The organism is Vibrio ruber DSM 16370, assembly GCF_900163965.1.
In the GTDB taxonomy this organism is placed as follows: Bacteria; Pseudomonadota; Gammaproteobacteria; order Enterobacterales; family Vibrionaceae; genus Vibrio; species Vibrio ruber.
The window spans coordinates 1-57671 of sequence record NZ_FULE01000024.1; the positions used below are offsets into that span (position 1 = coordinate 1).

Here is a 57671-nt window from a genome sequence, read left to right on the forward strand (position 1 = left end):
AGATACGGTAGGTAAAAATACGAGCAAGATACAAAATTACATCAAGCAGCAACTAGAGCAGGATAAAATGGGAGAGCAATTGTCGATCCCGTATTCAGGTAGCCCGTTTACGGGCCGCAGGAACTAGTCATATGCAAATGTCAGATCACTACGCGCCTGCTAGGGCGCTGCTAGTAGGAGAGCCTTATAGGCGCATATGAAAAACCACCGGCTATGCCGGTGGATACTTTTTTTATTGCGCCTGCCTTGATGTTTTGGTTTGAATAAGGCATTTCAATTTATTCTATTAAATTCATTTCATAGCTAACTGGTTGCAGCTCCGAGCAGTGTGAAATAGGTATGAAGACACAAATTTATGAAATAACATGCATCAAGTGTATTAATTTTGATAAAAGGGTGCATTAGTGTTCTTCCTCTCTTGCGGAATAGAAATAGGGGGTTTAGGCAATGAATGATGCAACAAAAAGCCGTTCGATGAATGGTGCTGAAAGTCTGTTGCGTACATTAGTTGAAAGTGGCGTTGAAATTTGTTTCGCCAACCCGGGGACGTCAGAAATGCATTTTGTTGCGGCTTTGGATCGCGTACCGGGGATGCGTCCGGTTTTAGCGCTTCAGGAAAACGTTGCAACCGGTGCGGCTGACGGATATGGGCGCATGACAGGTAAGCCAGCATGTACATTGCTTCATTTAGGGCCGGGGTTGGCCAACGGTCTGGCCAACTTACATAATGCCAGACGAGCAGGTTCACCGATTGTGAATATCGTCGGTGATCATGCCACAACCCATTTACAGTACGATGCGCCATTAACCTCTGATATTCACGGCTTTGCAAGCCCGGTTTCTGAGTGGGTTTATACGTCTTCCAGTTCCCGGGAAATCGGGGAGGATGCTGCCCGGGCTGTGGCTGTTGCTTGCGAATCTCCGGGGAAAATTGCGACATTGATTCTTCCGGCAGATACGGCGTGGAATGAAGCTGAGCGGGTTGCTTCACCACTCGCTCTCTCTGCGCCAGCCGTAGTCTCCGCCGAGAAAATTAATCACGTTGCCGGCCTGATTAACAGCGGGCTGAAAACCGCGATCCTGATGCGTGGTGCAGCGCTGTTAGAGCCTGGACTTACGGCTGCCGGGAAGATTGCTGAAAAAACAGGTGCCCGGTTATTGTGTGATACCTTTGCTCCCCGGATTCAACGCGGAGCCGGTCGGGTACCGGTTGAACGCTTACCATATCTTTCAGAACAGGCTGCTGATTTTCTGGCCGGGACAGAATTAATTGTTTTGGTGGGAGCCAAGCCTCCGGTCAGCTTTTTTGCTTATCCGGATAAACCAAGCTGGCTGACGCCAGAAGGGTGTCGTCTGACTCGCTTAACTGAGATTGATGAAGACAGTACGCGTGCACTGGAAGATTTGGCCAAAGCTTGCGAAGCTGACGATATGGAGCCGCACCGTACCAGACGTCAGGCTCCTCTGTATACGCTGGACGGACCGGTTACGGCGGAATTTGTGATGCAGGTCATCGCCAAATATCTACCGGACAATGCCATTATCAGTGACGAGTCAGCATCATCAGGTTTTCCCTATTATGACGTGACCGAAACCGCTGCGGCACATGACTATCTGAATTTGACCGGTGGGGCACTGGGCAGCATGATGGCTGTCTCTATTGGTGCAGCGATTGCCTGCCCGGGGCGTAAGGTCGTCAATTTACAAGGTGATGGGAGTGCCATGTATCTACTGCCTGCACTCTGGACGCAAGCGAGAGAAAAGTTAGATATTGTAACGGTCATATTCAGCAATCGTTCATATAGTATTCTGAATCATGAACTCCAACGTGTGGGAGCGGAAAATCAAGGTCGGTCTGCGGCTTCTCTGATGAGTTTGGAAAATCCATCCATTCACTGGCTCGGATTAGCATCAGGGATGGGAGTCCCAGCGGTTCAGGCTGAAACCCGTCAGTCATTTGATATGATTTTCCAAAAAGTAATGAATGAATCCGGACCGAAATTAATTGAGGTTATTTTGTGATTTTTTAATTTTATTGTTAATTAACTGTTGAATGTTTTATTTGATTGATTATTTGTTGTGAAATATTAATCTCTGTTGTTGTATTTTGCTAGAAATTAGCATTTGGCTAATGGTTATTTTTTAAATAATCATTGGCTTATTTTTTTATTTTTATGTTTTATAGTATAACTATATTGTGTTTGTTTTTTATATTGTCAGCCTCCACCTATTTTCTTTATAGTAGACCTGTTTATTATATTAACAAATTAGACCACACCTTATTTATTCCCTTGTTTCTTTTGTGAGAATAACTCATATATTTTCTATGTTATTGTTTTATTTGATTTTATTTTTGTTTTCTTTTGGTTTTTTGTTTGAATTTGATTTTGTTAAAATTATTATTGTTAATTAAGGTGTTTATAATTTTGATCTTTTTCCAAGAATAAGAAAAAATAAATAACACGACTGGAAATTTTCTTATTGTATTTTCCACTAAATTTGCGTTTTATTGGTTGTTTTTGATTGGTTTTCTAATTATTTACTCATAAATTTGTTAAATATATCGCTCGAATTTGCATGATTGAATTGAATACTGTTTTATTATACAAATTTAAATGATGACATCTTAATAACATTGTCACTTTGTGAGCTTTGTTATTTTATCTGCGTGTTTGAATTTTATTTATCAGAATGTGTGAGTGAATATCAATATGAACGATAACCATAAATCCTCTATTCGATTAGAGCGAGAAAGTCATTTGGCGCTTCCATTATCTTCAGCTCAACGGGGAATCTGGTTTGCTCAGGAGCTGAAGCCAGATGCTCATGGCAAATTCTTTAAAATTACCGAATATCTGGAAATCACCGGTGTGGTTCAGCCGGATATTTTTGAGATGGCTATCCGCCGGACTGCCAGAGAAATTGAATCCTTTCAACAGGTTTTTAAACTAACCCCGCAAGGGCCGAAGCAGCAGTTTGGTGTCGATCCGGGCTGGGAGTTACCCATTCTGGATTTTCAGGATCAATCCGATCCACAACGAGCCGCCAAAGCATGGCTCGATGCTGACTTGGCTCGTCCCTTTGATCTTGAACAGGGGCCTCCGTTTTCTTTTGCGTTACTGCAACTTGGCCCGGAGCGTTTTTGGTATTATGCCTGTGTTCACCATCTGGTTTTAGATGGTTTTGGTGGGGTACTGTTATCCAGCCGTGTGGCTGAAATCTATTCTGCGCTGGTCGCCGGAGAAGAGCCGCCAGCCTGTCAGTTCATTTCGTTGGCTGAAGCAATTGAGATCGAGCAGGAATATAAAACATCAAAACAGTATCTGCGAGACAAAGAATACTGGCAGGAGGTTCTCAAAGATCGTCCGGCTCCCGTCAGTTTATCTGACAAGCAAGCCCCCTGTACCGATATTATCCGCAAGCAGATGTACTTACCGGCCTCCGCTAACCGGATGTTAAGAGAGCTTGCGGTTGAATGTAAAAGTCAGGTGCCGCAATTGCTGATCGCGTTAATTGCAATTTATCTGCACCGCATCACGGGGGAAGAAGATTTGGTCGTCGGCTGCCCGATGGTGGCCCGAACGAATAAGAGACTGCGTTTATTCCCCGGCATGGTTTCTAATGTGCTGCCCCTGAGACTCAATATCAGCCCCGAGGATACACTCGTGGAGATCGTATCTCAGGTCAAACGTCGCATTCTCGGTGCCGTTCGTCACCAATGTTACCGCGGTGAAGATCTGGCGTCCGATCTTGGGATTCTGACCGAGAGTGAGCAACTGTTCTCAACCGATATCAATATCCTGCCGTTTGAATATGAAATGAAGTTTGGTGAAGCGCCGGTTAATGTCAATAACCTGACTTTGGGACCAATTGATGACCTCTCGATTAATATTTGTGACCGGGGGCCGCAACAGGGATTGGAACTGTGTATTGATGCCAACGCTGCTTTGTATAGTGAAATGACTTTGGCATCTCATTTCTACCGCCTGATGCATTTCTTCTCTTGTGCAGCTTCAGAACCGGCCCAGACTGTGGTTAATGATTACCAGCTGCAAATGCCGGAAGAGGCTTCGATGACAGATGCATGGAACCAGACGCAGATTGCATTTCCGCCGGTGCAAGCGGTTCATAAACTGTTTGAACAGCAGGTTAGTGACGAGCCGGAACATATTGCGCTAATGTGTTCCGGAGAAAGCGTCAATTACGGGGGCTTGAACATTCGTGCCAACCGACTCGCTCACTATTTGCGTTCTGTCGGGATTGGCCCGGAAAGCCGGGTTGCGATCTGCTGCGGCCGGGGGCCTGACTTGCTGATCGCCATGCTGGCAACGCTGAAAGCCGGCGGGGGATATGTGCCGCTTGATCCGGCCTATCCGGCTGAACGTTTACAGTACATGCTTGCCGACAGCGCGCCAGCCGTCGTACTGACCGATGGTGTGATTGACATCAATGCGTTGGTGGCAGAGACTTTACCGACATCACAACTGATTCATACCCAGCAAGACCGGGGTTTATGGTTTGAGCAACCGTCGTCAAATCCCGAGGTCAGTGATCTCAGCCCTGAAAACCTCGCTTATATCATCTATACCTCCGGTTCAACCGGTCAGCCGAAAGGGGTCATGGTTGAACATCGTCAATTGCTGAATCTGGTTAACTGGCATAACCGGGCATTCCATGTTCAGCAAGGCACTTGTGCGTCAAGTGTGGCCGGTCTCGGGTTTGATGCTGTGGTCTGGGAAGTGTGGCCGCCACTGAGTGCCGGCGCGACATTGACCATGCCATCACTCGAAGTCTCTCGCGATCCCGAGCAATTGCTCAATTGGTGGGTTGAACAACCGATTGAAGTCGGGTTCTTACCGACACCGATAGCTGAACTTGCCTTTGCCCGTCAGGTTGCACCGAAGACATTACGGTATCTGTTAGTCGGCGGTGACCGGTTGACGCGTCAACCGGATGCATCGGCCTCTTTTACGCTGGTCAATAATTACGGTCCGACGGAAACGGCTGTTGTCGCAACATCGGGTGCGATTCGTGCCGCGGATGATGTTCTGCATATCGGTAGCCCGATTGCGAATACACGCATCTATATTCTTGATGAATTGTTACGCCCCGTACCACTTGGGGTGACCGGTGAAATTTATATCGGCGGAAATAGTGTCAGCCGGGGATATCTGAATCTTCCGGAGATGACTGCAGAACGGTTTTTAGCCGATCCTTTCACAGATCAGCCAGAGAGCAAAATGTATCGCACCGGGGATCTTGCCCGCTGGCGTTTGGACGGGACGATTGAATATCAGGGCCGGAACGACAGTCAGGTCAAAATTCGCGGCTTTCGGATCGAACTCGGTGAAATTGCAACGGCTTTGCAGGCTTGTCCGGGAATTCAGAGTGCCGTTGTTACGGTATTGCACGCCGGTGAATCATCCGAACGTCTGGTGGCTTACTACACCAGTTCCCCCGATGTATCGATTGAGATTGAAGCGTTAAAACATCGGCTGAGTGAATCACTGCCGAGCTATATGGTGCCGGCTGCGTTTGTCGGATTGGATGCTATTCCGCTGACGGCAAACGGTAAAGTCGATTACCGAGCATTACCTGAGCCGGATACGGATGCATTTGTGCACCGTCATTACGAAGCGCCACGTGGCAATGTCGAGCAACTGCTGGCCTCGATCTGGCAGTCGTTGCTCAACGTTGAGCAAGTGGGACGCCACGATAATTTCTTTGAACTGGGCGGACACTCACTGCTGGCGGTACAGTTGATCGAACGACTGAGACATCATTATTATCATCTCGCAATCAAATCGCTGTTTACTACCCCGACACTGGCGGGTCTGGCACAAACATTGACCCAGTCATCGAAGACGGAGCGTCAGGTACCATCCAACCTGATTCCGGCAGGGTGTACGCAAATTACCCCGGAGATGCTTTCAATGGTGGAACTGAGTCAGTCTCAGATTGATACCATTGCTGCTTCTGTTCCCGGTGGTGCAGCGAACATTCAGGATATTTATCCGCTGGCGCCGTTACAGGAAGGCATTCTATTCCACCATCTATTGGAAGAAAAAGGCGACCCTTACATTACTCGGGCGATTAAAGCTTTCGCCAGTCAAGATGAACTGCAACAGTTTGTTGACGCGCTTCAGGCCGTCGTGAAGCGGCATGACATTCTCAGAACCAGTCTTTTCTGGGATCAGCTCGACGTGCCTGTGCAGGTCGTATGGCGCGATGCGGTATTACCGCTGACCTCTCTGACTCTTGAGGGGACGAATATGGTTAAAGCCATACAACAACGCTTTGACCCGAGCAATACCCGTCTGGACGTTCACCGGGCACCGATGATTGAAGCCTATCAGGTTGAAGATGCTGCTGAAGGGCGATGGTTACTCTGCTTACTGATGCACCATTTCTGTCTTGATCACACCACATTAGAATTGATGATGGAAGAAGTACAGGCGCATCTGCTCAACCGGGTGGAACAGCTGCCAGCGCCACTCCCATTCAGAAACTTTGTGTTTGAGAGCCGCCTCGACAGCGATCCGGAAAAAGAGAGTGCTTACTTCTGTGAGCGTCTCGGTGACATTGATGAGCCTTGTGCACCGTTCGGATTACTGAATGTGCAAGGTGATGGTCACGAAATCCACGAGCTGCATTTACCGGTTGATGATGATCTGTCTCAGTTGCTCCGTGAGCAGGCGCGCCGTCAGGGTGTCAGTGCTGCCAGCCTGTTCCACTTGGCTTGGGGATTAGTGGTCCGTGCCACGACCGGCCGTGATGATGTGGTTTTCGGTACGGTGCTGTTTGGCCGGATGGCAGGTGGTGAAGGCGCTGACCGGGTTCTGGGGATGTTCCTCAATACATTACCGCTGCGTTTGTCGCTTGCCAGTGAAACAGTTACGGAAGCGGTTCAGTATACACATCAACATCTGGCGGAAATGCTGGAGTATGAACATGGTTCATTGTCACTGGCTCAACAGTGTAGTGGTGTTGCGCCACAAACCCCACTGTTTAGCAGCTTGCTCAACTATCGTTACGACGGAGGCAACAGCCAGACCGGGATTGATACCGGGCCGATGGATCTATTGTTCACCGAAGAGCGGACTAACTATCCGATCACGCTGTCGGTTAATGACAATCCGCAACACGGGTTTTCTTTAGATATTCAAGTTGATGCGAGTATCGGCTGCGAACGGGTTGGTGCGATGGTCACGCGTGCTCTGCGTGAGTTGATCACCGCGCTGGAAGATGAACCCAAACGCTTGATTCATTCGTTGAATATTTTGCCGAAAGATGAATACCGCAAAGTGGTGAATCAACTCAACGCAACGCGAACTTCCGCTGTTACAGATATCTGTATTCATACGCTGTTTGAGCAACAGGCAGCCGAGTATCCGGATGTGCTGGCGGTGGTGAGTGAGGCTCAGAAACTGACTTATCGTGAGCTGAACCAGCAAGCCAACCGTCTGGCATATTATCTGCGGGCTCAGGGGGTTGCGCCTGAACAACGGGTCGGTCTCTGTTTTGACCGTAACACTGATCTCATTGTCGCGATGCTGGCAACACTCAAGGCCGGTGGTTGTTATATCCCGATGGATCCGACTTATCCGGCTGATCGGTTGCAATATATGGTTTCCGACAGTCAGCCGACGCTGATTCTGTCTGACGGCATCCTTGATACTGAAACGATTGTCGGTAAAGCAGAAATCCGTGTGATTAACGTCTGTACAGAAATGTTTATGTGGCGCGATTATCCGGCAACCAATCCGCAGTCTGAGCACATTCAACCGGAACATCTGGCTTATATCATTTATACCTCTGGCTCGACCGGACAGCCGAAAGGGGTGATGGTTGAACACCGCAATCTGGCGAATCTGGTGCATTGGCACAACCGGGCGTTTGAGATTAAGGCCGGGACTTGCGTATCCAGTGTGGCTGGTGTCGGTTTCGATGCAACGGTGTGGGAAGTCTGGCCGCCGCTTTGTACCGGGGCTCATGTCATGCTACCGACCCTCGATATTTCCCGCGATCCGGAGCAGTTACTGGCGTGGTGGATATCACAACCGATTGAAGTGGGGTTCTTGTCTACACCGATTGCTGAACTGGTACTGTCAAGACGGCTTGAACATCCGACGCTGCGGACTTTGTTAGTCGGTGGTGACCGGTTGAACCATCACCCGCATCCGGAGACATCCTTTACGCTGGTCAATAACTACGGGCCAACCGAAACCACGGTCGTTGCAACGTCAGGCGTGATTGAGCCGACAGACGATTTATTGCATATCGGTTCACCGGTCGATAATACCAGTATCTATATTCTGGATGAGTATCAGCAACCGGTGCCGATCGGGGTCAAAGGGGAAATTTATATCAGCGGTAAGAGTGTGGCCCGAGGCTATCTCAACCGCCCTGATATGACGGAAGAACGCTTTATTAATGACCCGTATTCTTATGATTTCGGTGCCCGGATGTATCGCACTGGCGATTTAGGCCGTTGGACTGCCGATGGAACGATTGAATATCTGGGACGTAATGACAGTCAGGTTAAAATTCGCGGCTTCCGGATCGAGCTGGGAGAAATCAGCGCCTGTATGAGTACCCATCATGGCGTGGCTGAAGCGGTCGTGATTGCGGCGAAAACACAGAATAATGATCAGCGCTTACTGGCTTACTACGTCGGGAATGCGCAGACAGCGCCATTGCGGGCATACTTGTCAGCTCGCCTGCCGGATTACATGGTGCCTGTGGCGTATGTCAAACTTGACCAGATTCCGCTGACGCCGAACGGTAAAGTGGATCGGAAATCACTGCCGGAGCCGGAAGCGGCTGACTTTGTCACGCAGGTCTATATTCCGCCGGAAGGTGAAGTGGAAGAGACCATTGCTGCGATTTGGCAGCGTTTGCTCGGGGTGGAAAAAGTGGGGCGCAATGACAGCTTCTTTGAATTGGGCGGTCACTCACTGGTGGCGGTACAGTTCCTCAACGAAGCCCGTCAGCATGGTTATGAACTGACACTTTCGACACTGTTTTCTGCCTCCCGGCTTGCCGATATTGCCGACTATATTCAGCGCAGCTCCGAGGCGTTGATTGAACATGCGGTGGCACTTCGTCCGGCCACTGATGATCAGCGGCCGCTGTTCATTGTGCCGGAAGCCAGCGGGGAGATGCTTTATTCGCCCTTACTGACTTCTTATATCGATAAAGATATTGCGGTATACGGTCTGGTCGCACCGGCGCGTAATACCCCACCGTTCTATACCATTCAGGGAGCTGCGGCGCGTTATACCAGAATTATTCGTGAAACTCAGCCGGAAGGCCCGTACCGGATGACGGGCATTTCACTGGGCGGCACGCTGGCTTATGAAGTCGCCAGACAACTGCTCGGGCAGGATCAGGAGATTGAATACGTCGGTGTGATTGATACGACGGCTGAGAAAGCGATCGTCCCGCGGCATGTGGGTGAAGAAAAACTGACTGAAGAGCAGAAGATTCTGCTGATGAGTAAAGAGATCTACGATGGTCTTGCATATGACATCTATGGTCTGGCCGAATCGGAAAGTACGCTGGAAGAGGGGATGACGTGGAAAGATCACTATCGGATGGCCAAAGATATGGGGATGTTACCGGCCGGGTGGACAGACACGTATTTTATGAACTGGATGCTACACCGTGAAGCGTTGATTCGGGCGGAATATGAGTATCGGAATCTACCCGTTGATATTGACCTTTATGTGGCGGAGCTGCGTCCTGAAGGGGAAGCGGCCGATGTGGTGCCTTATCTGCGCTGGGATCGCTTCTTGCCGGAGGCATCAATTCGCCCGACGACTATTCCGGGTACAACGCATTATCACTTGATCGTTGAGCCCTATATTGGCTATCTCGGCCAGGCGATTTCAAACGATCTGCATGATCGGGAGAAAGCTTATGCCGCAGGTAAAGTGATGCGTAATGCAGAATATGATCCCATCGTCACCTTGCAAGAAGGGCATGGCCACGGGCCGACAGTGCTGTGTATTCCCGGAGCGGGTGTCAATGTCTGTACCTTCATGGGATTGGTGCAGGCGATTGAATCTGACTGGACGGTGCTTGGCTTCCAGCCTCGTGGTCTGAAAGGCAATGAGATTCCGCATAGCACTGTTCAGGCTGCTGCTGCTTTCTATCTGAAAGCATTGGAATCAAGAACCGTTGTCGGGCCGATACATATCGTCGGACACTCGTTCGGTGGCTGGGTTGCGCTTGAGTTGGCCGCATTGCTGGAAGCGGAAGGCATTCAAGTTGCTTCACTAACCATTGCTGATTCTGAAGCGCCGGATGCAACCCCGCGTGAGTACAGCGACCTGTCGGCACTGCTGCTGCTGATTGAGCAGTTTGAGCGACAAGGTGCAGCTTTAGGCCTGACAGAACAAGACCTGAAAGCTCTTACTCACCGGGAGCGGTTGACCTTGGTTCATGGTTATCTGGTTGAGCAAGGTGTGCTGACGGGCAACAGCAGTGTGGATGATTTGGATGGGATTTTCCGGGTCTTTGCGACCAATATTCGGACGCATTATCAGCCTGCGGTGCAGCCTAACGCAGTGGTTAATCTGGTGGTGACACAAGATATGAAAGCCGGTGTCAAAGAAGCTTGGCAGGCACAGTCACTCAAGCTTCATTACATTGAGAGCCGTGCCGACCATTTCAGCCTGCTCAGACCGCCGTTTGTCAATCTGATTACTGAAATCATGCAACCGGCATTCCGGACGTTGGTGACGGATATCTAACCGAAAGCACTTTCAGCTAACTGCAATAGAACTGATTGCCCGCCGGCCGGCGGGCAATTTTTTTGCGCCTAGATGGCTCAAGTTTGTGCGTAGATGACTTGTTTGTACGTTGATGGCTTAGTTTATTCGTTGATGACTCTGTGAAACAAGATTCCAACCCGGGCTACAATCTTGATCTGCTCTCTTCCGGTTGCCTCACAATCACTTACTGCCCTGAGCGACCAGTAATGCATCTGGTGTTGGCTTGTCTGAGGTCGATTTCTCGGGGCGGTTACAGAGCAGAATCCCTACGATGGCAAGCAGACCACCGACCCCCATCAACATACTGAGACGTTCACCGAGCAGCAGTGCTCCCAGCGAGACCGCTGCGATCGGATTCAGCGCGATAAATGCGCCCGCCCGCGTTGCACCAATTTTCTCAATCCCGCTGTAGTACCAGATATAAGCAAGTGCTGACCCGATGATCCCCAGATAACTGAGGCTGATAAAGTCCTGAACATGAATCGATGCCAGTGTTCCGACATCAAGCTGACCACTGAACAGCGTTGTCAGTGTGAGCATGACGGCACCGGCTAACACTGAGTAGGTCACCGTATGTAATGGCCCGATGCTTTGCACGGTTTGTTTACCGAAAACACTATAGGCCACCCAACTGAGCACGCAGCCGACAATCATCAGATCACCGATCCCCGAAGACTGTGTCTGAAGCACAGCCTGAGGTGATTTACTGATAATCACTGTAGCAGCACCGATAATACATAGTGTGATACCGCACAGACGCGTCAGTGAAAAGCGCTCTTTGTAAAACAGAAAGGAGGCGATGGCGATCATGGCCGGATTGGCAGCGACGATCAACGAAGCTCGGGAGGCACTGATATGCTGTAATCCGGCAAAGAAGAACAGGTTGTAGGTGTAGATGCCACAAAAGCCGAGCCCGAACAGCACGCAGACCTGCTTTTTGGTGATACGGATAAAGCCTCTGCCGGTCAGGATTAGCACCAACACCAGTGTCGCTCCGGCCAGTAAGAAACGCAGCGTTGCCGAGAGAAGCGGCGGGATATCCGGATGGATCGCCCGTCCGGCAACAAATGTTCCGCCCCAGATGATAGAAACCAACGCGAGTTTGAGATAGATACCGAAGTGATAAGGCTGGCTGTCACGGGGCAGAGGAGAGTGCTTTGTTGTGCTCATGTTTGTTAACTCGCTATGTTGAGGGCGTGCTGCACGTGTTGCTCCGCATACGCTTTGGTCAGGCGGAGTATGTCTCGTTGTGCATTACTGCCACCGATGAGGTGCCAGGATGGTTGACTCTGTTCCAGCTCAGATAAACAGGTTTGATACTGTCCGAGTGTGAACTGATGAATGGCTCTTAAAATGGCAACACCGGTCCGGTGGGTTTGTGGGGCAATCCCGAACCCGTCACACTCAGCAATGAGTTTTTCAATCAGAAAAGGTTGCTGGGTGGCAGAAAACGATAAAGCAGCATGGAGCTTGTGAAGATAAGAGACTGAATTTTCAATCACCCCAGTCCAGAGTGTTGCGAGTTTCTGCCACTGTTTTTGCCACTGTATCTGAGAGCCATGATCGGTGTATTTGAGATGGAGCCGCCATAAAAATCCGACCGCATCGAGATCCTGTTTGGCAAACGGCGTTTCTTTCATCGCGCACAGGGTGTGAAAGGTTTCTAAAGCAGCCTCCGGCATCTGGTTTTGTTCGTAGGCAATCACAAGGTGCCAGCAGATGTGAATTTTCATCCCGGGATTATTCATCCATGACGAAGCCCGGTGATTTAAAAACTCGATAATTTGTCCCCATTGCCCGGTTTCGTGCAAAGCGTGGACAACAGCGTGGATACCGTACACATTTTCCGGACGGGCTTCGATAGAAGCCCAGCCTGCGGTTAATGCTTGTTCGTATTGCTGACATTCACACAACACAAACGACTTGATAGCGAGATAAAAAGGGTAGAGATTATGAGTACGAGGTAAGGCCGCTTCACACTGTTCCAGTACATCGATCAAACGAGTGGTTCGGCCGGTACAGAACTCAAACATGTGTAAGATATACAGCGCAATCACATCGGTCGGAAACCGCTTTAAGTGAACTCTCATCAGCGTATAGGCTTGCTCGTACTGAAACCGGGTCCAGGCTTCACAAGCCTGATAGATGAGTTTGAATTCCGGTCTTTGGATTTCACGCCAGTTCATTTGGGCAAGATGTAAGTTAAAACGATAAAACTCTCGGATTTCGCAACTGGTTGTGCCGTCAAATCCGGCCAAGAGCTGATAAAATGTCTGCTGCGTTTTATTCTTCGGCTGACAATGTGTGGGAATTTCCTGAAAAGATAAAAAATAGCCGTTAATTTCCGGCCATAAAGATGAAACGCCATCCGTCGAGCGTTGTGACTGATGAACCATACCGCCACTCCTTTGCCATTATTGTTTTATGGTGCAGACCATAGAAAAGATTTGATTCATATGGTGTTATATAGTTATCGATATGATCACTCATAAGGAAATGAGCATTTACTCATGGGGTCGGTATGACATTAACTCAGTTGGAAATTTTTTCGGTTTTGGCGGATAGCCTGCATTTCACGATTGCGGCCCAACGGCTCGGGATTTCTCAATCCGGAGTATCACATGCGATCAAAGCATTAGAAGCTGAACTCGGGGTAAAACTGTTTCACCGCCATCAGAGTCGCGTTGAACTGACTGATATTGGAGTACGGTTGTTAGCGCGCTCACGAACGTTACTCGGAGTGGCAGAAACAATGCGTCAGGAAGCAACCGATACACAGGGGATGAAGCAAGGGATGTTACGGATTGGTTCGTTTGGCCCGACTTCATCGGTTCGTTTGTTACCTCATATGATTCACCAGTATCAACAAAAATTTCCGGGGATCGAAATCTATGTTGATGAAGGGCCGGATATTCAGGTGACTCAGTGGTTGAGAGAGCGTCGGGTCGATGTCGGCTTTGTGGTGTTGCCGGAAAATGATCTCGATGTATTCCCGTTGCTCGATGATCAGATGGTTGCTTTATTACCTGCGGCACATCCACTGAGCCGGCTTGATGCCGTGACGTTATCGTCCTTGTGTTACGATCCGTTTATCCTGACCGGAGCAGGGTCAGGCGAGTGGGTGATTCGTCTGTTTCATGCCGAGAAGTTGCAGCCACAGATCCGTTATCGCACATCTCAGCTGCTCAGTATTTTGTCGCTCGTCGAAAGCGGGGATGCGATTTCCGTTGTCGCAGAATCATCATTGCCGGACTGTGATTCGCAGCATTATGTCTGCCGGCCATTATCACCGCCAATCAAGCGACGCATTGGTTTGGCGGTACTAGACAGTCATCAGGCCAGCCCGGCCGTGAAGGCATTTATTGCCCTTGCACAACAGTTGCATTCGGTGAGTTAGTGGCTGTGTGTTCTTCCGGTTTAACTTGACTGACATGATTATGCAATGAAATAATTACGCAATAACACTCATAAAAAACATTTGAAAACAAAAATTTATCCAGTCAACGGAAGGAATCACAAGTGAAAATACTTTCAACAGCGAGTTTGTTAATGCTAGGTTGCACGGCGTATGCAGAAGGGTTAACCACATCTCATGATGGGAAGACGTTAACCGTAAACTTTGGTGAGCCAACATATAAACAGGTGCTTCACTACCGGAAAATGTACAGCGAAAAGCCGTTTCCCGATGCAGAGGTTTATTACTATAACAACGGGACGTATAAAATCATTTCTCAAGGTGAAAACCATTACGGTGTTTATGTCATGCAAGGGGATTTCAGTGATGAAACCTATACGGTGAGATTTATATCCTTGCCCTCTCAAGACTGGGGGAATAAAACCGCATATCATCAGCTGACTTTCATTCGGGGAGATAATGCGCAAAACATATTTATCCAGAATGCAATTGTCGATACCGGGGAAGCGATCGCACAGCAAAATGGTACTTACACTTTGGAAAAAAATACGGTATCCAATCCCATCAGCACCGACTGGAAAAACAAATAAATCCGGGCTCCTGAGTTGCTGACTTAAAGTCGGCAATCATCGGGAGTCTCTGATTGTTCGGTAGATTGAGGCAGCATAAAAGAGGGGGCGAACAAAGAACACCATCAATCCCGATTTTGCGCATGTTGCTAAGCAAAATGCGATGTAATTCAAAGCCCTAAAACCTATAGAGGTTGGAGTCGTAATCGGGATTTTTCCCAAAACTTATCTTTCTTTTTAACCGGATAGGCAGATCGGAGTGGGTTTCTTCGTTTGGGAGCTTGCAGAACTTCTAATTGCCAAGACTGATCATTATCAAAGAAGAAAAAACGGATCTTATTTTTTTCAATGACTTGAATATCCCGAAGTATTCCTGCGGTATATTCAGCTGAAAGTTCTAATGATTCAATAATCTTCAGTGATTGATCAAGCAGGTAAATATGGAGCGCTTCTTCATAAGGAACATCTTCAGTCAGAAACAAAAGGTAGTATCCCGCGTCAGTTTTATACTGGGCCTCCAGAATTTTTCCACTTAGTTCAACCTCCTGATTCAATTCTCGGTGGGAGAGGGTAACTTTGGAGACTTCACTGTTTGTTGAAATATCCTTTGTCACATGGAATACATTAATTTTGTTCATTCAAAGTACCGCCCAAATGTCATATCAGCTCCAAGCTTCCAACCGTTACTATCAAAAAATATTTGGAATAGCCCTCATATTTAGAACTTCCTATAAAGAAAATATGAGTGCAAGGGCATATTATATATGTTATCTACTGATTAGCACGGATATAACTAGATGGCACATGTCGCATATATAAAAATTGAGGGTGAAAAACAAGGACTGATTTCTAGTGGTTGTAATACAAAAGACTCTATGGGAAATAAATATCAAGAGTCGCACAAAGATGAGATTACACTGCTTACCTGTGATCATCACATGTCAAAAGATGTTCATCAACATAGGAAGTCTCATGCTCCTGTATTCATTACTAAAAACATTGATAAATCAACGCCTCTTCTTGCAACAGCCTTTGCTAACCAAGAGTATCTCAATTGTACGATTGAATTTTTCAGAACCAATGAACAAGGCTACAACGAAAAGTTTTATATCATTGAATTGAATAAAGCTGTTATTTCTGAAATTAGCTTTTCTCTTCCTCATACCACACATGATCATCAAAGCGAAATGCATGAAGTGATTGCCCTCAGCTATAAAGAAATATCATGGAAACATAGTATAAGCGGTACTATGGGATATGACAGTTGGGAGCAAGGCGGCTGGCTTGGAGCATAAATAAATATCGGTTATGCGAATAACAGGGAAATGATCGAATGACATCAAGAGCTGACATTATCGATGGTAGTCAGGCTATAGGTAGAAAATACGGACTGATCTATACAGAAAAGTGTGGTTGGATTGATTTGGGGCACGCAAATCCAGAGGGTGCTCTCACACTTTGGAATCAAATAAAAAATGAAGAGAGTATTGAGTCTGAAAATATCCCCAATGACTCTTTCAGAATTGCATATCGTCAAATGATGGGCCGAAAAAACCTTGTTATGGTTGGAATTCAGAAAAAATATGATATTAAAAAACAGTTAAGTGAGTCAGAGAAGAAGTCTGTAGCCCTTTCAATTTTCTTGGACGTTTCTCATGCCTTCGAAAGTTTACAGGCGGGCTTTCCTTTTAATCTAGTGACAGATAGTGGATTCAGTGGAGAAGATTTAGTTTCAGATCTCATCGGTTTTTATAGAGCAGTGAATCCGGGAGGAAATTACATAAGATTGTGTCAACCGGTTAGAAAAGAAATCGCACTAAAGATATGGGACACTTATGGCCCAGTAGGTAACAATAAAAACCATTCTACCTCACCCTATTTATATCCCATTCCTCCCAATACTGGACGCATAACTCGTGGACGACTTCCTCCTTTCTTAAATACAATAAAACCTCTCAAAGAAGGTGAATTATACCAGGTGGTACATTGAGATGAGTAAAAAGTCATATGTCACGATTTCTATCGTATTTGTATTGATCCTGTCGATTTTTATTTATGCCTTGATGATGCAGTTTGCTGAAGAGCGCCAATACAATCAGAATAGTCTCGACTATCTGATTTTAACGCCTGAAGAGATTATAGGTATAAAAGAACTCTGCCAGACCGAGCCTCAGTTTAGATATAGTTCAGCGGATGGGCCTAAACCGATGATGACGCAGCTAGAGTGTCACCTAGATACAAAAACATTACTCCCATACTTATCCCAGAAACAATATGTTGGAGATAGCCATCACAGGACATATAGAAAAGGGACATCTGAAATTGTACTGAGCGATGTCCGGGATGGTGCAGTACAATCCTTAATGTTTCTTGAATACACGCCATAATGTTGACCACTATGGTTTATTGAGTGTTCTACGCGTCATTGACGCTTACATCTTTGCAAGCGTCACCAGAAAATCTTTTTGTTTGACAGAATCACACGCTTTACAGAACCGGCTTTTAAGCGCATCCATACCCTGAAAAGCCTAATCATTCTTCCGGAATAATTTTCTTTGTTTGGGGGATTGATTTGAATTCAGTGCAACAGTCACTCAGTATAACCCAGCCGCGTGAGACAAATCTGTTCCACTAACGCTTTTAGACGTAACACTTCACTTTCGAGGTAGGTCAGCTCTTCTGCGGTGATTTCATAATGTTCTGAATAGCGGGCTTCGATATACGCCCGTTGCAGGCGGCGGAAACTACGGCGGTGGAATTTGTTATCAAGTGGGAAAATTGTTGCAAATTCAGCATCGATTTGGGCGCACAGCTTTGCGAGCTTTTCGATATTGTGGGACTTGGGCAGGTAGTTGGTACAGGTGAGCAGGGCACAGGCCAAAAAGCGTTCAGCAGATTGATGAAGCATAAAAGCGGACTTTTTAAGCCATTGCCGTTTGAGATCATCTTTATAGGAAACGAAAAATTGCTCTGCGCTTTCAAACCACTGTGCGTAATGTTTGCGGGCAATTTCCTGTTTTTCGGCCTCGGTCAAATCGCCCGGCTCCGCCAGCGGTTTTGGTGTCGCAGCAAATAGCTCTATCCCTTCTTCACGAATACTCTTAAAAAAGTAATGCCCTTGTTGCAGGCGTTCATTCACTTCCTGCAAGTCATGGACAATCAGCCCCAGAGGTGCAGAAGTCACTTTGCGCTCAATCTGCTCTTTAGCTCGCTGCCAGACCACATCTTCTTCAACCAGTGCTGCTTTGTTGACGATTACCAGAATATCGTAATCGCTGATATACCCATTGACCGGATCGTTAACCCAGTCACCTCTGGCATAACTACCAAACAGGATGACTTTCAGGATACGAAACTCGCTTTTACTCCCCGTTTTGCCCTGAAGGTAGTCTTCCAGCGTGTCACGCAGAATCGTTGAAATGGCGGTCAGTTCTTGCTGTTTCGATTCAGGCAGGTGGTCGAGGAATGTTTTCATAATCACGACATGAGTTAGTGGTGGATGAATAGCAGTAGCATAAAAGAAGGTGTCAACAAAGAACACCATCAACCTTCACTTTACGTCGGTTACTGAGAAAAATGCGATTCAATTCAAAGCTATAGCGTTTGTATGTCGCTCATTCGCAAGGCTTATTGCTTACTCAAAAGGTTATTGCTTACTCAATAGAAACTTACGCAAATCTCTCTCTGCGCGCATGACTAACAGAATAAAGACTTTGTCGCTGTCTTGTTTATAGAAAATCCGACACGGATTAACGACAATTTCACGATAACTGAGATGTTCTAGCTCGGGCGGAACGCGACCCGATTCAGGGAGGTTTTCCAGATGTTCAACTTTAGAGAAGAGCGTGTGAACCAATTGCTGTGCAGCGACAACATTTTCAAGTGCGATGTATTCAGCGATGTCATTAAGATCAGATAGTGCTGACTCCGTCCAGATTATTTCAGCCATTTTGACATTTTGTCCCTGGCTTCATCGTGACTCACCACTTTACCATCAGCTAATGCGCGCTCACCTCGTGCAATCCCCTCCAGAATCGCCAAACGATTTTGCATAAACTCGTAATCATCAACATCAACCAGATATGCCGATGGCTTACCGTGTTCAGTAATCAACACGGGTTCTTTCGTGTCGTGGAGATCGGCAAGGATCTTCGTTGCTTGACGTTTGAGTGATGTAACTAGTTCTACTTTCATGAGAGCCTCTCCACAGGAATACTAAAAGTGATACTATTCTATCACTTTTAGTATAGCAAGCTTCATGAAGGCTAACGCTGAACACCGTTGTAAAATTCGTGACATGTATTTTGTCAATTGATTTGACTTGTTCGCTGTAGTTCATCGACCCCAATAGCCTATATTTACTGAACAAACAGGTTCAAATCCTTTAGTCTTTTTAAACGACATATTATGCACAAAATTTTGCATGCTATCTGAAGGATCAATTAGATCCATATTTAACATTAAAAGCGTGCTACGAGGAATGTACACCGATAGAATAATTTGTTGCTCAAGATGGCCTGTTGATTTATTTAGCAACAAGTCTTGAGCATTAACTACTACATATTCATCAGGCAAAATAGAAAATATCTCACGTGCAGCCCTTAATACTGAACTACATACATAATCTTGATAAATTTCATTGAACTTGCCCACGGGCATTTTTTTAATTGATAGCTTACCGCTTTTTAATAAACTCTTTTGCTCTTTAGGGATAATTTCTTCGCCATGGATATTGATAGTTACAGTTAATATGCCTTCATTATCTACCGAAAATTCTAGATTTGAACCTAATGAACTAATTTCTGTAAACGGATTTAATTCTTTGATTGTTTGGATTCTGGCATCTACATTTCCGGAAAGTAGTAGTTTTGCTTGAGAGACACTATCAGCCCAATCGCTACGATCTCGTTCCCATTGACTTATAGCAGAATCATAGTTGAGTTTGTCTTTATCTTTTGCAGTACAAATAGCATCACTGAAAACAGCTAATTTCTTTTCTGTTCGCTTAAAAATACGATCAATCAGACTTGGCTTGTAATTTTCTTTATTTAATAAGGCTTCACATTCTAACTCATCTGAATATATTGGTTTTTCCGGCTCCGAGGATAGAGCGATCTCTTTCCAATTTAGTGGATTACTACACTCTTTGTGCATGGATTGGACAATTTCTAAGTGATTTTCAAACACTTCAACTTCATACGCGGCTTGTTGCAATTCTTGCATCTTATACTGTTGTTTAAGATTGCGTTCCAAATCTCGCTGGCGTCTTTTCGCATCTCTTTCAGCCTGATTTACAGCAGCATTAATAGATCTAATTGTTCCTTTCCAACCCATGAGATCCTCTAAAGTTTAATAAGATAGTTAACGCCGCTATAAACGGCACAAGATTGCGAGCGTTCGGCGACCGTAGTGAGTGAGTTTAATGGCCTTGTTAGATGGCATTTTAGAACCCACCGCGTACTTGTGTGCCTAGCCATGCACCATACATAAACACCGGAATGAAACCGAAAATTGCAGCAATAGGAAACATGATTAATTGGCCAAGACCTTGCTCGGCCGTTTCGATAGCCGTAACTATGATTGCGGCCACCATCATGCCCACCCATGACATTATACCTCCAATTACTATTAGCCCTACTGAGAACCAAAAGCCGGGGATAAAATCTACGCGTCCTTTAACTACACCTGGGTTAATTGAATCTAGGATGCCCAGAACAAAAATGAGTGCAATGCCACCGAGAACAAGTGTTTGTAATGATTGTAACTGACCTAATATTGGGATGAACGCAAGAACGATAGCAGCTACTACGAGTACACCAACGAGCTTAAAGAATGCACTGGGAGCCATTGTTATAAGTTGCCAAGGAAAACTCCATGCAGCATCTTCAGCAAAGCCGAAAATGATTGGGGCAATAGTGAGTATCATTACAGCTAGCGCTGCTACTTGAAGTACGGGCATTAACAGCATACTCAGACAGCCCGCAATCCCGGCAGCCGATTCATTTTTTTCCATAATCATGCCAACGATAATCATTGGTATGAAGAAAATGGCTAGGTACTCAAGACCCGCCACATATGTTTCCCAGTATGTGAGCACCTTAAAACCAGCAACGACAGAATCCCAGAACATGCCTATTCTCCTTTTTGTCATCTAACAGTTTCTTAGAAGGCATTCAGCCGTATAACTTCCCGATATCGTTCTGTATAACATAAATTACTGAATATAAATATTGTTGTATATACTGTTGAAAATACAAGATTAATAACGAATAAAAAGTTAGGAAATCATCATGTTCTGAATAACGGGCTTCAATATACGCCCGTTGCAGGCGGTGGAAACGACGACGGTGGCTTTGTTGTCAATTGATCCGATTGGTTACCCTTCACTAATGCCAGTGCTAACATTTTGACGCTTGCCGCGAACTCACTGAACAACTCGCAGAACAACAACGTAAAGTATTATCTCATGATGCTTGGCTAACTGAACAAGTGAATCTCGCATTTGATAAGTTTGATGACGGGTAAGCTGTGTTTGGGGATCATGAGTCTGCTAAACATCGCATGGCGGCACGCAAAGCCAAAATCCGTCATCGGGGCCAATCATGATTCACTGGGAAGAAGAATCCTTAAATGACCGCGAAAAAATCTTTGAATTTCTATACGATTTTAATCCTGATGTCGCAGAAAGAACCGACGACCTTATTGAAACTAAAGTTGAAAATCTAAATGCTCAACCATTAATGGACGTTCAGCGTGACGGCATTCGAGGTCGATAACTCACTATTCCTGAAGTATCAATGATCGTTTCGTATTCTGTCGATGGTTCTGATATTCAAATTATGCGTGTTCTTCATCAAAAGCAAAAATTCCCCATTGAGTAACGTGCACCAAACAACAGCGCCACAATGTTGATTATCCCAGCCTCAGGCTCCGAAATATGACGTATCAAACTAACCTCAAAACGTCTTCTCAAAATATAAAAAACCCTCAGCAGTTTCCTGTCTGAGGGCTTTGTAAATCATTTGCCAGATGGTGCTTAAGCCGAAACCTTAAACTTTTCTCGATTGCTGTTTGTAGCGGTCAAAAATAACCGCTGCTAACAGAATCGAGCCGCGAACCACATATTGTGCGAACGGCGACATGTTGAGCAGGTTCATTGCATTCTCGACGGTGCCCAGAATCAGTACCCCGGCAATCACATAAGATACTTTGCCGATACCGCCTTTCAGTGACACGCCACCCAGTACACAGGCTGAGATGACGACCAGCTCGAAACCAACGGATGTCATCGGCTGACCACTGGTCATCCGGGCAGCAAGAATCACACCGGCCAGCGCAGAAATAAACCCGGACACGGTGAAGATAATCAGTTTGGTTTTGACCACATTGACCCCGGCCAGACGGGCTGCTTCTTCATTACCGCCGATAGCGAGCGTATTGCGGCCGTAAACTGTCCGGTTGAGTAAAAATGCGAAGATGATAAATGTGATAATTGTCAGCCAGATCGGAGTCGGGATACCCAAAACGGAAGAGTTACCCAGTGCGAAAAAGCTTTCTTCGGTAATCCCGACCGCTTTCCCGTCCGAGATAATGTAACCCAGTCCCCGGGCGATCTGCATCGTTGCCAGTGTGGTGATCAGGGCATTGACTTGTAATTTGGCAATGACGAAGCCATTGATCAGACCAAATGCGACCCCGGACAGTAACCCGGCAATGATGCCGAGAGTTACACTGCTGGTGGCATTGATTGCGACCGCGGTGACAACCCCCGCGCAAGCAATGACAGAAGCGACCGAGAGGTCAAGATCTCCACAGGCAAGGCAGAATAACATCGCACAGGCGACCATACCGCTCATGGAGATTGCCAGCCCCAATCCTTTCATATTGATGAAGGTGGCAAAATAGGGCACAAAAAAAGCGCAGAGCAGAAACAGCCCTGCAAATACAATGAGCATCCCGAACTTATCCCAGATGTGGGAGAAATCGATGCTCGGTTTCTTCGGCTCATTGGTATTCGGTTTGGTGGTTGTAATGGCCATGACTGATTTCCTCTATGCTGCGGCAGGGTTGGTGGACCCTAGCATCGCCAGACGTAATGCGGTTTGTTCATCAAACTGATCGCGCTGTAGTTCTCCGGAGATTGCACCGTCTTTCATGACCAGTAATCGATCGGAGATCCCCAACACTTCTGGCAGGTCACTGGAGACCACGAGAACCGCGACCCCGTTTTCTGCCAATTTGAAGATCAATTCATAAATTTCAGATTTTGCACCGACGTCGATTCCCCGGGTCGGCTCGTCGAGCAGAATGACTTTCATGTCCGTTGAGAGCCAACGGGCAAGAATCACCTTTTGTTGGTTACCGCCAGAGAGCTCGCCGATCAGTTGGTCGAGAGAAGCGGTTTTGACATTCAGTGCTTCGCACTGGAGCTGGGCATTTTTCTCTTCCCAGCGAAAATCAATGCGTCCGCCTGACTTAAGAAAGTCTGGCCGGGCACTGATATTGGTGTTTTCCCGGACGGAAAGAATCGGCACGATACCGTCTGCTTTGCGATCTTCCGGGCAGAGTGTCACGCCGGCACGAATCGCTTCGCTGGGGGAGTGAATCCGCACGGTTTCACCTTGAATCGTGATCGTTCCGGCGGTCGCTTTATCCGCCCCGAAAATCAGCCGGGTCAGTTCTGTTCGTCCGGCACCGACCAGACCGAAGAGACCGAGAATTTCTCCGCGACGAACTTCCAGAGAAACCGGTTGAGAGAGCCCCGGGCCCATCAGTTCGTCTATTTTCAGTCCGCTGTCGCCGTATTCGCGGCCGCGGTAATTGTAGATATCATTGATTTCCCGCCCGACCATCAGTTCAACGAGTCGGTCATTGGTGAGATCGGTCAATGTATCGAAAGTCTGAACATGCGTCCCATCTTTGAAAATAGTAATGGCATCACACAGTTCGAAGATTTCTTCCATCCGGTGTGAGACATAAAGAATGATTTTGCCGTCATCGCGCAGTTCACGAATGACTTTGAATAAGTTTTGGATTTCCCGTTGTGACAAACTACTGGTCGGTTCGTCAAACGCGATAATTTGTGCATTGCGACTCAGCGCTTTGGCGATTTCAACCATTTGCCACTGACCAATCGAGAATTCTTTCAGTGGGCGGGACGGGTCAAAATCTTCCCCGAGTCGAACTAGCTGCTCTCGCGCATTCCGGTGCAGGGTTTCCCGATCAACCGACCCATTTTTGGTCGGCAACTGGCCCAGATAAATATTTTCAGCAACACTGAGCTCGGGAACCAGATTCAGCTCCTGATAGATAATCGCAATACCGTGATTGAGTGCATCGACGGTCGAGGAAAATACAGCGGACTGACCATCAATGATCAATTGTCCTTCTGTGGGTTGATAGAGTCCGCTGAGTATTTTCAGCAAGGTCGATTTTCCGGCACCATTTTCGCCCATCAGCGCATGAATGCTGCGGCTCTGGACACGAAAATTGATATTCGAGAGCGCTTTGACACCCGGAAAGTGCTTAGAAATCTGACTAAACTCTAAAGAAGAGGGCAATGCTGCCATAGTGGCCTCCTGTGGGTTCAGAAGGTGGCACAACATTGTGCCACCTGCCGCAAATTACAGTCCTTTTTTCTTCAACTCGGCTTTGTAGTTATCCCGGGTAATCAGAACAACATCAGTGACTTCAACGTATTTATTCGGCTCGACACCATCTTTGACCCATTTATACAGTGACTCGATACTCTTAAAGCCATGCACGTCCGGACTTGGCAGTAAAGAACCATAGAAGCCGGTTGGTTTGGATTTCGCCAGTTCGTTGACGGCATCGACACCGTTAATACCGATACCAATCACGTTTTGTGCATCAAAGCCTTGGCCTTCAGTTGCGCGAATACCGCCGAGCACAGTGTTGTCGTTCATGCCGACCACCAGCCAGTGCTTAACATTGGGGTATTGCACCAGCAGTGAGTTGGCAGCATCCAGTGCGCCGGGAATATCGTTGGTTTTGGTTGGCACGCGATAGATTTGATCGGCAGGGAAGCCTGCTTCTTTTAACGCTGAGATGGAACCGTCTACCCGGCGACGCGCAGTATCAAGCTCATCTGCGGTAATCGCCATGACGGCACTGTCAGCCGGATTCCAGCCGCGTTTTTGCATCTCTTTATATAGTTCTTGTCCCTGACGTTGGCCGATTTGGCTGGCTGCCATCATCACTAATGGAACGTCGGTCATCGGTTTGCCTTTGGCATTGAGGAACTGGTCGTCAACCGTAACGACTTTGAGGCCATAACTCTTGGCTTTTGCCATAATCGCTGGGCCGAGTTTCGGATCCGGCGTACAAATGACAAATCCTTTCGCACCGCTTGCTGCGAGGGTATCGATCGCATTGAGGGTTTTTTCACCATCGGGAACGGCCATTTTTATAACTTCAAAGCCATATTTTTCTCCGGCTTTTTCCGCAAAACTCCATTCAGTCTGGAACCAAGGCTCTTCCGGTTGTTTCACCAGATAGCCGAGTTTGAGCGTGTCATCATCGTTACCAAAGAAAGCATGAGCAGAGGCACTGAGTAGTGCGGTTCCTGCTAAAGCGGCGACAGCGAGTGTTTTTCTTATCGTCTTCATTTTGCTATTCCATCCACTGGTTATTGTAGGGGTGTTTCGGGCACATTATTTGTACAACCAGCGTTGGATTGAAGTGATGAAAATCACAGCAATGAAAGGTAGCGTTTTTGTCCATGCATATAGCGTGAGACAACATGACCCAGCTCTCAAAATAATACTATGTTCAATTTATAAGAGCCTTTTATCGTGGTGTGGTTGGGTTTTTATCGCTCATTTCGAGATAAACCTTCAATAAGCATATTTTTTAAGCGAAACCGCAAAAAAACAGTCGTGGCGTTTTTATCCATACTTTTAGCCATGGCGTTCATGTTCCCTTCTCCGTTCCCTCGCTATAACTGATAACACTGAATATCAACTATGAGCTCGCGATACCGTCTTGATGGTGATGACTTATCGGTGGCGATGAACGATTCGTAATGATGATTTACCGATACGAGTCACTTGTCGGTCATTTGTCGAGAGATGTGTTGCTGGTGCGGGTGACTTAAATATGGGGATGGTTATGGAGAATAGACAGAAACGTGAGCCCTGTGTGATCGGTCTGGATTTTGGCTCAGATTCGGTTCGGGCTTTATTGGTCAATGCTCGTTCCGGTGCTGAGCTGTCATCCGGTGTTGCAGAGTATCCCAGATGGAAAGAAGGCAAATATTGTCAACCTGCACGATCGCAGTTTCGTCATCATCCGAAAGATTATTTGGAGTCAATGACACAAGCGATACAAGCGGCTGTGGCTCAGGTGAGTACGGATGTCGCGCAATCAGTCGTCGGGATTGGGGTTGACTCAACCGGCTCGACACCGGCACCAATTGATGCTGACGGACAAGTGCTCGCACTACGCCCGGAGTTTGCCGATAACCCGAATGCAATGTTTATTCTCTGGAAGGATCATACCTCAGTATCAATGGCTGAACGGATTAACCAATTAGCACACAGCAGTGACTTTCCCGATTACACCCGCTATGTCGGTGGCATTTATTCTTCAGAATGGTTCTGGGCCAAAGCTGCCTGGGTCAGCGAACAAGATGCCGACGTTGCACAACATGCCTATAGCTGGGTTGAATTGTGCGACTGGGTTCCCGCGGTGCTGAGTGGTCATCAACATCCGGATGTGTTACGTCGGGGCGTTTGTGCCGCAGGGCACAAGGTGATGTGGCATGAGTCATGGGGCGGTCTCCCCTCAGAAGCTTTCCTGACCGCTGTCTCGCCAACATTAGCCGGTTTGCGGGATCGGATGTATCACGAGGTGTATACCGCCGATCAGGTCGCGGGTTATCTGACCGATGAATGGGCCGCACAACTTGGGTTACCTGCCGGTATTGCCATTGCCGTCGGTGAGTTTGATTGCCATATGGGGGCGGTCGGTGCCGGTGCCGGCGCTCATGATTTGGTCAAAGTGATTGGTACATCAACCTGTGACATTTTGATGGTTGATCCAGCGCTGGTTGCGGACAAGGCGATTGCCGGTATCTGCGGCCAAGTGTTGGGTAGCGCACTGCCGAATATGACCGCGCTTGAAGCGGGACAGTCTGCGTTTGGTGATATCTATGCCTGGTATAAACGGTTACTGCTTTGGCCGGTTGAGCAATATCTGCGCGACCATCCGGATGTTCACTTTGATGTGGCTGAGTTTGAAAACGCACTCATCCCCCAATTAACCCAAGCTGCCGCAGCGTTGGAGGAAGGCGATAACCAGGCGTTGGCAGTGGACTGGCACAATGGCCGTCGGACACCGAATGCCAATCAGCGTCTTAAAGGGGCAATTGCTGAACTGAATCTCGGCTCGACCGCAGTTGATTTATTTGCCGGACTGGTTGAAGCAACCGCACATGGGGCGAAAGCAATTGTGGACTGCTTTGTCAGTCAGGGCGTAGATGTTAACCGTCTGATTGCCATTGGCGGGATTTCACAAAAATCACCGTATGTCATGCAGACCTGTGCCAATGTAATTGGCCGGGAAATTGTGGTGGCAGAATCTGAACAGTGTTGTGCGCTGGGCGCTGCAATCTTTGCCGCCGTTGCTGCGGGTGTTTATCCAACGACACAAGAGGCTCAGGCGCAAATGGCCAGCCCGATCAGCCGCACTTATACACCGGCTTCTGCGATTGCAAACCTACGGGCAACGCGCTACGCGATGTACCGACATCTAGGACAGTCACTTGAGCAGTTATCTCAGGATCGTTTAGACGATGTAACATCATTGTCAAAGGAGGATGCATGAATATCGATGTTTCTTTCACACCGGATTTTGTCGTCAATGCGGCATGGAAATCCCGGATGGATGTGCTGCGGGAACAGGTCTGGAGAGCCAACATGGATTTGCAGAAACATAATCTCGTGACCTTTACATGGGGCAATGTTTCCGGTGTTGACCGCGAATCCGGCTTGGTGGTGATTAAGCCGAGCGGCGTGGCTTATGAAGATCTGTCCCCTGAGAATATGGTGGTGGTCAATCTGGCCGGTCAGCGTGTGGAAGGCGATTTAAATCCTTCTTCAGATACGGAAACGCATCTGGAGCTCTATCGTGCTTACCCTGAGATCGGGGGGGTCGTACATACGCACTCGATGAATGCGACCTCTTGGGCTCAGGCTGGCAAACCCATTCCACCCTTGGGAACCACTCATGCGGACTATTTCTACGGTTATGTGCCATGCACCCGCTCACTGACCGATGCTGAAATCCAACAGGATTATGAACTGAATACCGGCAGAGTCATTGTTGAAACGATAGGCCGACAGGAGCCGCTCGCAATACCGGGCATCATTGTCAAAGAGCATGGCCCGTTTAGCTGGGGCAAATCGCCCGATCAGGCGGTACATAATGCTGTGGTGCTTGAAACCGTGGCCGAGATGGCATTGAAAACACTACAAATCAATGCCGGTGTGGATGCAATCAATCAAACATTGCTGGATAAGCATTACCTGCGCAAACACGGTAAGAATGCTTATTACGGACAGCAACAAAATCACGAAAAATAAGGATGCACGATGAAAATTTTCGATAAGAAACAGATCTGGTTTGTCACGGGCTCCCAGCATCTGTACGGGCCAAAGGTTTTGCAGCGTGTTGCTGCTGATAGTCATGAGATGGTTGCCGGCCTCAATGCGGCAGCAGATATTTCAGTTGCTGTGGTTGAGCAGGAAGTGGTGAAAACACCGGATGAAATTCTCGAAGTGTGCCGCCGGGCAAACAATGATCCGGATTGTGTCGGACTGGTGTTGTGGATGCACACGTTTTCTCCTGCCAAAATGTGGATTGCCGGCCTGAGCCAGCTCAACAAGCCATTCTTGCATTTACACACCCAGTTCAATGCGGAGCTCCCGTGGCAAGACATTGATATGGACTTTATGAACCTCAATCAGAGTGCGCATGGTTGCCGGGAGTTTGGTTTTATCGGAACCCGTCTGAATCTCAACCGGAAAGTGGTGACCGGCCACTGGCAAAATGTGGCGGTGCACCGTCAGATTGATGACTGGTGTCGTGCGGCTGTCGGGGTTGCTGAAGCACAACAACTCAAAGTTGCGCGCTTTGGGGACAACATGCGCCAAGTGGCGGTGACGGAAGGTAATAAAGTTTCAGCTCAGATTCAATTCGGTTATGAAGTTCACGCTTATGGCTTGGGTGAACTGAGTGAGCGCGTCAATGCAGTCACTGACAGTGACGTGGCCGCACTGCTTGATGAATATGCTTCAACTTATGATATTGCGCCCGGATTACTCGATGACCGTGACTCACTGGCGATCCTCAGACAGGAAGCCCGGCTGGAGTTGGGGATGGAGCAGTTTTTGACTGAGAAAGGTGCACGTGCGTTCGCCAATACATTTGAAAATCTGACTGGCCTGACTAACCTCCCCGGACTGGCAACCCAACGCTTGATGGAAAAAGGCTACGGTTACGGTGGTGAGGGAGACTGGAAAACCGCAGCAATGGTGCGGATGATGAAAGTTATGGGGCAGGGTAAAGCCGGCGGCACCTCGTTTATGGAAGATTACACTTATAACTTTAGTGAACGGAGTCAGGTGCTTGGCGCGCATATGCTTGAGGTCTGTCCGTCGATTGCGACAGCGCGGCCGAAAATTGAGATTCACCGCCACACCATCGGCTGTGACTGCCCGATTGCGCGGATGATTTTCACCGGTAAGCCCGGTCCGGCGCTGAATGTCTCCGTGATTGATTTAGGCGATCGCTTCCGGATGCTGGTCAATACCGTTGATGCGGTGACTCCGCCTCAAGGGTTGCCGAATCTGCCGGTTGCTCACGCATTGTGGGAACCACACCCAAGTCTTGAAGTGGCAGCGACTGCCTGGATTTATGGCGGTGGGGCTCACCACACGGTTTACAGTCAGGCGGTGACGGTTGATATGCTGTCGGATTATGCCGAGATTGCCGGTATTGAGATGGCGTTGATCGATCAGCAGACCAACTTACGTCAGTACAAACAGGATTTGAAACATAACAGCCTGTACTATCGGCTGAACGGCCAGATATAAAACCGATTGGTGCCTGCTATGGCAGGCACCTCATAAGGAGCCAATGTGAAGATAGACCCGGATGAATTTCAGGTGTCTGATCGGGCACAGTTGTTTCATGATCACTGGCAGTTGGAAATCACCTCACATACACCAGTGGTATTTCAGTTGTTCTCTCATAACAAATTGTTTTTTAGCGGTCAGCTAGAGTTAATCAATAACGATGAGGTGATCAATACCGAAGATTTTCACTGGCGGTTTCGAATCAAAGATAACCGGATTGAACAGTGGTGCAACGTGCAGCTTGAGGAAACCCTCTCACTAGGCATCATCTATTGCTTTCGGCCGGATGCGTTGGTGATTGAATATATGGCACGCCACCGTGTGCCGACCCGTTTGGATATGCGACATAATATTCAGGCGATTCAGACCGAACATGGTTCTGAACCCCATTCTGTTGCTGATGTCAGGGGACGGCTGGAACAGTTACAGCACCAAAATAATGAGCGGCCGAGTGATTATCTGGTTGCTTCCGGAAATCAACATTTCAGAGAGGCATTTTCTGCCACACAGTGGATTTTTCTGTCATAGCTGAGGTTTTTCAGTCGCTTGTGGGCGTGATGTAACTTGTATAATCAACATATATGACACGTTTTTGCACGAAATTGTGAAGTCCTAAATCGTATGGAATCTGAGAGTTAGCGTACACTCAGTGGTTAAAGGAAAGTAGTATAGGATGTAGGATGCAAGACGATCCGCTTAAACCCGGGTATAACTTCGATGCGCATTTGGTGGCAGGGCTGACTCCGATTATTGAAGGAGACGAACTGGATTTTACCATTGACCGTCCCAATGGCATGAAAGGATATATTCTCAACCTGACCAGTAAAGGTGAGGGGACGCTTTTTTCCGGTGATCAGGCAATTAATGTCGGTCCCGGTGATTTACTGCTGTTTCCTCCGACAGCGGCTCACTATTACCATCGCAAAGCAGACAGTGTGTGCTGGTTTCATCGCTGGGTTTATTTTCGTCCCAGAGCCTTCTGGCATGACTGGCTGAGTTGGCAAGATGAGCAACACGGGGTGTATATCACCCGTGGGTTGGATCAAACCACCGTTCATCATCTGGAACGTTTATTCATCGATATCGAGTACACAGCCAAATCCGATGAACCTTACCGAAGTGATTTATCGATCAATCTGCTGGAACAGCTCCTGCTCCGTTGTAAGAGTTTACAACCTGATGTGGTCAGCAAGCCGCTCGATCCACGCGTGATTGAAGCAATGAATTATATGACGCAGAACCTCAATCAGGATTTCACCATGGAAATGGTAGCCTCTCACATCTGCCTGTCTCCTTCGCGGTTGGGGCATCTGTTCCGTGAAGAGATGTCGATGACGATTACACAATGGCGTGATGATCAGCGCATCAGCCGGGCCAAACAACTGCTGGTGACCACCAACTATTCAGTCAATCAAATTGGTCGAATTGTCGGTTATACCGATCCCCTCTATTTTTCCCGGGTATTTAAACGTAAGTCGGGCGTCAGCCCCAAACGTTATCGGGAGCAAATTACCTAAGCCTGCCTTGCCTTAAGTTTCAGGGGCTCTCCCTGAAACTATGATTCCGTTTGTTGATGTGTATTGTCCCGTTTTGGCGTGAGCTGCTGAATGGTCAGTCCGGCAATAATACAGACCAGCCCAACAATGGTCGCCGGATGAATCTGCTCTTGGATGATCACGGATAATAACAGCAGTGAAATAAACGGAGAGATAAAAATCAGGTTACTGATTCTGGCGGTGTGACGGGTACGTTTGAGTGCATTGAGCCAGAGAAAGAAGGTGATTCCCATTTCAAATAAACCGACATAAACGGCACTGAGCCATCCTTGGGTTGTGATATGGTTCCAGCCGGCGCCTTCGTAAAGCGACAGAATCAACGTACAAGGCAGGGCGACCAGAAAACCCAGCAGCAGGCTAACGACCGGATCTGCGGTGTTACGGGTATTGAGAATCCAGAAGCCCGCCCACAGGAGCGTTGATGATAAGGCGAGTCCGACCCCGACGGGGCTGTCGAAATCAAGCGCAAGCAGATTGCCCCGGGTTGCAATCACTAACACTCCCAGATAACAGAGTGCAGCAGCGAAATAGTCTTGTTTGCGGATTTTCTGTTTGAGAAAAATGGCGGCCATGATCGTTAGCGTCATCGCCCAGCTATAGTTGATCGATTGTGCCTGAGATGCAGGAAGCAGGCGATAGGCCTGAAACAGAATCAGATAGTAGCTGAGTGGGTTGATCAATCCGGAAATGATGAAGTAGGTCGGATTGGCCGCAAACGTCGGTAAAATCAGGTGAAGTTGACGCTGATATGCACAAATGACGACTAATGAGATGATCGAAATGACACAAGCGACGGTTAACATCTGAATCGGGGTCAGTTGTGCCAGTGTGAGCTTAAATGCCGTCGCGACGGTTGACCACAATAAGACCGCGGTCAGACCGAAGAGCAAAGCTTGTTTTTCATTGACTGTGCTGTTATTCATTGCTGGTAAGCCGTGTTTTCCACCATTGACTCGATTGCCTGAGCATAACATAAGCTTCAGCCAACCATGTTATTTGTGTCATATAAACAATAAATCCAACAGTTACAACAGGATGAGTTTATGGGATGTTGATCGCATGACCAATGGATGTGATTCGGATGATTGGCGATTTGAGGTAAGGTTTTCGGGCAAAGAATAGCCACTTTCACAATCGTTGATAAGTGTGGGTCAATAGAGTTGAGCATTGAGAAGGGAAAGATCATGGCGGATGAGAAATCCGGTGGGAAAATTTTAGGGCTCTGTCCGTTATGTGGTCCGACGGAACTGGTCTCCCGGCTAAGAAATATTCATCTGCTCGGGCAAACCGGGATGGTGATGGGGATTGTCGTCATAACTTGCAGGCGCTGCCAACAGGTTGTACATGTGCCCGATGAATCGCTGGAATCTGTCAATACAGCCTATGCCCGGCTCACAACCTCTGAACTCAGTGGCTAGTTTGGCGAAGCTGTACCGCAAATCTACTGGACATTGATCCAGTCCGGCAATACCATTTTCAGTTCTATATGCTGAGATACAGAATTGATTCCCATGATGCAATGGATTATTGAAAACCAATCCCTACTGGTAATGTCTGCTCTCTGTATTGTCGGTTCTGCCGGCATAACGGGCTGGTGGATGAAGCAAAAGATGCAACTGCAATTCAGCCAGTTGCAGCAACAGCTGGTGAGTCAACAGCAACTTCACGAACAAGTTTTGAGTCAGGTCACGACACAATTGCGGCAAACACAAGCTGAGCTGCACGAATCAGAGGATGCGCATGATCTGGCAATGACCGAGCTGAAACAGCTGCATGGTCAGCATATGGCTGCCACTGAAAAACTCGGGCAAATGGCGGCCTTACAGCAAGAGCGGACGCAGTTGAATGATGAGCTGGTACTGCTGCGGGAGAAGAACGCGCAATTACAAGGCGAGCTTCGGGAACAGGAAGCGCGACATCAAGCCCAGATGGTTGCCAGTCAGGAAAAATTACAGTTACTGGAACGTGCCGAAGAACGCTTGAAGCAACAGTTTGAACAGTTGGCGAATCAGTTGTTTGAGGTGAAAACAGCCAAGGTGGATCAGCAGAATAAACAGAGTCTGGAAGGTTTGCTGAATCCGCTGAAATTGCAACTGGAAGGGTTTAAAAAACAGGTCAACGACAGCTTCAGTCAGGAAGCGAAGGAACGTCATACACTGGTTCATGAGTTGAAGAATCTGCAACGCCTCAATGAGCAGATGGCAAAAGAAGCGTTGAATCTGACGCAGGCACTCAAAGGCGATAACAAACAACAAGGGAACTGGGGTGAAGTTGTGTTAGCCCGGGTTTTGGCGGAATCAGGGCTACGTGAAGGTCACGAGTATCAGACGCAGGTCAGCTTGCAAAATGAAGCGGGCAAGCGCTACCAACCGGATGTTATTGTCAATCTGCCGAGTGAAAAGCAGGTGGTGATCGACTCAAAAATGGCGCTGGTGGCTTATGAGCGTTACTTCCATGCTGAGAGTGACGTAGAGCGAGATAAAGCCCTTGGTGAACACTTACTTGCGCTACGCTCTCATATCAAAGGACTGAGCAAAAAAGATTACCAGCAGTTACAAGGCATTCAGACGCTGGATTATGTGTTGATGTTTATTCCGGTCGAACCGGCCTTCCAATTGGCAATTCAGGCGGATCCTGCTTTAGTCAAAGATGCGATGGAACAAAACATTATTATTGTCAGTCCAACCACTTTACTGGTTGCTTTACGAACCATTGATAATTTATGGCGCAATGAATATCAGAATCAAAATGCTCAGCGCATTGCCGAGAAAGCCGCAAAACTCTATGACAAATTACGTTTATTTGTTGATGACATGGACACGCTGGGCAGTGCCATAGACAAAGCCGGACAGAGTTATCAGAGTGCCATGAATAAGCTGTCGAGCGGGCGTGGTAACGCCATTCGTCAGGCAGAAAGCTTTAAGCAACTGGGCGTTGAGGTGAAACGTTCGATTGCTTCCCGGTGGGTTGATGAGTCTCAGCGAGCTATTGCTGACACGTCGTTGTCCGAAGCAACGGAATCAACGCCGGATGAAGAAAGCGAGCCTGAGCAACCGCTGTCGTCATAGCTATTGTCTGCGTGCCCGTCGGTATAAAATCTGCCGATTGCTGAAAGACATCCGACAGGGGATACAGTAAACTAGCGCAACCAATCAGTCGGCCACATGAGTTTATCAAACATCTGTTTATTCAGCATTATGGATGATGTGGTAAGGTGTGTGTGGCTTATATTCGTTATGCAAGGTAGGTAAAGGCGTGCAATCTGAAAAAATGGCAGAAAATCAAGAAACCACCCATTTTGGTTTTGAAACCGTCGCCAAAGCGGAGAAAGCGCATAAAGTGGCAGAAGTTTTTCATTCCGTTGCTGCAAAGTACGACATCATGAATGATTTGATGTCCGGTGGGATTCATCGGCTATGGAAACGATTTACGATTGATTGCAGCGGTGTCCGTGCCGGGCAGCGAATTCTGGATCTCGGTGGTGGTACGGGTGATTTGACAGCAAAATTTTCACGAATCGTGGGTGACACTGGGCATGTCGTCTTGGCAGATATCAATAATTCAATGTTATGTGTCGGCCGGGATAAACTGCGCGATAGTGGCATTGTCGGTAATGTGCATTATGTTCAGGCGAATGCGGAAGAACTGCCGTTTCCCGATAATTATTTTGATTGCATCACGATCAGCTTTTGCCTGCGCAATGTCACAGATAAAGACCAAGCGCTCCGCTCGATGTTTCGGGTTCTGAAACCCGGCGGACGTCTGTTGGTGTTGGAATTTTCCAAACCGGTGTTTGAACCGTTGTCTAAAATTTATGATACCTATTCATTCCATCTCCTGCCGAAGATGGGCCAGCTCATCGCCAATGATGCTGACAGCTACCGTTATCTTGCTGAGTCGATTCGGATGCACCCGGATCAGGACACGTTAAAAGGCATGATGATCGATGCCGGTTTTGAGCAAGTAAGTTATTACAATCTGACTGCGGGTATTGTGGCACTTCACCGTGGTTATAAATTCTGACAAGGCGGTGTCTATGCCATTCGCTCCTTTACTGACCGCAACGATTGAAACCATCCTGAACCGACTGATTCAGGATAACCCGCTTCTGATCCGTCAATTCGCTCGCCTGAAAGGCAATGTGATTCAGGTCCACCTGAAAGAACTCGATCAAACGCTGACGTTTGTTTTCAGTCAGCAAATTGATGTATTGGCGCGATACGAAGGCACACCGGATTGTTATCTCTCTCTGACCTTATCGATCCTGCCACAGCTGCGGGAGCAGGCAAATATCACCCAACTGATCAAACAGGATAAGCTGATTCTGGAAGGTGATATCCAACTGGCGCAGAAGTTTTCACAACTGATGACGGACTGCAAGCCGGATTGGGAAGAGTGGTTGTCACGCCTGAGCGGGGATGTTGTCGCACATACGGTCACTCAGGCCGCCAAAGATTTGAGGCATTTCCTGCAAACGCAACATCAGCGCCACCAATCTCATATTGCACAAGTCTTAACGGAAGAGTGGCGTATTGCTCCTGGCCCGCTTGAGGTGGCTGATTTTTGTGATCGGGTTGATGAAGTAAACAGTCAGTTATCCCGGCTTGAAAGCCGGATTCAGTCTCTGACGGAGAAACTATGACGCCAACAGAAATCAAGCGGTTGTACCGTATTATCAAGGTACAGCTGGAATATGGTCTTGATGAATTCCTCCCCGATCATCATTTATTCCGAGCCCCATTACTCGCACGGAAATCGCTGTTCTGGCTGCGGAATCGTTATCCGGAGAAACCGTTAGGAGAGCGCTTGCGTCTGGCGCTTCAGGAGTTGGGACCCGTCTGGATTAAGTTTGGTCAGATGATGTCTACCCGACGGGATCTGTTTCCCCCGCATATCGCGGATCAACTGGCGCTGCTACAGGATAAAGTCTCACCGTTTGACGGTCATTTAGCGAAGCAACAGATTGAAAAAGCGTTGGGTGGTGCGGTAGAAACTTGGTTCGATGATTTTTCGGTTGAACCGCTGGCCTCAGCATCGATCGCTCAGGTGCATACTGCAACATTGAAATCCAACGGTCGTGAGGTGGTGCTCAAAGTGATTCGTCCTGATATCAAGCCGGTGATTGCCGCGGATATCAAACTGATGTATCGGATGGCTCGTCTCGTTGCCAAAGCACTGCCCGAAACACGGCGTTTAAAGCCGGTTGAAGTGGTTCGGGAATATGAGAAAACGTTGCAGGATGAACTCGATTTACGTCGGGAAGCCGCAAATGCTATTCAGTTGCGACGTAATTTCGAGGGCAGCGAAGAGCTCTATATTCCTGAGGTGATTTCTGAATATAGCAGTGAAACCTTGATGGTCTCAGAGCGCATCTATGGGATTCAGGTCTCGGATATGGAAGCACTAGAGGCAAACGGCACCAATATGCAGTTGTTGGCGGAACGTGGTGTCAGTGTGTTCTTTACGCAGGTGTTCAGAGATAGCTTTTTTCATGCTGACATGCATCCGGGCAACGTTTTTGTCCAGCCGGCTCATCCTGAAAATCCGCAATGGATCGGGTTGGATTGTGGTATTGTCGGAACGCTGAACAAAGAAGATAAACGTTATCTGGCAGAAAATTTTCTGGCGTTTTTTAATCGTGATTACCGACGCGTTGCCGAACTGCATGTCGAGTCCGGTTGGGTACCATATGATACGGATATTGATGCATTCGAAAGTGCCATCCGGGTGGTGTGCGAACCGATTTTTGCCAAGCCGCTGTGTGAGATTTCATTCGGCCATGTGTTATTGAACCTATTTAACACGGCGCGTCGTTTCAATATGGAAGTCCAGCCGCAACTGGTACTGTTGCAAAAAACGTTATTGTATGTGGAAGGTTTGGGGCGGCAGTTATATCCTCAACTTGATCTATGGCAAACAGCCAAGCCGTTTTTGGAACGGTGGATGGTTGATCAGGTCGGGCCGGGGGCGGTATTACGGTCTATCCGTGAAAAGGCACCATTCTGGGCGGAAAAACTCCCCGAGTTACCGGAGCTGGTTTACGAAAGTCTCAAGCAAGGGTGCGTGATGAATCAACGAGTCAATGCACTGTATCAGGATTACCGTCAGGTGAAACGGGATCAGGCCAGAGGCAAGTTTTTCTTAGGGATTGGGGCAACCGCACTGATCTGTTCGGCGGTCTTTTTGGCGAATGGGCAAGAGCCGCATTTGTCAATCAGTACTGCTGTCGTGGGCGGTATGTCCTGGTTAATCAGTTGGATGTTCTACCGTCGGTAAGCGTATCTGCTGAGCGGTTTGGCGAAGCATAAAAGGATAGTGATATGGGTGGTATTGGCATTACGGAATTACTGATTATTGCGGCCATTGTGGTGTTACTGTTCGGCACGAAAAAATTGCGGAGCATGGGCAGTGACTTAGGCAGTGCCGTGAAAGGTTTTAGAAAAGCGATGGATGAAGAGCCTGAAGAAGCGAAGCGTGAAAAGCAGGATCAAACGCAACAGAAATCCGCGTCTTCTACGCAGAACCATCAAGACAAAGAGTAGTTCGGCGTGTTTGATATCGGTTTTTGGGAGCTGGTATTAATCTCGGTGATTGCGCTGGTTGTTTTGGGGCCGGAGCGCTTACCACATGCGATTCGAAGTATCGCCCGTATGGTTGCGTCTGTGAAAAAAATTGCTAACAGTGTGCAGCATGAATTGTCTCAAGAGTTGCAGATACAAGAGCTCAAAGACAAGCATCGACAAGCTGAGCAAACCAAAGTGAACGAACCATTTCCCGAGTTACATCAGTCGCATCAATCTGTGGATACCACCACACGTGACGTTGAGCAACCGTCAACGCATGATGATCGTGCAGAGAAACAGTCGAAATAAGTCGTCAAAATAGCCGTGATGCGCATGTTGCTTAAACTGGTTTTTCTGACGTCATCTGTCCCTGACGTAACATGGAGTCAATATGTCGTCTGATGAGCAAACTCAACCTTTCATTGGTCACCTGCTCGAGTTACGTAACCGATTATTACGTTGCATCGTGGCTGTTATCACTGTATTTCTCGGTTTAGTCTACTTTGCGAATCATATCTATGAGTTTATTGCCCGGCCGTTAATTGAGCGGCTACCCGCCGGTGCAACCATGATCGCCACCGATGTTGCCTCGCCTTTTTTTACCCCGCTTAAGCTGACATTGATTGTTTCGCTGTTTATAACGGTACCGTATCTGCTTTACCAAATATGGGCTTTTGTTGCGCCGGGATTGTACAAACATGAACGTAAGATGGTCATGCCCCTGATATTGTCGAGTTCAATCCTGTTTTATGCTGGTGTCGCATTTGCGTATTTTGTCGTTTTCCCTTTGATCTTTGGCTTCTTTACCGCGATTTCACTGGACGGGGTTGCTTTTGCGACCGACATTGCCAGCTATCTTGATTTTGTGTTGGCGCTATTTTTAGCGTTCGGGATTGCGTTTGAAGTGCCGGTGGCAATCATGTTGCTTTGCTGGACGGGCGCAACAACACCAAGAGCACTTCAACAAAAACGACCTTACATTATTGTCGGAGCATTTGTGGTCGGGATGCTGTTGACGCCACCGGATATCATTTCTCAGACGTTACTGGCTGTTCCCATCTGTTTACTGTTTGAAGTCGGTGTTTTTTGTGCCCGGTTTTATTGCAAGACAGCATCAGATCACTCGCAGTAGAGTCAGTCGAGATGGCTGACTCATCATTTAAAGCAATTGAAATAACTGCTTCGCATTGTCTGTGGTCAGTCGGTCCACTTCTTCAAGCGAGATCTCTTTGAGTGCGGCGATTCGCTGGGCGACAAGATGCGTGTAGGCCGGTTCATTGCGTTTTCCCCGATGCGGCACCGGCGCCAGATAAGGGCAGTCGGTTTCCAGAATGATTTGCCGCATATCCAGATGAGGAACCACTTGATCCATCCCGCCATTTTTAAACGTCGTGACACCGCCTAAGCCGAGGTGAAAGCCTAAATCCTGAATGGCTTTGGCTTCTTCAACGCTGCCACCGAAACAGTGAAATACGCCTTGCAGAGAGCCATCCTGAGCCTGACTCAGCAGTTGAATGGTTTCTTGCATTGAATTACGGGTATGAATCACCACCGGGAGCTTTTTCTCTTTTGCCCAGCCGAGCTGGGTAAGAAAAGCGGTTTCTTGTTCGGCCTGATAGGTTGTATCCCAGTACAGATCGATACCAATCTCACCGACGGCGATAAAATCATGTTTATCAAACCATCCATGAATGATATCGAGTGTCTGATGAACATGTTGATCCACGTAGCATGGATGTAATCCCATCATGGAACGACAGATGTCAGGGTAGGCGGCCTCGGTTGCCAGCATCGGTTCGATAGAGTCGAGATCGATATTCGGCATACAGATCATCTCGACACCTTGTGCCAGCGCCCGTTGAATCACGTCTTGCCGGTCCTGGTCAAATTCGCGGGCATAAACATGGGCGTGAGTATCAATCATGGTATTTTCCGGTCATGGGTTGAATCAGGCATTATAAAAGATCGGCGCGTTGAGATCATTTTTTGAATTTTTATCTCAATAGACATGGCGTGTCAGTTGGACAATGGTATGATTTCAGCGCACTACCCGTGACAATACTGTGTTTCCTCAAGCGCTGTATTGTCGGATGAGAAGGTCATATTCGTGTTGTGAGAGTCACAGTTTCGGGTCGCAATGTACTTTTCTTCAGAGCTCTCTCGCTGTTGAGCGACGGTTCATGATAAGCGCTGTTCGTTTCGTCCGTTTGTTACATGTACAGTATGTGGCGAACCTTGATGCGGTGCATCACAAATATCAAAAAGGAGTTCCATGTGTCAGTTTCTATCGTAGGTCAGTTTCCCGGTCGTCGTATGCGTCGTGTGCGTAAACATGATTTTAGTCGTCGCCTAGTTGCAGAAAATCAGTTATCTGTCAGTGACCTGATTTACCCGGTATTTGTGTTGATGGGCAAAGATCGTCGTGAGCCTGTTGAATCGATGCCGGGTGTGGATCGTTTATCGATCGACGTTCTCCTTGAAGAAGCGCAGTATCTTGCGAGCCTTGGTGTACCGGCTATCGCGTTGTTTCCTTTTATCACTCAGGATGCGAAGAGTATTGATGCTGCTGAGGCATACAACCCTGAAGGTCTGATTCAACGGGCGGTTCGTGCTTTGAAAGAACATGTTCCGGAAATCGGGGTGATTACTGATGTGGCATTGGATCCATATACCACCCACGGTCAGGATGGCATTATTGATGAGCAAGGGTATGTGATCAACGATATCACGACCGAAGTGCTCGTCAAACAGGCGTTATCTCATGCGGAAGCCGGTGCGGATGTAGTTGCTCCCTCCGATATGATGGACGGCCGGATTGGTCTGATTCGTGATGCGCTTGAGGAAGCCGGGCATGTTCATACGCAAATCATGGCTTACTCTGCAAAATATGCTTCGAGTTATTATGGGCCTTTCCGCGATGCGATAGGTTCATCAAGTAATCTGAAAGGGGGCAATAAAAAAACTTATCAGATGGATCCGGCGAACAGTGATGAAGCGTTACAGGAAGTGGCGTTAGATATTGGTGAAGGTGCCGATATGGTCATGGTGAAGCCGGGAATGCCGTATCTGGATGTTGTTCGTCGCGTTAAAACCGAACTTCAGGTGCCGACCTTTGCTTATCAGGTCTCCGGTGAATATGCGATGCATAAAGCAGCCTTTCTCAATGGCTGGCTAAAAGAAAAAGAGACCGTTATCGAATTATTGCTTTGCTTTAAGCGCGCGGGAGCGGACGGTATTCTGACCTATTTTGCCAAAGATGTTGCCGAGTGGCTTGCTGAAGAGCAAGCGGCGCAGGTCGCAGCACTGAAGAAACATCAGTAAAATTGATGTGAATGGGCACATTATGTGAAGAAACGGATATAAGGCTGGCAAGTACCAGCCTTTATTATTTTATTTATGAATGAGTTACACTATTTGTGAAAAATAAATGAGACTTTTTCTCATTTAGTGCTTGACCAATTAAATGAGAATAATTATTATTACACTCGTCTTAGGGAATGAGGAAGTTCACCACAGCGCTGAGATGTAACACGATTTATTTTTGTTACTCAATGCGATGGTGTTTACGGGCTTGCACTCTTCTTTTTGACACGACATTGCTCACATTGCTTCCAGTGTATTTATAGCTTTATAAGAAAGCGATTTGGTCACACGTATCACTTTCTTGCTTATGCTAGGCGACATCCCCCGGGTGTCGCTTTTTCTTTTTTGGCGGGACTGTTTTTGTTAACAGTACGATATACTTTTCCACAATAGTTGATCCCAAAAAGATCATGATTTTCTGTACAGATCCTTTAATTATCTATTAAAAATCAATAGTTTAAATTTAATGTTTGAGCTGTTTTTATCGTTTTTATCTCTATGTAAATAAAACTATGAACAGACTTATCCACAATATGAAGGGGATTCTGTGGATTTCAGTCTGATGAGATTTCGGTAAAAACTCGGCAGAACATGGAATCCTCAGGGAACTCATGGCATTCTAAGCAGATAATTTTTGAGACCTCCACATCCGGATACCAAAACACTATGGCCCATATTCCTGATAACCCACTCATTTTGATTGACGGTTCCTCTTATCTTTACCGTGCATTCCATGCTTATCCAAGCACCATGAGCAATGGTGATATTCCCACCAATGCTGTTTATGGTGTCATCAATATGATCCGCAGCATGATGCGTCAGTATCCTTCGGATCGGATCGCGGTTGTGTTTGATGCAAAAGGCAAAACCTTCCGTGATGAGATGTATGCTGAATATAAGGCGCATCGTCCGCCGATGCCGGATGAATTACGCTGCCAGATTGAGCCGCTACATAAGATTATCCGTTCTATGGGATTACCGTTACTCGCCATTGAAGGTGTGGAAGCCGATGATGTGATCGGTACAATCGCGATGCAAGCTGCCAATGCAGGCGTTCCGGTGCTGATTAGCACCGGTGATAAAGATATGGCGCAATTGGTGAACGATAACGTTACCTTGATCAACACCATGACCAATGTTGTGATGGATCGTGAAGGGGTGGTTGAGAAATTCGGCATTCCTCCGGAGCTGATAATCGATTATCTGGCGTTGATGGGCGATAAAGTTGACAACATTCCGGGTGTACCGGGTGTCGGAGAAAAAACCGCGACTGCATTGTTGCAGGGAATTGGCGGCCTGGAAGCGCTCTATCAGAATCTGGATAAAATTGCCGACTTGGGATTTCGGGGTTCCAAGACGATGGCGAAAAAGCTGGAAGACAATAAAGACAATGCTTGGCTTTCTTACCAGCTCGCAACGATTAAACTGGATGTTGAACTGGAAGACACACTCGATACGTTAGTCAAACGCCCGGCGGATCGAGAAGATCTGATTCAGCTATACGGGCAACTGACCTTTAAATCCTGGCTGAACGAGCTGCTTGAAAGCCCGGAGGGAAGCCCGGAAATGAATCAGGCGTCTGATGCGGCTGCAGTGACGATGGATACATCGGCGGTCAATATTGATCGCAGCCGGTATCAGACCGTTTTGAATGAAGCTGATTTTATGGCTTGGTTAGACAAGCTGAAAGATGCTGATTTATTTGCCTTCGATACCGAAACGGATGGATTGGACTATATGACGGCCAATCTGGTCGGTGTGTCATTTGCGATCACCGAAGGTGAAGCCGCGTATGTTCCTGTTGCACACGACTATATGGATGCACCGGAGCAGCTGGAGCGCGATTGGGTATTGGCTCAGCTTAAACCGATTCTGGAAGATGAAGACTGTCATAAAGTCGGGCAGAATCTGAAATTTGATATGAGTATTCTGGCTCGTTATGACATTGAACTCCGTGGCATTGCGCATGATACCATGCTGGCTTCTTACGTATATGACAGTGTCGGCGGGCGGCATGATATGGATAGTCTGGCACTGCGCTTCCTGCAACATAGCTGTATTTCATTCGAACAAATTGCCGGCAAGGGTAAAAATCAGCTGACATTTAACCAAATCGATCTGGAACAAGCCGGAGTTTATGCGGCAGAAGATGCGGATGTCACACTTCGGTTGCATCATCGGTTGATGGAAAATCTGGAGCAGAATGAAACCCTGTTAAAGATTTACCAAGACATTGAGGTGCCGTTGGTGCCAGTGTTATCCAGAATGGAGCGAACAGGTGTCCACATCGATGATATGCGCCTTAATGTTCAGTCTCAGGAAATTGCTCAGCGTTTAGAAGAACTGGAGAGCAAGGCATTTGAGATTGCCGGAGAATCGTTTAACTTGAGCTCGCCAAAGCAGCTCCAACAAATCTTCTTTGAAAAAATGGGGTTGCCGGTGGTGAAAAAAACGCCATCGGGGACACCATCGACCAATGAAGAAGTGTTACAGGAGCTGGCGCTGGATTACCCACTACCGAAGGTGATTCTGGAATATCGCGGTCTGGCAAAACTAAAATCAACTTACACCGATAAGTTGCCCAAAATGATTAATCCGGTCACGGGTCGTGTGCATACCTCTTATCATCAGGCGGTGACTGCAACCGGACGGTTGTCATCGACCGATCCGAACTTACAGAATATCCCGGTGCGGAATGAAGAAGGACGGCGGATTCGTCAGGCATTTGTTACGGAGCCCGGCTGGAAGATTGTTGCGATCGACTATTCTCAGATTGAGTTGAGAATTATGGCGCATTTGTCTGGTGATCAGTCACTGTTGGATGCTTTCCAGCAAGGCAAAGATATTCATGCCGCCACGGCTGCGGAAATTTTAGGGATTCCGCTCGAACAGGTCTCCGGAGAACAGCGTCGTCGCGCTAAAGCTGTTAATTTCGGCTTGATCTATGGGATGAGTGCATTTGGTTTGGCCAAACAGCTTGGTATTCCACGCCATGAAGCCCAATCTTACATGGAAAAATACTTCGAGCGTTATCCCGGCGTGATGCAGTACATGGAAGATACGCGATCTCAGGCAAGCGAGCAGGGGTATGTCGAAACACTATTCGGCCGTCGTTTACATCTGCCGGAGATTCGCTCCCGTAACGGAATGCGGCGCAAAGCTGCGGAGCGCGCTGCGATTAATGCACCGATGCAGGGAACAGCCGCTGATATCATCAAAAAAGCGATGTTGTTGGTTGATTCGTGGATCGAGCAGGAAGGTCAGGGTAGAGTCCGTTTGTTGATGCAGGTGCACGATGAACTGGTTTTTGAAATCCAAGAGTCATCTCTGACCGAAATTGAAAGTAAAATACAAAAACTCATGGAGTCCGCAGCAACCCTCCGTGTGCCTTTAGTTGCAGAGGCCGGACGGGGTGATAGTTGGGAACAGGCCCATTAAATCGGTTTTTTTGACCAAAATGGCATGATTTTTATGAGCTGGCGCACAAGTGTCAGCTTTTTTTTATCTAAAAAAAAGTAACAAAATATCAGTTTCTTATGTTGTCTGATTTAAAATGAGTGAAAAAAAACTACAGAATGGGTTTTCTTTTTCATCAGTTTATTGTACATTTAATGACGTAGGGTACAGAGGTAAGATGTTCTATCTTTCAGACCTTTTGTTTCACGTTATTGGATTAGGCTGTTTCAGCCGCCCCAGTCAGTTTTTGACTGGGGCGTTTTTTATTGTGTTAAGCATATGTTATTCATCAATAAAATGTAGCTTTTGACCCATACCCGGCATTCTCTCCACAATACCCATTGCGCCAATCATTGACAAAAATCTTGGTTTTTCTTCTGGGATGTTAAAATTCTCAAATGAAGTAATGTAACGATTCTGTAATTAATTACCCTTCACAAAATAGTTATTTCATATAGGAAATAAAGTGTTACATTTTGGTTAATATTTATATATTTCAAAATGTTAAAACTATTTTATCGGGAGTGGCAGATCGTAGCGAAGGGATTGAAATATCAGATGAATTCAACGATGCTTGTAAGGGCACAAAAACAAAACAATTAGAAAGAAGTTCATTATCTCTCCCATTACCCTGCCAGGATGGCGGGGTTTTTTATGCCCGGAAGAAAAGCGGGTGGTTCGCCCTTCCTTCCGGAGCACGGAGCGTTTGATATTAGTGATTGGGCTCACTGTTGTTAGTCTCACTATCTTGCTCATCATCTTGAGGGGCAAACGCCGGTGCATACCAGCTATCGAGTTTTTGGCGCAGGACATCAACCCCCAATCCTGAGGTCGAAGAAAAAGCATCGACACTCACGTCACCACAAAAGGCCAGAGCTGCTTCGCGAATTTTCAGCACTTGGGCTTTTCTGGCACCACTTTTGAGTTTATCTGCTTTGGTCAGCAGTACCTGAACCGGAATATTGCTTTCTACCGCCCAATAGATCAGCTGTTGATCCAGATCTTTCATCGGATGGCGAATATCCATCAAAACGACCAGCCCTTTCAAACACTGGCGGACTTGCAGATACTCTCCGAGTGCTTTTTGCCATTTTTTCTTCAGTTCCGGAGGAACTTGAGCAAACCCATAGCCGGGCAAATCAACAATATGGCAGCCCTCGGTGACTTGAAAAAGGTTAATTAACTGGGTTCTTCCCGGCGTCTTACTGGTTTTAGCTAAGTTCTTTTGATTCGCCAAACGATTCAACGCACTGGATTTTCCTGCATTGGAGCGTCCGGCAAACGCGATCTCGATGCCTTCATCTTCCGGCAGGTGACGGATATCCGGGGCACTGGTAATAAAATGTGTATTTTGATAGTGGATTTTTACACTCAAGGTAGACTCCATGATCTCTGTCTGCGTTGATAAATAATGCCGGAATGCGATGGTATCACAGCCATAATCTTAACTAGGTTCCTGCGAGACGCTCCCCTCCCTTAATTCGGTGGGGTTGGCGATTATACACGACTCCTGTCAGAATCTGGAACATTATCACGGCTCGATACGCAGAAGTTCATTGGTGATGAGATGGGGTGGCTAAGTCGTCAGTTTGATCAGCACCGAAACTCCTTTGGGTCGACGTGTTCCTTTTTTTCTATGTCGGTTGTGAGAGATCTGCTATAGATAACCTGATGATTACGCTAATAATGATTTTAATTTTATGATTTTATTATTATTTTTAATATTACATATAGAATGTGATCTGAATCATTTTTTGATGGGTTGTTCCTGTCGCGAGAAAGCGTAAAGTTGACTCGTTGCTTCAGGAATGAATCGCTCATTCTGAAGCATCCGACAGACAGGATGTTTGTCTGATAAGGATGGTCTGCTTGGCCCTATGGAGTTGGGGATGTAATGGAACCAAGCCACGGAAGTGCTTCGTTACAATGATGTTTTCAGGGACAGTGAAAATTCATCAGGATTGATGACGAACGATAAATTTTTTGCAAGGAAAGCACCAACAACAAAAGGAATATTGTGCGCATCTCGATGTGCCAGGATAGTTTCCGTCACTCCGGTGACTGTTTATAAAGCGACAGATAATCCTGTCGCTTTTTTTATTGCTCTTTTTATACCATTGCGGGTCAACCGAAACCCGTTACGTCTGTCTGTTGAAGCACAGCGTTGCAGAAAAAATAAGCTTAAATACTCCACTATCGGGTCAGTTTCTGGTATGTTGCGCATCCCGTAACAAGGAGTCTATATGATCTCATGTCCACTATGCGGTGCTGAATCGCCGGTGGTTTATCATCGGGATAAACAGCGCGAGTATTGGCAATGCCATCAATGTTATTTGGTGAGTGTCGCACCTGCATTTCATCTGGATGCAGAGTCAGAAAAATCCATCTATGATCTACATGAGAATCATCCGTCTGATATGGGATATCGGCGGTTTTTGTCTCGTCTGACGGTGCCGCTGGCAGAACGGATTGTTCCTGATGCTCACGGGCTCGATTTTGGATGCGGCCCCGGGCCGACGCTCTCTTTGATGATGGCGGAGCTCGGGTTTCAGATGGCTGTATATGATGTCTTTTATTTCCCCCAGCAGACGGTGTTAGAATCGACGTATGATTTTATTACCGCAACTGAAGTGATTGAACACTTACATACACCGGGTCAAGTGTGGCAGCAGTGGTTGTCATTGGTGAAGCCGGGGGGATATATCGGGATCATGACCAAATTAGTCAAAAATTTGGATGCGTTTACAAGGTGGCATTATAAGAATGATCTCACCCATGTAAGCTTTTTTAGCCGAGAGACTTTTTGTTTTCTAGCAAAACGGGATGCTCTCGAAATTGAATTTATCGGTAGTGATGTAATTTTACTGAGGAAAAGCCAGTAATGAGCCGTAAGAAGAAAGTAAGATCATCTGGGAATTCAGACGTTGTTGTCGTTCGTCAGCGTTCTCAGACAGATATCGAAGGACGTTTGCGCAAGAAGCTGAAAAAGAGAAAAGGCTTGAAAACCGGTAGCCGTCATTCAGAAGAGTCCGGCAATACACGTCGGTTAAGTACAGCGCAGGCGCAGGATCCTCGCCTGGGGAGTAAGAAAAAAATTCCGTTGGTTGTAGAAACACAGCCAAAAGTGATTGCTGAGAAACGGCAAGAGCAGGCAGAACAAGAGCTGGCACGGCTCGAAAATGATGCGCAGCTGCATGCTTTGCTAGCTCGGCTGGATCAGGGTGAAAAGCTGGGCGCCGGCTTGCAACAGTATGTTGATGAAAAGCTTAATCGCATTGAAAAGCTGATGAAACAGCTCGGGCTGTTTGACGAAGAGGATTCGTTTGATGAAGAGCGTGATGAAGCGTTATCCTCTGAGACTCCGGTGAAGAAACCGAAGCAAAACGTATCGGATGACGAACTGCTGGAGAAATTTACCGGATTTGATCCGGATGATTTTCAGCAATAGGAGTAACATATGAATCTGACTGTACTCGCGATTGTCGGGTGTTTGATTGTTGCAGGTCTGGCGATTTATGCCGGGTATTTGCTGGTGAAATTGAAGCAGCAGAAAGCATTGGTTGCCAAGCATCGTGAACTGGCGATTGAGAAGAGAAATGCAAATATTTTCGAGAACGTAAACACGCTCTGTATGGTCGGTATTCAAGGACAGTGTGACCTGTCAGAAATCAGCATTCGTGTCTATTGCATTATGGATTATGTTCAGGGTGAGCAACGAATTGATTTTGAAAAACAATTCCCAGCCATTTCTGAGCTGTATCATATCGTCAAAGATATGCCTCGTGGCGAAGCTCGGCAAGAGATGCCTAAGAAAGAAAGGATGCAGCAAAATCTGGAGCGGATGAAAGCTGAAAGTCGGCTGGAGGATGATATCGTCCGGGAGCTGACCACGCTGAAGGATATGATTCAGCCCTTGAATCAACAAATTCAGGTTCAAATGGTCTAAACCTCGAGTCCTATAGCGGTTCATTCGGTGATCTCTGTAGCACTTTCACACAATAATCATGGATTTCTATTTTGCTGCCCGACTTGTCAGTATCGCAGTGTGGCAAAATAGGAGTTCATCGACGCATTCGGAAAGATAAATATGTTTCAGCAGGTATCTCGTCAGCAGGTTGTCTGGGATCAGGCAATGTTGGATAAATATAATTACTCCGGGCCTCGCTATACCTCTTATCCGACAGCCGTCGAATTCCATGAAGCATTTACGATTGCGGACTTTGATATGGCTTGTGCCCAGTATCCCGACCGTCCGCTTTCTCTTTATATCCATATCCCTTTCTGCCATAAGCTGTGTTACTACTGTGGTTGTAACAAGGTTGTCACCCGTCATTCCCATAAAGCGGATGAGTATCTGGATATGCTGGAGCTTGAGATTCGCCAGCGTGCATCCTTGTTAGCGGGTCGTCGTGTGGTGCAGCTTCACTTCGGTGGCGGGACTCCGACATTTCTGACGGCTCCCCAAATTACCCGTTTGATGACACTGATCAGACAGGAGTTTGATTTTGAGCCTGAAGCAGAAATCAGTATTGAAGTCGATCCGCGCGAGATACAACTGGATATTCTGGATCATCTCTATCAAGAAGGTTTTAACCGTTTAAGTATCGGGGTTCAGGATTTCAACAAAGAAGTTCAGCTGTTGATCAACCGGATTCAGGATGAAACGTTTATCTTCGCGTTAGCAGAACGAGCCCGGGAATTAGGATTCCGTTCAACCAACCTTGACCTGATTTATGGCTTGCCCAAGCAGACCCCTGCTTCATTTGCCCGGACTTTGAACCGTGTTCTGGAAATGAAACCGGGGCGGTTGTCCATTTTTAATTACGCACATATGCCGCAACTGTTTGCCGCACAGCGGAAAATCAAAGAAGATTTTCTGCCGACAACACAAGAAAAAATGGCCATCTTACAGATGACTATCGATATGCTGACCGGGGCGGGTTATCAGTTTATCGGCATGGATCATTTTGCCCTGCCCGAAGATGATCTCGCAGTTGCGCAAAGAGAAGGTTGTCTCCATCGTAATTTTCAGGGGTATACCACCTATGGTGATTGTGATCTGATTGGTTTCGGGGTGTCTGCGATATCGATGGTCGGTGATGCTTATGCACAGAACCACAAAGAGCTGAAAAAATACTATCATCAAGTGGAACATCAGCGTCATGCGTTATGGAAAGGGGTGGCGTTGGATAAAGATGACTTAGCCCGCCGGGATGTGATTAAGCAATTGATGTGTAACTTTACCCTCGATAAGGCTCAGATCGAGCGCACCCATCAGCTCGACTTTGATCGGTATTTCCAGCCAGACTTAGCGCTACTGGAACATTTCATCGCAGATGAGCTGGTTTTAGTCAGTGATAAGCAATTGACGGTGACACCAAAGGGGCGCTTACTGATTCGTAATATCTGTATGTGCTTTGATCGTTACCTGCGCGAAAGGGCGAGGCAGCAGCAGTTTTCCCGGGTGATATGATTTTTTGTGTTACGCCCGTTGCGTTTGTATACCGCATTCCGGGCTGATGTCCCGGTACAACAAAGCCAGCAGATGCTGGCTTTTTAGGTTCTGGTTTGGCGTAACAGGAAGGTAGCTAAGATGTCGGCTCAATCAGTGAGAGGGCTTTCTTACTGACATGGTGTGCTGCCTGAGACATATCTTGCTGCTCCAGAACCTGAGCAAGCAGCTGGTAGTCAGAGATACTGTTTCTGATTTTTAGTGCTTTTTCCAGATGCCCCTGAGCCAATGGGAATTTCTCTTCCTGAAAATAGAGCTGTCCGAGTGCACTGTGCGCTTCTGCATGTTGCTCATCTTTACGAATCACATCATGTAACAGTTTGATCACCGGCTGGCGGCTCTCCAGTTTGAGTTCAGGCAACAGTGGGTAGCTGTTTGAGTTCGGATGCTTCTTAATGTGTTCTTTCAGGAGCGAAAATGCTTCTTCGTCACCTTGATATTGCAGCAGCAACTGCACATAGCATACGAGCAGTTCCGGAGTGTTTTTCAGACGCTTAGGCAGATCTTTCCAATACTCGGTGAGCGTCTCTTTCCCCCGGATGGTTGCAGCCTGTTCCATGAGATGGCTGCGTGATTCGATTTCCAGACGGTTGATTTCTTCTTCTCCGGCTAATTTGAGCTTTCTGAGCTGTGGAAACAGGCCTTGTAGCGGTTGCCATTGCCGGAGCTGATAATAGGCTGTCTTCAACAGACTGACGACCACAGGGTTGTCCGGGTGCTGGATAGCCAGTTCACTCAACACGTTAAGTGCATCCTGATAACGCTGTTCTTTTGTGTACTGTCTTGCTTTGGTGAGTTCGACGGCCAGCGTTGAATTTTCTTGTTTGGCGGCAAGAGACAGGTAGTGATCCCGTTTCTCCTGATTGCCTTGTTCGAGCGCAGCCTCAGAAGCAATGAGATAGCACAGCAGCGGCATATCGTGATTTTTTGCCAGCCGGGTGACTTTCTTTTCGGCCTGTTTCCAGTCTCCCTCGATGAGTTTTACAATGCCTTCGTTGGTATCCCGGCGAGACTGCTTCAGTTTTCGAGAACCAAACCAGTTCCAGGTGCTGCTACTGATATGCAAGGCTTTTTTGATCAAAAACTCAACGGCGAACAGTGCGGCCAGTAAAGCGATCACCAGCAGGATCAGCGTGGTAACACTCATCTCAATGGTTTTATTCGCAATTGAGATCAGAACGTATCCTTGCTGTCCGGAATACTGGGTACCGACGTATAACCCGATACCGAGAACTACGAAGAGAAAAATGGTGCGAATCATCACTCTTCCTCCTTCATCAAACCGGAGACTTGTTTACGTAACCGCTCATGAATGAGATCCGTCAGCGGTTGCTGTGATTCCAGCTTCACCGGATATTGAATGGTAATTTTCTTCTGACTCAGGGATTGGGTGGCTTGGTTAAACTGTTTCACCTGATTATTGTCAGGGTTCAAGAACGAGACCGACCATTGATTGGCTGTGGTTAAAGCTGTGGTATAGATCTCCTGATTTTCGTCATAGACGGCTCTGATAGCTGTCTCGAGTTTGGCTTTCAGATTTTCTCTCAGGTAGAAATCCTGTTCCGGAGACAGTAACGGAATGACGTTACCATCGCGGGTTCTGAATGTGATGAATTGCTCGGCGAAACTCTTCAGAGAGGTAAGCAGGTTATCCTGCCAGTGGCTGATGTCTTCACTGACCTGTGGTTTTTGCTCTTGTGGCGCATCAGGAAGAATCGCGTTCGCCAGTGGCAGTTTATCGATGAGTTGTTCGAGACTGGTGAGGCGCAGTACCAACCCATCTTTATCGATCAGCGGCAGAGATTTCAATGTGGTGATGTCATTGGCCATTGCCTGACGCAGTGTGACCAGACTCGGGTCATTGAGTGCAGCAATGCGTTCATCGGCACTTTCCATCAGGTGAGTTGCTGTCAGGACATCGTGTTCGAGAAATAGTTTTCGTCCGGCAAGCTTGACCAGATAATCAGATTCAGCCAACAGCCAGTCATTGGGGCGACGTCCTTTGATATCAGCAAGCGCACGTTGCAGGCTATCAATACTCTTTTGCTGTTGATCCAGATTCGTATCAACCTGATTGATGACGGTTGCCGTTTTTTTATCGATGTCTTGGTTGAGCTGAGTCACTTGGGTTTCAACTTGGCTCACCGATTGGCTCAGTTGTTGCTGAAGTTGTTTGATTTGTTCCTGATAGCCATGCATGGTTTGTTGAACATAGGCGGCAATCCCGCCCCCGGTGAGCAATGTTAGCACGATGGCAATTTTACTGAGTCTTGCCCCCGGTGCTGCTGGTGTTTTTTGCTTTGCTTTGGCACCAGATGGTGTTGCTTCGGGCTTAGATGCGGATGCAGAAGAAGATGTGGCTGATTTTTGCTGATCTTCTGAGGTTGGGGTAACGGCTTTTTTTGTATCAGTCATTCATGATTCCTGTCATTCTTCCCGGCCAGAACTGCGGCCACTAAGTCTGAATTGCTGGCACTACCCACAGCAATGATATGTTTGATGCCCAATGAACGTGCATCATGTGCAATCCGTTCACTGGGGACATAAAATGTTTGATCCAATAACCATGGCGCATCGTATTCAGCAATCTGTGTCACGAAAAACCGCAGTTGTTGTTCACTGGTAATGATAATGCTGTTTACCGCTGCCTTTTGCCAAGCGGAAACTGCAACCCGGGCATTAAAAGGGAGCATTTCGCGTTGATAAACTTCGCAATAATTGACCAATGCTCCCTGCGATTTTAGCTGTTGGGCGATTAAATCCCGGCCGCCATTTCCTCTCAGAATCTCAACGCGTAACCCTGTGGGGGCGTTAAGCTCGGGGAGAGAGAGGAAATTTTCACTGTCGCTCACTGCGGGATAGTTTACCGTCTGTTGGGTAAAATTACTTAGAAGCTGTGCGGTTTTTTGACCGATGGCAAGATATCGGATATCAGACGGCCATGAAAGACCATGTTGGTTGAGATATTCCTGACTATAAAGGACGGCTTGCTGGCTGACGGCGATGACCAGATCACACTGTGCCAGCCGATGCGGCAGTTGAACAAGTTCCGAACCGGCATGAAAATCAATTAAAGGATGATGGGCCGCTTCAATACCAGCGGCCTGAAGTTGATGGCAGAGTGCTTCTCCCGGTTTACCGGGGCGGGTCACCAGCACCGACATGATCAGTCATGCTCATGGTAAAGGCGGGTGAGTATTTCTCGGGCGCCTTGCTGTAGAAGTTGATGGGCGAGTGTTTCTCCCAACTGTTGCGCATCTTTGCGGTGCCCTTTGATCTCCCCGCGAATGATTTGGCTGCCGTCCGGTTCTCCGACCAGCGCCCGCAGCCAGATTTGGTCATTTTCCAGCAGTGCGTAACTACCGATGGGAACCTGACAACCGCCCTGAAGAGTGGTATTCATCGCGCGTTCACTGAGCACGCGATCGGTGGTGTCCTGATGGCTCAATGGTTTTAATAACTCGATTAATCGTGTGTCATCTAAACGGCATTCAATCCCCACGGCACCCTGACCGACAGCCGGCAGCGATTGCTCCGGTGTCAGATAGCTACGGATTCTGCTTTCAAGATTGAGGCGTTTCAGACCCGCGGCAGCAAGAATTATCGCATCGTATTCTCCGGCATCGAGTTTGCCGAGTCGTGTGCCGACATTGCCACGGAGATCTTTGATCACAATATCGGGTCGGGTTTCTTTTAACTGACATTGGCGTCTTAAACTGCACGTCCCGACGATAGCGCCTTCAGGCAGTTCATCGAAAGCAGCATAATGGTTAGAAACAAACGCATCACGCGGATCGCCGCGTTCACAGATTGTCACAAGCCCTAACCCTTGTGGAAATTCAACCGGGACATCTTTCATTGAATGAACCGCAAGATCAGCCCGGCCTTCGAGCATCGCGGTTTCAAGCTCTTTGACAAACAGTCCTTTGCCGCCGACTTTCGCCAATGGCGTGTCCAGAATCACATCGCCCTTCGTCACCATCGTGACCAGTTCGACGGCCAACCCCGGATGAGCAGCCTGAAGCGCATCCTTGACATAATGGGCCTGCCAAAGGGCGAGCGGACTTTTACGGGTAGCAATACGAATCGGAGATGAATCAGTCATAGGTTATGAGTTGGTCAGGGAAAATGATAGATCACATCCTATCATTGTTCTTTTCGATCCCCAAGTTCACCTAACCGGTTGAAAAATAGCGCATGGCACAGCGATGCGTCTTAATGAAAAAATGCATAGGAAAACTTGTAAATTTTGAGATATACGACCATAGTCTAATTTAAAATATGTGATGTAGCTCTTGTTTATACTTTGAGCTATGATTGTTCGATAATATGAGTGAGATATGTATCAACGATAAGTTGCCTAAAATTTTCTGGATTTACCGGTACGGGGGATCCGGGAGAGATATCTTTACCATCGATAGATAAAGTGTTAAATTGATCACGTTTTGACGGCGATTTTGCACAAAGGGCAATCAGTTCGTTGAGTTTTGAGCCAACCAAGGATATTCCCCTTGCAGACATACACCGAGACTTTAATCAAAAGATTAGATAATCTGAATCGGCAGCGCACCGAACGTGCGTTGGCGTTAATGGATTTACAAAGTCGTCGTGTTTTTCATCTGATTCCTGCATTTTTTCAGTTCAACCATCCATTAATTCCCGGTTATTACGATCAAGACGTGCCGTTCGGTGTCTGGGGTTTTGAGGCGGATGACGCACAACAGCAGTTTATCCATGATACTGAATTAGCATTGGGGCAATCGCTCCCGATTTCAAGTGAGCCTGAAATTCAGGGTCTGTACACCATGGGGAGTACCTCATCGATCGGGCAAAGTACCTCCAGCGATCTGGATATCTGGGTATGTGTCTCTTCACTGATGAGTGCTGCCCGTCGGGAAAAACTGGCCAATAAGTGCTTGTTGTTGACTGACTGGGCAAAAACGCAAGGTGTTGAAGCCAACTTTTTTATCATGGATGAGCAGCGTTTCCGGTGCCAGCAGTCCGATGAAATGACCGGTGAAAACTGTGGCTCTTCGCAGCATCTTTTGTTACTGGATGAATTTTACCGTTCTGCGGTACGAATCGCCGGGAAACGTCTTTTGTGGCAAATCGTGCCACCGGAGATGGAAGAGTGTTATGACGAATATGTCAGCCATTTATGTAGTAATTCTTATATCAACTGTTGCGAATGGTTTGATTTTGGCAGACTCAATCATATTCCGGCTGAAGAATATTTCGGCGCCAGTTTATGGCAGCTGTATAAAAGTATCGATTCACCGTATAAGTCGGTACTGAAAGCGATCTTACTCGAAGCATACTCTTGGGAATATCCGCATACGCAACTCTTAAGTATCGATACCAAACGACGCTTTTTTACCCATGAGCCAGACCTGTATGGGATGGATGCTTACTACCTGATGCTGGAAAAAGTTACCCGTTATTTAGAACGGATTAATGACCAGCCCCGATTGGATTTGGTCCGGCGTTGTTTTTATCTGAAAACCCATGAGAAATTGTCCCGCGAACCCGGTGCCGGGTCTGTCCCGTGGCGGCGCATGGTACTGGAAGAATTGACTCAAATATGGCAGTGGTCGACAGGTATCATTGCTGAGCTGGATAACCGACGTAACTGGAAAGTTGAGCAAGTCGCTTTCATGCACACGGGGTTGCTGGATGCGTTAATGCAGAGTTACCGCAATTTAATTCAGTTTGCCCGGCGTAATGACATTACTTCTTCCATCAGTCCTCAGGATATTTCGATCCTTTCCCGTAAACTATACGCTGCTTTTGAAATTCTTCCGGGCAAGGTCACGTTACTGAATCCACAGATTTCTCCCGATTTGCATGAGCCTGATCTGACTTTTATTGAAGTGCAGCAAAACCGTAGTAATCCTGCCGGGTGGTATGTTTACAAACAACCGTTAGTCCCGCGTCGGATGATGGGGCAGCATTATCTGGAACATCATGAGTATTTGAGTAAATTAGTGGCGTGGGCGTTCTTTAATGGGCTGATTACTGAATCGACGAGACTTCACGCGGTGGTTCAGGATGCTCAGATCGATATTGATAAGTTTTATCAGATGGTCGGTGATTTACGCAATACGTTCTCGCTGCATAAGCGTCGGCCAACAATGCACGCACTTGCCAGCCCATGTGAAATCAGTCAGTTAGCGATGTTCATCAACTTTGAACAAGATCCGACCTATGCCGTATCGGGAAAGTCACTCCGGGTGGATTTAAAAACGGTTGATATCTTGAGCTTCGGGCCGGAACAGCGTTGTCTGGTCGGGAGTATTGATTTGGTTTACCGCAATTCATGGCATGAAGTCAGAACACTCCACTTTGAAGGTGAAGGTGCCATTCTTGATGCCCTGAAAACAGTATTGTGCAAGATGCATCAGGACGCGTTACCGCCAGAATCTGTCGATGTGTTTTGCTACAGCAAAAATTTACGGGGATTGATCCGCAATGCCATTTATCAACTGTTGGCTGAATGTATCGATCTACGTTTAAAGCCTGTTGAAATTGAGCAGGAAAAGCGGCGTCGTTTTAAAGCGTTGCGTGTCGGTCGTCAAATGTACGGGCTGTTTTTTGAACGACGGGGCGTTTCTGTTCAGCGATTGGAAAATTCAGTCGATTTTTATCGCAGCATCTCGACCAACAAACTCAAAGGTTCGCCATTGATGATGATCGATCGGGAGCAGGATTATCACTTACCTGAAGCGATTGATGGTTTTGCCAGTGAAGGGCTCATCCAGTTTTTCTTCGAAGATAGCGATACCGGCTTTAATATCTATGTTCTCGATGAATCGAATCGTGTTGAGGTCTACCATCAATTTAGTGGCAGTAAAGATGAGATGATTTCCAGTCTGAATGGTTTTTATACATCGATGCTGGACGAAAACAACGTGGCATCAAAACTGATTAACTTCAATCTGCCGCAGTATTATCAGGTGATTTACGCTGATGACGGCAGTAATTATATCATTCCTTACCGCAGTGATGCGTCTTCAGGGGCTGCACCGACCAAGGCAGTGAACGCCTGAAGGTTATCGGTTGTACGCGCTTTTCTCTTTGTCTTTTTATGTCTGAAGCTGATATTGCTCAGAGTCCCGAGAGCTGAAATAGCTGCAGGACTCTGATGTTAATTGATGTGACAGCTATGCAGGTATCAATCAATCCCAATCAATCGACTCTCCGGCATGTTTCTCACATTCCTGACGGAGCAAAGCGATAAGTTCCAGCCCCGTTTTAGAGCAGATCCATTGTTGATCGGTATATTGAAAGTGAAATCCGCCGGA

Annotated in this window: 46 protein-coding genes and 4 pseudogenes (1 of these 50 running past the window's edge); 31 read left to right on the forward strand and 19 right to left on the reverse strand. The window is 47.2% G+C overall.

The window, feature by feature from the left end:
• From VR7878_RS08345 to VR7878_RS08355, 3 genes and pseudogenes are all read left to right on the forward strand, one after another.
• Positions 1–127: pseudogene (locus VR7878_RS08345) on the forward strand (IS200/IS605 family transposase); the annotation flags it as partial.
• A 320-nt stretch (positions 128–447) separates the two neighbouring features.
• The gene (locus VR7878_RS08350; protein WP_205409439.1) at positions 448–2022 is read left to right on the forward strand and encodes an acetolactate synthase large subunit; all 1575 of its coding nucleotides are present in this window, start codon (positions 448–450) and stop codon (positions 2020–2022) included.
• A gap of 689 nt (positions 2023–2711) precedes the next feature.
• Positions 2712–10757 (forward strand): non-ribosomal peptide synthetase, encoded by an 8046-nt coding sequence (locus VR7878_RS08355; RefSeq protein ID WP_077335174.1) that lies wholly within the window; start codon positions 2712–2714, stop codon positions 10755–10757.
• A 201-nt stretch (positions 10758–10958) separates the two neighbouring features.
• Here the strand turns inward: VR7878_RS08355 and VR7878_RS08360 are convergent, their stop codons facing one another.
• Positions 10959–11948, reverse strand: coding sequence for a DMT family transporter (locus tag VR7878_RS08360; RefSeq protein ID WP_077335176.1), 990 nt, complete (start codon positions 11946–11948; stop codon positions 10959–10961).
• Between the two features lie 5 nt (positions 11949–11953).
• Entirely contained in the window at positions 11954–13174 is a 1221-nt protein-coding gene (locus VR7878_RS08365) for a tetratricopeptide repeat protein (protein ID WP_077335178.1), read from the reverse strand.
• A gap of 125 nt (positions 13175–13299) precedes the next feature.
• Between VR7878_RS08365 and VR7878_RS08370 the strand changes: the two genes are divergently transcribed.
• Together VR7878_RS08370 and VR7878_RS08375 are read left to right on the forward strand one after the other, a co-directional pair.
• Positions 13300–14175, forward strand: a complete 876-nt coding sequence (locus VR7878_RS08370; protein WP_077335180.1) for a LysR family transcriptional regulator — start codon at positions 13300–13302, stop codon at positions 14173–14175.
• Between the two features lie 122 nt (positions 14176–14297).
• On the forward strand, positions 14298–14783 hold the full coding sequence (locus VR7878_RS08375) for a hypothetical protein (RefSeq protein ID WP_205409440.1): 486 nt from the start codon (positions 14298–14300) through the stop codon (positions 14781–14783).
• Positions 14784–14947: 164 nt separating this feature from the next.
• Here VR7878_RS08375 and VR7878_RS08380 read toward each other — a convergent pair whose 3' ends face one another.
• Positions 14948–15400 (reverse strand): hypothetical protein, encoded by a 453-nt coding sequence (locus VR7878_RS08380; protein ID WP_077335182.1) that lies wholly within the window; start codon positions 15398–15400, stop codon positions 14948–14950.
• Positions 15401–15559: 159 nt separating this feature from the next.
• On the opposite strand from VR7878_RS08380, the gene VR7878_RS08385 reads away from it, so the two are divergent.
• From VR7878_RS08385 to VR7878_RS08395, 3 genes are read left to right on the forward strand one after another with little or no spacing between them, the layout of a single operon-like run.
• Positions 15560–16057: an Hcp family type VI secretion system effector gene (locus tag VR7878_RS08385; protein WP_077335184.1), complete on the forward strand. Its 498-nt coding sequence runs from the start codon at positions 15560–15562 to the stop codon at positions 16055–16057.
• Between the two features lie 38 nt (positions 16058–16095).
• Positions 16096–16752, forward strand: coding sequence for a hypothetical protein (locus tag VR7878_RS08390; RefSeq protein ID WP_077335186.1), 657 nt, complete (start codon positions 16096–16098; stop codon positions 16750–16752).
• Position 16753: 1 nt separating this feature from the next.
• Positions 16754–17149, forward strand: a complete 396-nt coding sequence (locus tag VR7878_RS08395) for a hypothetical protein (RefSeq protein WP_077335188.1) — start codon at positions 16754–16756, stop codon at positions 17147–17149.
• Positions 17150–17352: 203 nt separating this feature from the next.
• Here VR7878_RS08395 and VR7878_RS08400 read toward each other — a convergent pair whose 3' ends face one another.
• The 5 genes from VR7878_RS08400 to VR7878_RS08420 form a co-directional block, all read right to left on the reverse strand.
• Positions 17353–18306, reverse strand: coding sequence for a HEPN domain-containing protein (locus VR7878_RS08400; RefSeq protein WP_077335190.1), 954 nt, complete (start codon positions 18304–18306; stop codon positions 17353–17355).
• Between the two features lie 102 nt (positions 18307–18408).
• Positions 18409–18711: a type II toxin-antitoxin system RelE/ParE family toxin gene (locus VR7878_RS08405; RefSeq protein WP_077335192.1), complete on the reverse strand. Its 303-nt coding sequence runs from the start codon at positions 18709–18711 to the stop codon at positions 18409–18411.
• A complete protein-coding gene (locus VR7878_RS08410) occupies positions 18699–18956 on the reverse strand; it encodes a type II toxin-antitoxin system Phd/YefM family antitoxin (protein WP_077335194.1) in 258 nt (85 codons plus the stop codon). The genes VR7878_RS08405 and VR7878_RS08410 overlap by 13 nt, the downstream gene beginning before the upstream one ends.
• A 141-nt stretch (positions 18957–19097) precedes the next feature.
• Entirely contained in the window at positions 19098–20096 is a 999-nt protein-coding gene (locus tag VR7878_RS08415; protein ID WP_077335196.1) for a hypothetical protein, read from the reverse strand.
• A gap of 109 nt (positions 20097–20205) precedes the next feature.
• Positions 20206–20892 (reverse strand): hypothetical protein, encoded by a 687-nt coding sequence (locus VR7878_RS08420; RefSeq protein ID WP_077335198.1) that lies wholly within the window; start codon positions 20890–20892, stop codon positions 20206–20208.
• A 278-nt stretch (positions 20893–21170) separates the two neighbouring features.
• Between VR7878_RS08420 and VR7878_RS08425 the strand changes: the two are divergent.
• Positions 21171–21368: pseudogene (locus tag VR7878_RS08425) on the forward strand (hypothetical protein); the annotation flags it as partial.
• Positions 21365–21643: pseudogene (locus VR7878_RS08430) on the forward strand (type II toxin-antitoxin system RelE/ParE family toxin). The pseudogenes VR7878_RS08425 and VR7878_RS08430, both read left to right, overlap by 4 nt.
• Before the next feature lie 168 nt (positions 21644–21811).
• Here the strand turns inward: VR7878_RS08430 and araH are convergent.
• From araH to VR7878_RS08445, 3 genes are read right to left on the reverse strand one after another with little or no spacing between them, the layout of a single operon-like run.
• Positions 21812–22801: an L-arabinose ABC transporter permease AraH gene (araH, locus tag VR7878_RS08435; protein ID WP_077335200.1), complete on the reverse strand. Its 990-nt coding sequence runs from the start codon at positions 22799–22801 to the stop codon at positions 21812–21814.
• Between the two features lie 12 nt (positions 22802–22813).
• Complete coding sequence (gene araG, locus VR7878_RS08440; protein ID WP_077335202.1) at positions 22814–24331, reverse strand: L-arabinose ABC transporter ATP-binding protein AraG; 1518 nt, start codon at positions 24329–24331, stop codon at positions 22814–22816.
• Between the two features lie 54 nt (positions 24332–24385).
• Positions 24386–25390, reverse strand: a complete 1005-nt coding sequence (locus VR7878_RS08445; protein WP_077335204.1) for an arabinose ABC transporter substrate-binding protein — start codon at positions 25388–25390, stop codon at positions 24386–24388.
• Between the two features lie 502 nt (positions 25391–25892).
• On the opposite strand from VR7878_RS08445, the gene VR7878_RS08450 reads away from it, so the two are divergent.
• The 5 genes from VR7878_RS08450 (at position 25893) to araC (ending at position 31437) form a co-directional block, all read left to right on the forward strand.
• Positions 25893–27608 carry a ribulokinase gene (locus tag VR7878_RS08450; protein WP_077335307.1) on the forward strand — a complete coding sequence of 572 codons (1716 nt, stop codon included), beginning with the start codon at positions 25893–25895 and terminating at the stop codon, positions 27606–27608.
• Positions 27609–27664: 56 nt separating this feature from the next.
• On the forward strand, positions 27665–28366 hold the full coding sequence (locus VR7878_RS08455; RefSeq protein WP_139344055.1) for an L-ribulose-5-phosphate 4-epimerase: 702 nt from the start codon (positions 27665–27667) through the stop codon (positions 28364–28366).
• Positions 28367–28375: 9 nt separating this feature from the next.
• Positions 28376–29878: an L-arabinose isomerase gene (gene araA / locus VR7878_RS08460; protein WP_077335208.1), complete on the forward strand. Its 1503-nt coding sequence runs from the start codon at positions 28376–28378 to the stop codon at positions 29876–29878.
• Positions 29879–29923: 45 nt separating this feature from the next.
• Positions 29924–30448, forward strand: coding sequence for a hypothetical protein (locus VR7878_RS08465; RefSeq protein ID WP_077335210.1), 525 nt, complete (start codon positions 29924–29926; stop codon positions 30446–30448).
• Between the two features lie 152 nt (positions 30449–30600).
• The gene (gene araC, locus VR7878_RS08470) at positions 30601–31437 is read left to right on the forward strand and encodes an arabinose operon transcriptional regulator AraC (protein WP_077335212.1); all 837 of its coding nucleotides are present in this window, start codon (positions 30601–30603) and stop codon (positions 31435–31437) included.
• A gap of 38 nt (positions 31438–31475) precedes the next feature.
• Here araC and VR7878_RS08475 read toward each other — a convergent pair whose 3' ends face one another.
• On the reverse strand, positions 31476–32399 hold the full coding sequence (locus tag VR7878_RS08475; RefSeq protein WP_077335309.1) for a DMT family transporter: 924 nt from the start codon (positions 32397–32399) through the stop codon (positions 31476–31478).
• Between the two features lie 261 nt (positions 32400–32660).
• Between VR7878_RS08475 and VR7878_RS08480 the strand changes: the two genes are divergently transcribed.
• The 8 genes from VR7878_RS08480 to tatC all read left to right on the forward strand — a co-directional run bounded on the left by VR7878_RS08480 (position 32661) and on the right by tatC (position 39171).
• Positions 32661–32894 (forward strand): hypothetical protein, encoded by a 234-nt coding sequence (locus VR7878_RS08480; RefSeq protein WP_077335214.1) that lies wholly within the window; start codon positions 32661–32663, stop codon positions 32892–32894.
• A 96-nt stretch (positions 32895–32990) separates the two neighbouring features.
• Positions 32991–34544, forward strand: coding sequence for a DNA recombination protein RmuC (rmuC, locus tag VR7878_RS08485; RefSeq protein WP_077335216.1), 1554 nt, complete (start codon positions 32991–32993; stop codon positions 34542–34544).
• Between the two features lie 202 nt (positions 34545–34746).
• Complete coding sequence (ubiE, locus tag VR7878_RS08490) at positions 34747–35499, forward strand: bifunctional demethylmenaquinone methyltransferase/2-methoxy-6-polyprenyl-1,4-benzoquinol methylase UbiE (protein WP_077335311.1); 753 nt, start codon at positions 34747–34749, stop codon at positions 35497–35499.
• Positions 35500–35512: 13 nt separating this feature from the next.
• Entirely contained in the window at positions 35513–36118 is a 606-nt protein-coding gene (locus VR7878_RS08495) for a ubiquinone biosynthesis accessory factor UbiJ (protein WP_077335218.1), read from the forward strand.
• On the forward strand, positions 36115–37752 hold the full coding sequence (gene ubiB / locus VR7878_RS08500; protein WP_077335220.1) for a ubiquinone biosynthesis regulatory protein kinase UbiB: 1638 nt from the start codon (positions 36115–36117) through the stop codon (positions 37750–37752). Before VR7878_RS08495 ends, ubiB begins: the two co-directional genes overlap by 4 nt.
• Before the next feature lie 44 nt (positions 37753–37796).
• On the forward strand, positions 37797–38018 hold the full coding sequence (tatE, locus tag VR7878_RS08505) for a twin-arginine translocase subunit TatE (RefSeq protein ID WP_077335222.1): 222 nt from the start codon (positions 37797–37799) through the stop codon (positions 38016–38018).
• Positions 38019–38024: 6 nt separating this feature from the next.
• On the forward strand, positions 38025–38348 hold the full coding sequence (gene tatB, locus VR7878_RS08510; RefSeq protein WP_077335224.1) for a Sec-independent protein translocase protein TatB: 324 nt from the start codon (positions 38025–38027) through the stop codon (positions 38346–38348).
• Between the two features lie 82 nt (positions 38349–38430).
• Positions 38431–39171 carry a twin-arginine translocase subunit TatC gene (tatC, locus tag VR7878_RS08515; protein WP_077335226.1) on the forward strand — a complete coding sequence of 247 codons (741 nt, stop codon included), beginning with the start codon at positions 38431–38433 and terminating at the stop codon, positions 39169–39171.
• A gap of 27 nt (positions 39172–39198) precedes the next feature.
• Here the strand turns inward: tatC and VR7878_RS08520 are convergent, their stop codons facing one another.
• Positions 39199–39963 (reverse strand): TatD family hydrolase, encoded by a 765-nt coding sequence (locus VR7878_RS08520; protein ID WP_077335228.1) that lies wholly within the window; start codon positions 39961–39963, stop codon positions 39199–39201.
• A 350-nt stretch (positions 39964–40313) separates the two neighbouring features.
• Here VR7878_RS08520 and hemB point away from each other — a divergent pair, with 350 nt between their 5' ends.
• The 3 genes and pseudogenes from hemB to spfP all read left to right on the forward strand — a co-directional run.
• Positions 40314–41360 (forward strand): porphobilinogen synthase, encoded by a 1047-nt coding sequence (gene hemB / locus VR7878_RS08525; protein ID WP_077335230.1) that lies wholly within the window; start codon positions 40314–40316, stop codon positions 41358–41360.
• A gap of 708 nt (positions 41361–42068) precedes the next feature.
• Positions 42069–44840: a DNA polymerase I gene (gene polA / locus VR7878_RS08530; RefSeq protein ID WP_077335232.1), complete on the forward strand. Its 2772-nt coding sequence runs from the start codon at positions 42069–42071 to the stop codon at positions 44838–44840.
• A gap of 196 nt (positions 44841–45036) precedes the next feature.
• Positions 45037–45081, forward strand: a pseudogene (gene spfP / locus VR7878_RS21655) (small protein SpfP); the annotation flags it as partial.
• Between the two features lie 489 nt (positions 45082–45570).
• On the opposite strand, the gene yihA reads toward spfP, so the two are convergent.
• Positions 45571–46233, reverse strand: coding sequence for a ribosome biogenesis GTP-binding protein YihA/YsxC (gene yihA / locus VR7878_RS08535; RefSeq protein ID WP_077335313.1), 663 nt, complete (start codon positions 46231–46233; stop codon positions 45571–45573).
• An 868-nt stretch (positions 46234–47101) separates the two neighbouring features.
• Here yihA and VR7878_RS08540 point away from each other — a divergent pair.
• The 4 genes from VR7878_RS08540 to hemN all read left to right on the forward strand — a co-directional run bounded on the left by VR7878_RS08540 (position 47102) and on the right by hemN (position 50331).
• Positions 47102–47740 carry a class I SAM-dependent methyltransferase gene (locus VR7878_RS08540; protein WP_077335234.1) on the forward strand — a complete coding sequence of 213 codons (639 nt, stop codon included), beginning with the start codon at positions 47102–47104 and terminating at the stop codon, positions 47738–47740.
• On the forward strand, positions 47740–48306 hold the full coding sequence (yihI, locus tag VR7878_RS08545) for a Der GTPase-activating protein YihI (RefSeq protein ID WP_077335236.1): 567 nt from the start codon (positions 47740–47742) through the stop codon (positions 48304–48306). The genes VR7878_RS08540 and yihI overlap by 1 nt, the downstream gene beginning before the upstream one ends.
• A gap of 9 nt (positions 48307–48315) precedes the next feature.
• Positions 48316–48804 (forward strand): DUF2489 domain-containing protein, encoded by a 489-nt coding sequence (locus VR7878_RS08550; RefSeq protein WP_077335238.1) that lies wholly within the window; start codon positions 48316–48318, stop codon positions 48802–48804.
• A 141-nt stretch (positions 48805–48945) separates the two neighbouring features.
• The gene (gene hemN, locus VR7878_RS08555; RefSeq protein ID WP_077335240.1) at positions 48946–50331 is read left to right on the forward strand and encodes an oxygen-independent coproporphyrinogen III oxidase; all 1386 of its coding nucleotides are present in this window, start codon (positions 48946–48948) and stop codon (positions 50329–50331) included.
• Between the two features lie 115 nt (positions 50332–50446).
• Here the strand turns inward: hemN and VR7878_RS08560 are convergent, their stop codons facing one another.
• Genes VR7878_RS08560 through hemC form a run of 4 tightly spaced genes read right to left on the reverse strand, consistent with a single transcriptional unit; the run spans position 50447 to position 54475 of the window.
• Positions 50447–51631 carry a heme biosynthesis HemY N-terminal domain-containing protein gene (locus tag VR7878_RS08560; RefSeq protein ID WP_077335242.1) on the reverse strand — a complete coding sequence of 395 codons (1185 nt, stop codon included), beginning with the start codon at positions 51629–51631 and terminating at the stop codon, positions 50447–50449.
• Complete coding sequence (locus VR7878_RS08565) at positions 51631–52785, reverse strand: uroporphyrinogen-III C-methyltransferase (RefSeq protein ID WP_077335244.1); 1155 nt, start codon at positions 52783–52785, stop codon at positions 51631–51633. Before VR7878_RS08565 ends, VR7878_RS08560 begins: the two co-directional genes overlap by 1 nt.
• Positions 52782–53534, reverse strand: coding sequence for a uroporphyrinogen-III synthase (locus VR7878_RS08570; protein WP_077335246.1), 753 nt, complete (start codon positions 53532–53534; stop codon positions 52782–52784). Before VR7878_RS08570 ends, VR7878_RS08565 begins: the two co-directional genes overlap by 4 nt.
• Before the next feature lie 2 nt (positions 53535–53536).
• On the reverse strand, positions 53537–54475 hold the full coding sequence (gene hemC / locus VR7878_RS08575) for a hydroxymethylbilane synthase (RefSeq protein WP_077335248.1): 939 nt from the start codon (positions 54473–54475) through the stop codon (positions 53537–53539).
• A gap of 406 nt (positions 54476–54881) precedes the next feature.
• Here hemC and VR7878_RS08580 point away from each other — a divergent pair, with 406 nt between their 5' ends.
• Complete coding sequence (locus tag VR7878_RS08580) at positions 54882–57416, forward strand: class I adenylate cyclase (protein ID WP_077335250.1); 2535 nt, start codon at positions 54882–54884, stop codon at positions 57414–57416.
• A 129-nt stretch (positions 57417–57545) separates the two neighbouring features.
• Here VR7878_RS08580 and cyaY read toward each other — a convergent pair whose 3' ends face one another.
• Positions 57546–57671 carry the final stretch of an iron donor protein CyaY gene (gene cyaY / locus VR7878_RS08585; protein ID WP_077335252.1) on the reverse strand. Its footprint extends 189 nt past the window's final position, so the window shows 126 of its 315 coding nt (coding positions 190–315); the start codon falls outside the window, past its right edge; its stop codon occupies positions 57546–57548.

What these genes read in the sequence shown, in the direction of transcription:
- VR7878_RS08350 (WP_205409439.1), top strand. Translation starts at nt 448, where the DNA reads ATGAATGATGCAACAAAAAGCCGTTCGATGAATGGTGCTGAAAGTCTG.
- VR7878_RS08355 (WP_077335174.1), top strand. Translation starts at nt 2,712, where the DNA reads ATGAACGATAACCATAAATCCTCTATTCGATTAGAGCGAGAAAGTCAT.
- VR7878_RS08360 (WP_077335176.1), bottom strand. Translation starts at nt 11,948, where the DNA reads ATGAGCACAACAAAGCACTCTCCTCTGCCCCGTGACAGCCAGCCTTAT.
- VR7878_RS08365 (WP_077335178.1), bottom strand. Translation starts at nt 13,174, where the DNA reads ATGGTTCATCAGTCACAACGCTCGACGGATGGCGTTTCATCTTTATGG.
- VR7878_RS08370 (WP_077335180.1), top strand. Translation starts at nt 13,300, where the DNA reads ATGACATTAACTCAGTTGGAAATTTTTTCGGTTTTGGCGGATAGCCTG.
- VR7878_RS08380 (WP_077335182.1), bottom strand. Translation starts at nt 15,400, where the DNA reads ATGAACAAAATTAATGTATTCCATGTGACAAAGGATATTTCAACAAAC.
- VR7878_RS08385 (WP_077335184.1), top strand. Translation starts at nt 15,560, where the DNA reads ATGGCACATGTCGCATATATAAAAATTGAGGGTGAAAAACAAGGACTG.
- VR7878_RS08390 (WP_077335186.1), top strand. Translation starts at nt 16,096, where the DNA reads ATGACATCAAGAGCTGACATTATCGATGGTAGTCAGGCTATAGGTAGA.
- VR7878_RS08395 (WP_077335188.1), top strand. Translation starts at nt 16,754, where the DNA reads ATGAGTAAAAAGTCATATGTCACGATTTCTATCGTATTTGTATTGATC.
- VR7878_RS08400 (WP_077335190.1), bottom strand. Translation starts at nt 18,306, where the DNA reads ATGGTGTTCTTTGTTGACACCTTCTTTTATGCTACTGCTATTCATCCA.
- VR7878_RS08405 (WP_077335192.1), bottom strand. Translation starts at nt 18,711, where the DNA reads ATGGCTGAAATAATCTGGACGGAGTCAGCACTATCTGATCTTAATGAC.
- VR7878_RS08410 (WP_077335194.1), bottom strand. Translation starts at nt 18,956, where the DNA reads ATGAAAGTAGAACTAGTTACATCACTCAAACGTCAAGCAACGAAGATC.
- VR7878_RS08415 (WP_077335196.1), bottom strand. Translation starts at nt 20,096, where the DNA reads ATGGGTTGGAAAGGAACAATTAGATCTATTAATGCTGCTGTAAATCAG.
- VR7878_RS08420 (WP_077335198.1), bottom strand. Translation starts at nt 20,892, where the DNA reads ATGTTCTGGGATTCTGTCGTTGCTGGTTTTAAGGTGCTCACATACTGG.
- araH (WP_077335200.1), bottom strand. Translation starts at nt 22,801, where the DNA reads ATGGCCATTACAACCACCAAACCGAATACCAATGAGCCGAAGAAACCG.
- araG (WP_077335202.1), bottom strand. Translation starts at nt 24,331, where the DNA reads ATGGCAGCATTGCCCTCTTCTTTAGAGTTTAGTCAGATTTCTAAGCAC.
- VR7878_RS08445 (WP_077335204.1), bottom strand. Translation starts at nt 25,390, where the DNA reads ATGAAGACGATAAGAAAAACACTCGCTGTCGCCGCTTTAGCAGGAACC.
- VR7878_RS08450 (WP_077335307.1), top strand. Translation starts at nt 25,893, where the DNA reads ATGGAGAATAGACAGAAACGTGAGCCCTGTGTGATCGGTCTGGATTTT.
- VR7878_RS08455 (WP_139344055.1), top strand. Translation starts at nt 27,665, where the DNA reads ATGGATGTGCTGCGGGAACAGGTCTGGAGAGCCAACATGGATTTGCAG.
- araA (WP_077335208.1), top strand. Translation starts at nt 28,376, where the DNA reads ATGAAAATTTTCGATAAGAAACAGATCTGGTTTGTCACGGGCTCCCAG.
- araC (WP_077335212.1), top strand. Translation starts at nt 30,601, where the DNA reads ATGCAAGACGATCCGCTTAAACCCGGGTATAACTTCGATGCGCATTTG.
- VR7878_RS08475 (WP_077335309.1), bottom strand. Translation starts at nt 32,399, where the DNA reads ATGAATAACAGCACAGTCAATGAAAAACAAGCTTTGCTCTTCGGTCTG.
- VR7878_RS08480 (WP_077335214.1), top strand. Translation starts at nt 32,661, where the DNA reads ATGGCGGATGAGAAATCCGGTGGGAAAATTTTAGGGCTCTGTCCGTTA.
- rmuC (WP_077335216.1), top strand. Translation starts at nt 32,991, where the DNA reads ATGCAATGGATTATTGAAAACCAATCCCTACTGGTAATGTCTGCTCTC.
- ubiE (WP_077335311.1), top strand. Translation starts at nt 34,747, where the DNA reads ATGGCAGAAAATCAAGAAACCACCCATTTTGGTTTTGAAACCGTCGCC.
- VR7878_RS08495 (WP_077335218.1), top strand. Translation starts at nt 35,513, where the DNA reads ATGCCATTCGCTCCTTTACTGACCGCAACGATTGAAACCATCCTGAAC.
- ubiB (WP_077335220.1), top strand. Translation starts at nt 36,115, where the DNA reads ATGACGCCAACAGAAATCAAGCGGTTGTACCGTATTATCAAGGTACAG.
- tatE (WP_077335222.1), top strand. Translation starts at nt 37,797, where the DNA reads ATGGGTGGTATTGGCATTACGGAATTACTGATTATTGCGGCCATTGTG.
- tatC (WP_077335226.1), top strand. Translation starts at nt 38,431, where the DNA reads ATGTCGTCTGATGAGCAAACTCAACCTTTCATTGGTCACCTGCTCGAG.
- VR7878_RS08520 (WP_077335228.1), bottom strand. Translation starts at nt 39,963, where the DNA reads ATGATTGATACTCACGCCCATGTTTATGCCCGCGAATTTGACCAGGAC.
- polA (WP_077335232.1), top strand. Translation starts at nt 42,069, where the DNA reads ATGGCCCATATTCCTGATAACCCACTCATTTTGATTGACGGTTCCTCT.
- VR7878_RS08540 (WP_077335234.1), top strand. Translation starts at nt 47,102, where the DNA reads ATGATCTCATGTCCACTATGCGGTGCTGAATCGCCGGTGGTTTATCAT.
- yihI (WP_077335236.1), top strand. Translation starts at nt 47,740, where the DNA reads ATGAGCCGTAAGAAGAAAGTAAGATCATCTGGGAATTCAGACGTTGTT.
- VR7878_RS08550 (WP_077335238.1), top strand. Translation starts at nt 48,316, where the DNA reads ATGAATCTGACTGTACTCGCGATTGTCGGGTGTTTGATTGTTGCAGGT.
- hemN (WP_077335240.1), top strand. Translation starts at nt 48,946, where the DNA reads ATGTTTCAGCAGGTATCTCGTCAGCAGGTTGTCTGGGATCAGGCAATG.
- VR7878_RS08560 (WP_077335242.1), bottom strand. Translation starts at nt 51,631, where the DNA reads ATGATTCGCACCATTTTTCTCTTCGTAGTTCTCGGTATCGGGTTATAC.
- VR7878_RS08565 (WP_077335244.1), bottom strand. Translation starts at nt 52,785, where the DNA reads ATGACTGATACAAAAAAAGCCGTTACCCCAACCTCAGAAGATCAGCAA.
- VR7878_RS08570 (WP_077335246.1), bottom strand. Translation starts at nt 53,534, where the DNA reads ATGTCGGTGCTGGTGACCCGCCCCGGTAAACCGGGAGAAGCACTCTGC.
- hemC (WP_077335248.1), bottom strand. Translation starts at nt 54,475, where the DNA reads ATGACTGATTCATCTCCGATTCGTATTGCTACCCGTAAAAGTCCGCTC.